General features: G+C 55.4%; 25 protein-coding genes (2 of these 25 running past the window's edge). 16 read left to right on the top strand and 9 right to left on the bottom strand.

Annotated features, from left to right (window positions below):
- The 5 genes from NYE33_RS27850 to NYE33_RS27830 all read left to right on the top strand — a co-directional run.
- Positions 1-16072, top strand: partial view of an SDR family NAD(P)-dependent oxidoreductase gene (locus NYE33_RS27850; protein WP_341068470.1) — the 3' portion only. Its footprint begins 2297 nt before the window's first position; only the last 16072 of its 18369 coding nucleotides appear in the window; its start codon lies off the left edge, out of view; its stop codon occupies positions 16070-16072.
- The gene (locus tag NYE33_RS27845) at positions 16069-29415 is read left to right on the top strand and encodes an SDR family NAD(P)-dependent oxidoreductase (protein WP_341068468.1); all 13347 of its coding nucleotides are present in this window, start codon (positions 16069-16071) and stop codon (positions 29413-29415) included. Before NYE33_RS27850 ends, NYE33_RS27845 begins: the two co-directional genes overlap by 4 nt.
- The gene (locus NYE33_RS27840; RefSeq protein WP_340946752.1) at positions 29408-31087 is read left to right on the top strand and encodes a thioesterase domain-containing protein; all 1680 of its coding nucleotides are present in this window, start codon (positions 29408-29410) and stop codon (positions 31085-31087) included. Before NYE33_RS27845 ends, NYE33_RS27840 begins: the two co-directional genes overlap by 8 nt.
- A gap of 16 nt (positions 31088-31103) precedes the next feature.
- Positions 31104-32300 carry an NADH:flavin oxidoreductase gene (locus tag NYE33_RS27835; RefSeq protein WP_076244337.1) on the top strand — a complete coding sequence of 399 codons (1197 nt, stop codon included), beginning with the start codon at positions 31104-31106 and terminating at the stop codon, positions 32298-32300.
- A 180-nt stretch (positions 32301-32480) separates the two neighbouring features.
- Positions 32481-32969, top strand: a complete 489-nt coding sequence (locus tag NYE33_RS27830) for an LURP-one-related/scramblase family protein (protein ID WP_042135876.1) — start codon at positions 32481-32483, stop codon at positions 32967-32969.
- Positions 32970-32983: 14 nt separating this feature from the next.
- Here NYE33_RS27830 and NYE33_RS27825 read toward each other — a convergent pair whose 3' ends face one another.
- Positions 32984-33334 (bottom strand): hypothetical protein, encoded by a 351-nt coding sequence (locus tag NYE33_RS27825; protein ID WP_042135878.1) that lies wholly within the window; start codon positions 33332-33334, stop codon positions 32984-32986.
- Between the two features lie 120 nt (positions 33335-33454).
- On the opposite strand from NYE33_RS27825, the gene NYE33_RS27820 reads away from it, so the two are divergent.
- Complete coding sequence (locus NYE33_RS27820) at positions 33455-33829, top strand: hypothetical protein (RefSeq protein WP_076244342.1); 375 nt, start codon at positions 33455-33457, stop codon at positions 33827-33829.
- A gap of 131 nt (positions 33830-33960) precedes the next feature.
- Here NYE33_RS27820 and NYE33_RS27815 read toward each other — a convergent pair whose 3' ends face one another.
- From NYE33_RS27815 to NYE33_RS27800, 4 genes are all read right to left on the bottom strand, one after another.
- A complete protein-coding gene (locus NYE33_RS27815; RefSeq protein WP_341068466.1) occupies positions 33961-35172 on the bottom strand; it encodes a CynX/NimT family MFS transporter in 1212 nt (403 codons plus the stop codon).
- Positions 35173-35396: 224 nt separating this feature from the next.
- Positions 35397-35963, bottom strand: coding sequence for a helix-turn-helix domain-containing protein (locus NYE33_RS27810; RefSeq protein WP_042135880.1), 567 nt, complete (start codon positions 35961-35963; stop codon positions 35397-35399).
- An 88-nt stretch (positions 35964-36051) separates the two neighbouring features.
- Positions 36052-37755, bottom strand: a complete 1704-nt coding sequence (locus NYE33_RS27805) for a methyl-accepting chemotaxis protein (protein WP_340841698.1) — start codon at positions 37753-37755, stop codon at positions 36052-36054.
- A gap of 215 nt (positions 37756-37970) precedes the next feature.
- Entirely contained in the window at positions 37971-38861 is an 891-nt protein-coding gene (locus NYE33_RS27800; RefSeq protein ID WP_336103247.1) for a LysR family transcriptional regulator, read from the bottom strand.
- Positions 38862-38969: 108 nt separating this feature from the next.
- Here NYE33_RS27800 and NYE33_RS27795 point away from each other — a divergent pair, with 108 nt between their 5' ends.
- The 4 genes from NYE33_RS27795 to NYE33_RS27780 all read left to right on the top strand — a co-directional run bounded on the left by NYE33_RS27795 (position 38970) and on the right by NYE33_RS27780 (position 44549).
- Complete coding sequence (locus NYE33_RS27795; protein WP_341068463.1) at positions 38970-40268, top strand: adenylosuccinate synthase; 1299 nt, start codon at positions 38970-38972, stop codon at positions 40266-40268.
- Positions 40269-40374: 106 nt separating this feature from the next.
- Positions 40375-41868: a WG repeat-containing protein gene (locus NYE33_RS27790; RefSeq protein WP_341068461.1), complete on the top strand. Its 1494-nt coding sequence runs from the start codon at positions 40375-40377 to the stop codon at positions 41866-41868.
- Positions 41869-42127: 259 nt separating this feature from the next.
- A complete protein-coding gene (locus NYE33_RS27785; RefSeq protein WP_341068459.1) occupies positions 42128-42763 on the top strand; it encodes a hypothetical protein in 636 nt (211 codons plus the stop codon).
- Positions 42764-43025: 262 nt separating this feature from the next.
- On the top strand, positions 43026-44549 hold the full coding sequence (locus NYE33_RS27780; RefSeq protein ID WP_042135886.1) for a carboxylesterase/lipase family protein: 1524 nt from the start codon (positions 43026-43028) through the stop codon (positions 44547-44549).
- Positions 44550-44575: 26 nt separating this feature from the next.
- On the opposite strand, the gene NYE33_RS27775 is transcribed toward NYE33_RS27780, so the two are convergent.
- Both NYE33_RS27775 and NYE33_RS27770 read right to left on the bottom strand, forming a co-directional pair.
- Positions 44576-45340, bottom strand: a complete 765-nt coding sequence (locus NYE33_RS27775; protein ID WP_340946737.1) for a helix-turn-helix transcriptional regulator — start codon at positions 45338-45340, stop codon at positions 44576-44578.
- Between the two features lie 79 nt (positions 45341-45419).
- Positions 45420-46565: a glycosyl hydrolase family 8 gene (locus NYE33_RS27770; RefSeq protein WP_341068456.1), complete on the bottom strand. Its 1146-nt coding sequence runs from the start codon at positions 46563-46565 to the stop codon at positions 45420-45422.
- 260 nt (positions 46566-46825) lie between these two features.
- On the opposite strand from NYE33_RS27770, the gene NYE33_RS27765 reads away from it, so the two are divergent.
- Entirely contained in the window at positions 46826-48253 is a 1428-nt protein-coding gene (locus NYE33_RS27765; protein WP_341068454.1) for a family 43 glycosylhydrolase, read from the top strand.
- 139 nt (positions 48254-48392) lie between these two features.
- On the opposite strand, the gene NYE33_RS27760 is transcribed toward NYE33_RS27765, so the two are convergent.
- The gene (locus NYE33_RS27760) at positions 48393-49286 is read right to left on the bottom strand and encodes a helix-turn-helix transcriptional regulator (RefSeq protein ID WP_341068453.1); all 894 of its coding nucleotides are present in this window, start codon (positions 49284-49286) and stop codon (positions 48393-48395) included.
- A gap of 100 nt (positions 49287-49386) precedes the next feature.
- On the opposite strand from NYE33_RS27760, the gene NYE33_RS27755 reads away from it, so the two are divergent.
- Positions 49387-51831: a glycoside hydrolase family 31 protein gene (locus NYE33_RS27755; protein ID WP_042135894.1), complete on the top strand. Its 2445-nt coding sequence runs from the start codon at positions 49387-49389 to the stop codon at positions 51829-51831.
- Positions 51832-51842: 11 nt separating this feature from the next.
- Here NYE33_RS27755 and NYE33_RS27750 read toward each other — a convergent pair whose 3' ends face one another.
- Complete coding sequence (locus NYE33_RS27750; RefSeq protein ID WP_341068450.1) at positions 51843-52712, bottom strand: AraC family transcriptional regulator; 870 nt, start codon at positions 52710-52712, stop codon at positions 51843-51845.
- A gap of 131 nt (positions 52713-52843) precedes the next feature.
- Here NYE33_RS27750 and NYE33_RS27745 point away from each other — a divergent pair, with 131 nt between their 5' ends.
- The 4 genes from NYE33_RS27745 to NYE33_RS27730 all read left to right on the top strand — a co-directional run.
- Entirely contained in the window at positions 52844-53683 is an 840-nt protein-coding gene (locus NYE33_RS27745) for an amidohydrolase family protein (protein ID WP_340946728.1), read from the top strand.
- A gap of 127 nt (positions 53684-53810) precedes the next feature.
- The gene (locus tag NYE33_RS27740) at positions 53811-54770 is read left to right on the top strand and encodes an aldo/keto reductase (protein ID WP_042135900.1); all 960 of its coding nucleotides are present in this window, start codon (positions 53811-53813) and stop codon (positions 54768-54770) included.
- Positions 54770-55789 (top strand): zinc-binding alcohol dehydrogenase family protein, encoded by a 1020-nt coding sequence (locus NYE33_RS27735; RefSeq protein ID WP_341068448.1) that lies wholly within the window; start codon positions 54770-54772, stop codon positions 55787-55789. The genes NYE33_RS27740 and NYE33_RS27735 overlap by 1 nt, the downstream gene beginning before the upstream one ends.
- A gap of 21 nt (positions 55790-55810) precedes the next feature.
- Positions 55811-57671: the 5' portion of a glycoside hydrolase family 95 protein gene (locus tag NYE33_RS27730; protein ID WP_341068446.1), read on the top strand. Its footprint extends 386 nt past the window's final position; the window shows 1861 of its 2247 coding nt (coding positions 1-1861); the start codon lies at positions 55811-55813; its stop codon lies off the right edge, out of view.

Here is a 57671-nt window from a genome sequence, read left to right as displayed (position 1 = left end):
AGAGTCGGCTGCCGGCATTTGCGGGCTTCAGAAAGTCATTTTGCAGCTTTACCACCGGATGCTGGTGCCTTCGCTGCATGCGGAGGAGCTTAATCCATATATCGATTTTGAACGGTCTCCTTTCTATGTACAGCGGAAGCTCGCGGCATGGGAGCGGCCAGTTGTGACGGATAAGGGCAAGGAGATAAGCGTGCCGCTGCGGGCGGGCATCAGCTCGTTTGGAGCCACCGGCTCCAACGCCCATCTCCTGCTTGAAGAATACGACCCTGCGGCTCACGCGGCAGGCACGGTCCCGGTCAATCCGCCACTTGGTGAGAACGGCCAGTGTCCCGCACTTGTACTGCTCTCCGCCAAAAACAAGGAACGTCTTCACGCATATGCCGGCAAGCTGGCCGGCCATTTACAGCCGGATTCGGATTACCGCACCGTTGATCTGCATGCGCTGGCCTACACGCTTCAAGTCGGCCGTGAGGCGATGGAAGAACGCGCTGCCTTCCTGGTGAGGGATTTACCAGAGCTTGTCGCCGGGCTGCGCCTGCTGGCAGGGGGAGAAGACAGCATCGGCTCCGTATGGCTTGGCCGGTCGGAATTTGACGCGGCTGAGGACCGGCTCGTTCCGGAGGCGGCTGCTGAAAGCTTGGCTTCCGCTGCCGCCGCATGGGTCCACGGACGGGAAGTCGACTGGAAGAGGATGTACGGTGAATCCGTACCTCTTCGCCTGAGCCTGCCATCGTACCCTTTTGCCAAAGAACGGTATTGGGTACCGGTATCCGGCCATCCAGCGGGTGCCAGGCTGTCCGCTTCGTCCTTGCTGCATCCGCTGCTCCACGAGAACGTCTCGGACTTCCGGGAGCAGCGCTTCCGGACGGTCTTTACCGGCAGCGAGTCATTTCTGGCAGATCATATTGTGAAGGGACAACGTATGCTTCCCGCCACAGCATACCTGGAAATGGTCCGGGCTGCTGTGGCGATGTCTGCCGGCGAAATACCGGACGGGCCGCTCAGTATCCGGTTGAAGCATATTGTCTGGTCTAAGCCCTTCATCGCAGACGAAGGAACGGCAAGTGTCGATATCGCGCTTTTTCCTGAGACGGACGATGAAATTACATTCGATATCTTTAGTCATGCGGCGGGAGAGGAGCCGGTTGTGTACTGCCAGGGAACTGCGGTAATTGCTTCCGGCACCGTAGAAGCCGCCCGGATGGATCTGGACCGGGTTCGCTCGGAATGTGCGGAGGATTGTCTGGATGCGCCAGCACTATACGGGCTGTTCCGGTCGATGGGAATTGAATACGGCCCAGCCCACCGCGGGGTGGACAGGCTTCAGCTAGGCGAGGGCCAGGCGCTTGCGCGGCTGACGCTGCCGGCGGAAGCGGCCGCTTCAGGAACAGAGGCCTATGTCCTGCATCCAAGCTCTATGGATGCGGCACTGCAAGCCTGCATCGGACTTGCTCCGGCGGCGGGGGCGGCAGGGGCGGCAGGCAAGCCTTTGGTTCCATTCGCGTTGGAAGAGCTGGTTATTCACGGTGCCTGCACGGAACGGATGTGGGTCTGGACCCGCTATAGCCCGGGAAGCGGGACTGGCTCTCCGCTGCTCAAATATGATTTGGACCTCTGTGATGATCAGGGCAGTATGCTCGTTCAGCTAAAAGGCTTATCCGTTCGTCCGCTGGAGCTTGAAACGCTCACGGGTACGAAGACAGAACCGGCTTCTACTCTGCTGCTGCATAAAGAATGGGAAGAACGGCCGGCTGCCTTCGCGCATAGTTTATCCGGCCCGGACGTTAAACATCTCGTTGTCCTTAGCGGACAGGAGGCGTTCGATTTAGCCGCGCTTCGTGCCAATCTGGATGGTGCAGAATGCGTCCAATTTCCTCATGAGGAGGAGGGGACGGCCGCCCGTTACCGCAGGGCTGCGGCCGCTCTGCTCGAGCATCTTCAGCGCATAGGCCCAAGCTCTCCGGCGGAGAGGCTGCTTATTCAACTCGCGGTCCCGAACCAGGGCGAGCTCCGGCTGTATGCCGGACTTTTCGGAATGCTGAAAACGATGCAGCTGGAGAACACTGCTCTGGCCGTGCAGCTGATTGAGCTGGAACCTGGGGACAGTGCCGGTTCCCTCGCGTACAAATTGAAGCAGGACAGCACAGATTTGGAGTACGAACATATCCGTTACGAGCATGGGAAGCGGCATGTGGCCATTCGCCAGGCGGTTGACATTTCCGGCGGAGATGCTCCTCATTCGCTGCCTTGGAAAGATGGAGGCGTCTATCTAATCACCGGCGGAGCGGGCGGGCTTGGCCTGATTATTTCCAGGGAAATTGCACATTCTGTTACCGCTCCGTCAATTATACTGGCTGGACGCTCCGAGCTGGACAAGGCAAAGGAGGCGGAGCTTGACGAGCTGCGCAGAAGCGGTACCCGCGTCTGTTACGTGAAGACAGATGTCAGCGACTTTACGGCAGTTTGCAGTCTAATGAACAGCATACGCTCCGAATATGGCACGCTGAACGGCATCGTACATAGCGCGGGCCTGGTTCGTGACCGTATGCTCATGCACAAAACAGCTGCGGAGCTGCAGGAGGTGCTGGCACCGAAGGTGGACGGGCTTGTTCATCTGGATGAGGCCAGCACCGGCTTTCCGCTCGACTTTGTTATCGCCTTCTCATCGGCAGCCGGGAGTCTTGGCAATTCCGGTCAAGCGGATTATGCGGCGGCCAACGCTTTCATGGATGCTTATGCCGGGTTCCGCAATACGCTCTACCAGTCCGGCAAGCGGAACGGCCGGATGCTGTCGGTTGGCTGGCCGCTGTGGGCGGAAGGCGGAATGAGGCTGGAGGCACAAGCGGAGACAGCACTGCTTGGAAGCAAAGGCCTGATTCCTCTGCGGACGGCCTCCGGCATCCGGGCATTGTACCGGTCATGGGCTGCACAGAAGGATCATGTACTGGTACTTGAGGGAGACGCTGCCCGTATGCTGGACATCGATAAGCACCAGTCCGCCACATGGGAACAACAGACCTGCGCCGGCGCGGACGGGACTTTGGCCGAAATAGATGTGCTTCACGGCTTTGCAGTACGGTACCTCACCAGGCTGTTGGCCGAAGTGACCAAGCTGCCGGTCAGCCGGATTGATGACGTCACCTCCTTGGAGGAGTACGGCATGGATTCGATCGTAGCGATGCAGCTGACTGCTGAAATGGAGAAAGGATTCGGGACGCTGCCGAAGACTCTGTTCTTCGAATACCGGAATTTGCAGGAATTGGCGGCATATCTGACCAAGGCTTACCCGGGCAGGATATCCGCATTGTCAGGCGAACCGGCCGGGCTGAAGGAGACAGCAGCCGCCAAGGTTCCGGCTGAGACTGCAAAAGACGGCACGTTGAAGAGGCTCACGCCCCGCTCCCGGCCATCCGGCAGACTGCACCGCGGTAATAGCGAGGATACCGCTGCAGAAGCGGCGGGTCTGCCGGCTGCCGCAAAGGATATCGCCATTATCGGCTTGTCGGGACGTTACCCGGGAGCATGGGACTTGGAGGAGTTCTGGCAGGTACTGAAGGACGGCAGGGATTGTATTACCGGAATTCCGCCTGCGCGCTGGGATAACAACCGCCACCGCAAAGGGAGCGAAGGCCGGAACGCTGAACGTTGGGGCGGTTTTATCGATGGTGTCGACGAATTTGATCCGCTATTCTTCAACATCTCTCCGCGCGAAGCGGAGACGATGGATCCGCAGGAGCGGCTCTTTCTGGAGCGCGTCTATGAAGCGATGGAGGATGCGGGCTATGTGCGCCTGACAGGCGGAGCCTCCGCCCCGTATCATACGGGAAGTGTGGGCGTATACGTCGGGGTCATGTACGAGGAATATCAGCTGTATGGTGTTCGCGAGCAGATGCAGGGAAAAGCGGTGGCACTTTCGGGCAATTCGGCATCCATCGCCAACCGGGTGTCGTATTATTGCAATTTTCAAGGACCGAGTATGGCGGTTGCCACCATGTGCTCGTCCTCTCTGACGGCGATTCATCTGGCATGCCAAAGCTTGCGGCTGGACGAGTGCAAGATGGCCGTAGCCGGCGGTGTCAACGTATCGGTTCATCCGAACAAATATATATTGCTTGAGCAAAACCAGTTCGTGTCGAGCAAAGGCCGATGTGAAAGCTTCGGTATCGGGGGAGACGGCTATGTGCCCGGCGAGGGAGTCGGCGCCGTGCTGCTTAAGCCGCTCGATCAGGCAATTGCCGACGGCGACCCGATCTACGGCGTGATTAAAGGAACGGCCGTCAATCACGGCGGCAAGGTGAACGGCTACACCGTCCCGAATCCGAACGCCCAAGCGGAGGTCATCGGCAAAGCGCTTAGGGAAGCGGGACTTGATGCCCGGGAACTCACGTATATCGAAGCGCATGGAACGGGCACTTCGCTGGGCGATCCGATTGAAATCGCGGGGTTAGCCAAATGCTTCGAGACCTATACGCAGGATAAACAATTTTGTGCGATCGGGTCGGTCAAGTCGAATATCGGCCATTCCGAAAGCGCGGCCGGCATTGCCGGACTCACCAAGGTGCTGCTGCAGCTGCAGCATAAACAGCTCGTGCCGTCGCTCCACTCGGAAGTGCTGAATCCTAACATCGATTTTACGAATACACCTTTTACCGTTCAACGGGAGCTGGCAGAATGGCCAAGACCACTGCTTAACCTGGACGGAACGGCGAAGGAGCACCGGCGGACAGCGGGCCTGTCATCATTCGGCGCGGGCGGCTCGAATGCCCACATCATTATTCAGGAATACGTTCCGGCCGGGACGGAGGCAATGTACGTGGAGTCTGCGGGTACACCGGTGCATTCTGCGTTTATCCTGTTATCCGCAAGAGATGAGGAGAGGCTCCGGGAGCAGGCGAAGCGGCTTGTCGAGGCGATACGCTGCAAAGGACTGTCTGATACGGATTTGCCGCATTTGGCGTATACACTTCAAGTCGGCCGCGAAGCCATGGAGGAACGGCTGGCGCTTGCGGCGGTGACGATGGCGGATGCGGTGCAGAAGCTGACGGCTTACGCAGAGAACCCTGCGGCAGCCTCCCTGGACATATACCGGGACGGGATCAAACGCAATAAAGAAATGATGGCATTGCTCGCCCAAGATGAAGATATGGCTGCTGCAGTGGATCATTGGATGGCAAAAGGCAAATGGAACAAGCTCCTCGGGCTCTGGGTGAGGGGCGGGGCAGTGGATTGGTCCCGGCTTTACACCGGTTCGGGCTTCTTGCCGCGGCGGTTGCGGCTGCCTTCCTATCCTTTCGCCAGAGAACGGTATTGGGTTGCCGGCGGACAAGAACATGCCGATGTATCCGGCGGCAGTGCCGGGCAAGCTTATCTTCATCCTCTGCTGCATGTCAATACATCTGATCTGGCAGAGCAACGGTATACTTCTTTGTTTACGGGGGCGGAATTTTATCTGGAGGATCATGTGGTGAACGGGCAATCCATGCTGCCTGCCGCCGCTTTGCTGGAGATGGCACGTGCTGCCGTAGAAGACGCGGCTGCAGGCTTGACGGACGAGCCGACAGCCATCCGGCTGTCCGGCGTAACGTGGCCCCGCCCGCTTATCGCGGGAACACAGCCCGTTCAAGTGCATATCGGACTCCATCCCGGTGAGCGGGATGAAATTATGTTCGACATATACGGGAACGGGGAAGATGGCAGTGCGCCGGTCTACAGCAGCGGCCGTGCAGAGCTGTATGCGGTAGAAGATGCACCGCATCTAGACCTGGACGCCCTTTATGCGGCCTGCAGCGGGCAGCAGTTCGATGCCGGTACCGTGTATGAAAGCTTCCGCTTGAGGGGGATCGGGTACGGGCCCGGCCACCGGGGGATCGAGAGGCTGCACACCGGCCGAGGACAAGTGCTGGCCGATCTTACGCTGCCTGACTGCCTGGCGGGGACTGAGGATACCTATATGCTGCATCCGAGCTTGCTCGACTCGGCGCTTCAAGCGTCGGCAGGACTGCGCCTCGCTGAGGCTGACGCTGACGCAGGAAAGGCAGCGGACGCCCAGGGGCTCTATCTGCCTTTTGCTTTGGAGGAGCTGGAGGTGACGGGAGCCTGCGCTTCCCGGATGGTTGCCCATGTCCGTTACAGCGATGGAAGCCCGGCAGACGGGAGCACCGACAAATTCAATATTGATTTATGCGACCGGAGCGGGAAGGTCTGTGCCCGGTTAAAAGGGTTCACGGTTCGTAAAACCGGCCCGGAAGCGCTGCGCCAGCAGGAAGAAGGAGCGGCAGCAAGCGCGTCGAAGCCGCAGATGCAGACATTAAGCCTGCTGCCGGTCTGGGATGCCGTTAAACCTGCAATGAAGCAGGACAATACACGGGATGGAGAAGGATTATTACTGATCGGAACGCCCGGGGTGATACGCGACCGGGTGATGCAGCACTTTGCCGGTGCTTCCCTGATGGAGCTTATGGGGGGAGAAACGGCGGATATGATTGCGCAGCGGCTTCAGGCGCAGGGTCCGGTCCGCCATGTGGTGTGGATTGCGCCGCACAATACGATCGAATCTCCTGCCGATGAAGCATGGATTGGGGAGCAGGAGCGCGGGGTGCTGCAAGTATTCCGCCTGATCAAAGCGTTTCTTCAATTAAAATACGGCAGCCAGCCGCTGGAATGGACGCTGGTGACGGTGCAGTCGCAGCCTATCCATTCCTGCGACCCGCTGAAGACGGCACATGCCGGGGTTCACGGACTGGCAGGGTCAATGGCCAAAGAATATCCGGGCTGGCAGGTACGCGCTGTCGATCTGGAAGCGGGCCGGGAGTTCCCTGTTGATGATATGTTCAGGCTGCCGGCGGAACCGCAAGGAAATTCCTGGGTCTACCGTACGGGCGAATGGCACAAGCAGAAGCTCGTCCCGATTCAGGAAGCCGCTTCCGAACCGACGCTCTTCCAGGAGGGCGGCGTGTATGTGGTAATTGGAGGCGCAGGCGGCATCGGCCAAGCGTGGAGCGAATATATGATCAGGACCTACCAGGCCAATGTGATATGGATTGGAAGGCGGGAGAAGGATTCCGGCATTCAAGCCGGCATCGACCGGCTTGCGGCTCTGGGTCCGGCGCCCGAATATATTGCGGCAGATGCGGCCAACCTGCAGTCTTTTCAGCGCGCTTATCTTGAGATCAAGCAGCGCTATTCCCGCATTAACGGCATTGTGCATGCGGCGCTTGTGCTGCGGGATCAGTTACTTGCGAACATGGACGAAGAACGTTTCCAGGCGGCCCTTGCCGCCAAGGTAGATGTATCTGTGAGGATAGGCCAAGTATTCCGGGACGAGCCGCTCGATTTCGTGCTGTTCTTCTCCTCCATCAATGCGTTTGCAAGATCCGCAGGACAAAGCAATTATAGCGCAGGCTGCGCTTTTAAGGATGCATATGCCAGCTATTTGGCAGGAGTGTGGCCGTGTGCCGTAAAGGTGATGAACTGGGGATATTGGGGAAGCGTCGGAGCTGTCGCATCCCGGGAATACAGCGAGCGCATGGCTAACAGGGGAATCGGCTCCATCGAGCCGCCGGAGGCAATGGCTGCGCTGGAGTCGCTGCTGGCCGGTCCGGTGAATCAGATGGCACTGGTCCGGACGGCGAACCCCGGGACTATGGAGATGATCGATGTCCGGCAGGCAGCCTCGGTCTATTCCGCACAAGGTGATGCTTCACCGGGCGCCGGCATATTCCATCATATGGCGGATGATATCCAGGAAGGGCAGACCCGGCAGGCGAAAGCGCTGAGCAGCCCGGCGGCCCGTGAGCTGGAACAGCTGATAGCACGGCTGCTGCTCAAGCAGCTTCGTACAACCGCTGCCCCCCTTGCTAACGGCAGGCTGGAGCGGCAGGCGATGTTCGGTAAGTGGCTGGAAGCAAGTGTACAACTGCTTGCGGAGCACGCTGGAGTGTCCGATCCGCTGAATGAATTGCCTGAGGAGGAGACGGCTGCACTCTGGCAGGAGTGGAGCGGCCGCAGGCAGGAATGGCTGGACACCGAAGGGTTAGAAGCACAGGTTATCCTGGCGGAGACGATGCTGCGCGCGCTGCCTGATATTCTAACCGGGCAGCGGCCGGCCACAGATGTCATGTTCCCGAATTCCTCCATGCATCTGGTCGAAGGAATATATAAGAACAATCCCCATGCCGATTACTTCAACGGCGTATTGGCCGGCACGGCTGTCGCCTATGTGGAGCAGCGTATCAGGCACAATCCGTCCGCAAAGATCCGCATTCTGGAGATCGGCGCAGGGACCGGCGGAACGAGCAGCGGGGTGCTGCGCAAGCTGGAGCCTTACCGGGACCGGATCCAGGAGTACGCCTATACGGATCTCTCACGGGCGTTTCTTCAGCATGCAGAGAAGGAATACGGCCCGCGTTATCCTTATCTGGCTTATGGCATCTTTAATGCCGAGAACGGCATTCAGGAGCAGGGGTATGCGGCCGGCGTCTACGATGTCGTCATCGCGGCGAATGCTCTGCATGCGACCAGAGATATCCGCACGGCGCTGCGCAATGCGAAGGCGCTGCTGCGGAGCGGGGGCATTCTGCTGCTGAACGAAATCACGCGCAGCGATTTGTTCACCCATATCACCTTCGGTCTGCTGGAAGGCTGGTGGGCGTATGAAGATGCTGCGCTGCGCGCGCCGGGTTGTCCGGGGCTTGCTCCAGATACGTGGCAGGCTGTTCTCGCCGGGGAAGGGTTCGGGCGGATCATCTTCCCGGCCGGTGCCGCCCATGACAAGGGGCAGCAGATTATTGCGGCGCACAGTGACGGGATCGCAAGGCAACGTCTCCAGGCCCAGCCGGACGGCAGTCCAAAGGTTCATAAGGAAGTAAAGGCGATTCATGCGGCAGCAAAAGTTGAAGCCGTTAGCTTCCAAAGGAACCAACCTGCGGCTGCTGCGGAGGCTGCGGATACCCGTGTGCCTGAGGAGGAGCTGCGCGCGCGAAGCCGCAGCTATTTCAAACGGCTGATCGGGGACGTGCTTAGACTGCCGGATCACCGGATCGACGCCTCAGAACCGTTCGAAAGCTACGGCATCGACTCGATTCTGGTCGTTCAGCTGACGGATTCGCTGCGCGGAGTGTTACCTTCGGTCAGCTCAACCTTGTTTTTCGAGCACAGGACGATTGATTCGCTGGTCGAGCATTTCATTCTGACACAGGAGGACGGATTGCGGAAGCTGGTCGGCATGGAGAACGGCATTGCGGTGGCAGCCGGATTACCGGAAGCTTCTGCGGCCGGTCCGGGAGCCGGTTCCGCGCCTTCTGTGCATTCCGCGCCGCTTCGTCCACCTACGGCATCCTTGATGACCAAGCGCCGGTTTGTTTCCAGGACGGCAACGGAGCCGGAATCGATACCGAGGCCGGTATCAAATTCGGAATCCAAGCCATCGTACGTGCAGGACGTCGCGGTTATCGGTTTATCCGGCCGGTTCCCGATGGCCGGCGGGGTGAACGAATTCTGGGAGAACGTGAAGCAGGGAAGAAGCTGTATCTCTGAGATTCCGCCGCAGCGGTGGGATTGGCGAAGTTATTATAACGAAGAGAAAGGCAAGAGCGGATCGATGTATACCCGGTGGGGAGGCTTTCTTGAGGATATCGACGCTTTTGATCCGATGTTTTTCCGCATATCGCCGAAGGAAGCCGCCCAGATGGATCCTCAGGAGCGGCTGTTTCTTGAATCTGCTTACGCTTCCGTAGAGGATGCGGGCTATACGCCTGCGAATCTTAGCACCAGCCGGAAGGTCGGCGTATTCGCCGGGGTGATGAATGGCAGCTATCCGACAGGGGCCAGCTACTGGTCGATTGCCAACCGGGTCTCATACCTGCTGAACTTTCAGGGGCCAAGCATGGCGGTCGATACAGCCTGTTCGTCTTCCTTGACGGCTGTGCATCTGGCGCTGGAGAGCCTCTACAGCGGGATGAGCGAATGCGCCGTCGTCGGCGGTGTTAACCTGATCGCGGACCCGGTCCATTATCTGAAGCTGTCGGCTGCAACCATGCTCTCCCCTGGCGATACCTGCAGGGCGTTCGGTGCGGGAGCGGACGGCTTCGTCGATGGCGAGACCGTGTGCACAGTCGTGCTTAAACCGCTGGAGGCCGCCCTTGCAGACGGCGATCATATCTATGGCGTTCTGAAGGGAAGCGCCTTGAACGCAGGCGGGCGGACGAACGGCTACACGGTTCCCAGCCCGGATGCTCAGCGCGGGGCGGTCTCAGAAGCGCTGCGGCGCTCAGGCGTTCCGGCCCGAACCGTTACGTATGTGGAGGCGCATGGCACGGGGACGGCGCTCGGCGATCCGATCGAAATTTCCGGTCTTACCAAAGCGTACGAACGGGAAACGTCCGACAAGCAGTTTTGCGCTATAGGCTCTGTGAAGTCCAACATCGGCCATACGGAAAGCGCTTCGGGCATGGCAGGGCTGGCTAAGGTGCTGCTTCAACTGAAGCACCGCAAGATTGCGCCTACTCTGCATGCGCAGGAGACCAATCCGGATATTACATTCGGCGAGACTCCGTTCTTCGTTCAGCAGGAGCTTGGGGAATGGCAAAGGCCGACTGTGGAGCTCGGCGGCATCCGCAGGGAATTTCCGCGCCGTGCGGGCATTTCCTCCTTCGGAGCAGGCGGAGCGAATGCCCATCTGATCGTTGAAGAATTTGTTCCGGAGGTTCGGAGCGAAAGACCCGCAGCGGCTGCACCAGGCCGTCCGTTCCTGATTGTGCTGTCAGCGAGAAACGGGGACCGCCTGAAGGGGAGAGTCCAGCGTCTGCTAGCGGCGGCCGAAACGAATGGCTATTCTGATGCCGATCTTGCGGACATCGCCTATACGCTGCAGGTCGGACGCGAGGAGATGGAGGAACGGTTAGCGTTCACAGCGTTATCAATGGCCGACCTGCACCTGCGGCTTCACGAATATCTGCGCGGGGACGGCTATCAGCCAGAGCTGCACCACGGTCATGTGAAAGCGAACCAGGAAGTGCTGGCGGCGCTGACGGCGGATGAGGATATGCAGGAAACCGTGGACAAATGGATTCGGCACGGCAAATTCGCCAAGCTCCTCGACCTATGGGTCAAGGGCTTTCGTCTGGATTGGAGCGGGCTGTATGATGGTCTGCCGGCTAAGCCGCGGCGCATATCGCTGCCGACCTATCCTTTTGCCAGAGAACGGTATTGGATGGAGGGAAGTCCCTTCCCTGCGGCACCTGCCATGGACACAGCCGGTGCGCAGCTGGTACTCCCGAAGAACAGTCAGGCCGAAAGGCCGAATCGTCACCCGGCGCCGCAGGAGCAAGACGAACCCATGATCTTTGAGGAAATCTGGGAGGAAGAGACCGGGGCAGAAATGCCTGCTGCCGGGCAAGTTCAGCTTGAAACGGTTGTGTGCTTCCTGTCGGACCGCCGGAGTCAGCAGATTCTATCCAATGCGGTGAGGCTTAGCTCACCTACTGCACGCATCGTCTTCGTGAGCGAACAACCAGACGGCGGCGAGCGGCTTGAGGATACGTACAGGGCCCGGGGAGACGATAGCGCCTCCTTGGCTGATGCTTTCCGTGACATAGCCGTCAAGTATGGTAACGCTGATGCGCTGCTCTACATGTGGCCGCTCGAAAATCCGCAGCATATTCAAGATCCGTCTGCACTTGTTCATACCATTCAGGCACTTGCCTCTACGAAGTTCGAGGTCCGGAAATTAATAGCTGCGGCTGCCTTTGCGAACGGGCTTGAGCGCTGCTATGCCGAATCGTGGATCGGGATACAGCGCTCGCTTGGGAATGTGCTTCCCGATACGTCTATGGGGGTATGGCTGGCGGAGGCCGGATTACACGGGCAGGACGCGGGCATGAAGGATTGGCTGGAGCAAATAGGCGCAGAGCTGCGCTCTTCCAGCGTACGGAATGTGCTGTATGTTGAAGGTAAGCGTAACGTCTGCACAGTACGCAGGGCAACAGATCATGTCTGTGTTCAGCCGGTATGGAAGAAGGGGGGCACCTATTTAATTACAGGCGGCTGCGGGGGACTTGGTTATCTGTTCGCCGAGCACGCCGCCAGGACGCACGGGGTTCAGCTTATTCTAACCGGACGTTCGGCTGTGGATGACACAATTAAGAAGAAGCTCGGGACACTGGAGGCACTGGGCAGCAGTGTCGAATACGTGCAGGCAGACCTATGCAATCTTCCGCGTATGCAGGAGGGAATCGCCCGGGCCAAAGCACGGTTCGGCCCGATTAACGGAGTTATTCACGCTGCGGGTATCCAGGTGAACCGCAGCGTTATGGAGAAGAGTGCGGAGGAATTCCGGCAGGTGCTTCTTCCGAAGACGGAGGGAACGGCTATCCTGGACGAGCTGCTGCTGGAGGAGCCGCTTGACTTCTTCTGTCTGTTCTCTTCAACCTCTGCCGTACTGGGTGACTTCGGTTCCTGTGACTATGCCGCCGCCAACCGGTTCCAGATGGCTTATGCGGATTACCGGAACGCCCTGCGGAAGCAGGGGCTGCGGCGCGGCCATACGGCTGCCGTTGGCTGGCCTCTATGGAGAGACGGGGGCATGGGCTTCTCGGAGGAAGAGCAGAGCGGCATGTATCTGAAAGCGAGCGGACAGCGGTATCTTGAAGCGGAAGAAGGGCTTGCTGTATTCAGTGATCTCATCTCTAGGGCCGGCGGCCGCTATCTGGTACTTGCCGGGGACAGCAGAAGAATCGGGCGCTTTCTGGGCACCGGTACCTCTTCAGCGGACTTCGTGCCTGCATCTTTCGTCCGCTCAGGGAGCTCAGCGGAGTATGCGCAGGGTCCTCTCCGACTGGAGGAGTACATGGAGCGTGATCTGAAGAATCATATCGGCAGCCTGCTCAGCATTCCGCTGAACAAGCTGGATTCCGGGGAGAATCTCGTAGACTATGGCTTCGATTCCATCTCGCTCACGCAGTTCGCCAGGCTGCTGGCCAAGCAGTATGAAATCGACTTCGGGCCTTCGTTATTTTACGCCTATCCGACGATTGAGAAGCTAAAAGAATATTTGCTTACGGGCCATGAGAATGCTGTCCGGTCCTATTACCTGCGCGCTGAAGAAGCGGATGTGCAGGCAAGTCTGGAACCTGTTGTCAACAAGGTGTCCGGTGAGGTTTCCGGTGAACAGAAATCTGCCCTGGTATCCGAATCGTCCGGTTCGCCGCAGCCGGCGGCGCAGGTGCCGAAGGGCGCTTCAACTGCCGGTATTCCGGAGCCGGTTGCAATCATCGGCATGAGCGGGAGGTTCCCCGGCGCATCCGACATTGACACCTTCTGGAGCAATCTTGTGACGGAAACAAGCGCCATTTCGGAAATACCGTCCGAACGATGGGATTGGAGGAAATATAGCGGCGATCCCCGCAAGGAGCCGGGAACCAGCGTGTCCCGATGGGGAGGGTTCATCCCGGATATTGACCGGTTCGATCCTTTGTTCTTCGAGATCTCACCCAAAGAGGCGGAGCTGATGGACCCTCAGCAGCGGCTGTTCCTCGAAGAAGCCTGGCATGCTCTGGAAGATGCGGGCTACATGGGCGAACGGATCAGAGGGAAGCTCTGCGGTGTATATGTGGGAGCGGAAGAGAGCCAATATGCTGATGTCACCGGAGGGGAAGGGCAGATCAGCTCCAATCAGAATGCAACCTTGTCGGCACGGATCGCATACAAGCTGGATTTGAAAGGGCCGAATTTCACGTTGACGGCTTCTTGCTCCTCCGGCCTGGTAGCAGTGCATCAAGCCTGCCTGGCGCTGCGGAGCGGGGACTGCAACATGGCGGTGGCGGGAGGCGTCAGCCTAACCGTATCGCCCCGCATGTATGCCGGACTCGGCAAAGCGAACATGCTGTCGCCGGACGGTACGTGCAGCGTATTTGACGGCCGGGCCAACGGACTCGTTCCGGGCGAGGCGGCGGCAGTTGTCGTCCTCAAGCCGCTGTCGAAGGCAATCGCGGATAACGACCGCATCTACGGCACGATCAAAGCAAGCGGTGTCAATTATGACGGCCGGACGAATGGCATTTCCGCTCCGAACCCGTTAAGCCAGGAGCAGCTGATTAAGCAGATTTATGAACGCAGCGGCATACGTCCCGAACAAATCGGGTTTCTGATGGCACACAGCGTTGGCGCGAAGATCGGAGACTCGATCGAAATGGAGGCTCTTTCGTCTGCATTCCGGAAGCTTAGCGATGTAAAAGGCCACTGCGCTGTCGGTTCCGTCAAGCCGCTGATCGGTCATACCTTCGCCGCTTCGGGGGTTGTCAGTCTAATCGCAATGGTGACGGCACTACACCGGAAGACGATTGTGCCGGTGTCCGGCTTTGAATCGCTGAGCGAGCTGATTTCATTCAAGGAAAGCCCGTTTTATATTGCGCAGGAAGTGCGGGAATGGACATCCCGGCCAGGCCAGGCCAGACTTGGAGCGGTATCCACGACCGGAATTAGCGGGACGAACGCGCATGCCGTGATTGAAGAATATATTCCTTCATTAACAGAGCCGCAGGGGGAGTGCCCTTCACCGGCGGCTTATGCCGTTATTTTGTCTGCGCAGAACGATGAACGCCTGCAGGCGGCGGCCCGGCAATTAGCTGATTATATGGACAGCGGCCGTTCGGCTGACATCGCTTTGCGCGACCTGGCTTATACGCTGAGCGTGGGCAGAGAGGCGATGAAATGTCGTCTTGCGATTGTGACACCATCGAAAGAAGCGTTGGTGCAGGGCTTAAGCGCTTATATCGAAGGAACGGCCGCAACGCTTCCCGGCGGGCTTGCCATCTATGGCGGAAGTTCGGGAACTCACGGACATCAGACGCCTGCATCCGCCACTGCCGGGACAGCCGGTAAGGCGGTGAGGGAGCACGACCTTCTACAGCTCGCCTCGCTTTGGGCCGGGGGGATGCAGGTTCCGTGGGCAGAACTGTACGAAGCCGGAAGCGCCAGAATCGTTTCAGCTCCGGGGTATCCTTTCAGAAGAAGAAAATGTTGGCCGCAAGAGAACCGTAACGTATCCGTTCAGCATACGGCTGTAAGCCTGCCTCCTTCGGGGCCGGACGGCGGCAATAAGGCGGCGGAGCTGTACTCGTTCAACACCGTCGACCGCTCGGCGGAATTTCAGGAGGAATATTTAACGTTTTGCCCGTTCGAATCGCGGATTCCCGGCTTCTCGATGAGCAGGGTGCTGCTGAATCCGGAGCGGTATCCGGATGAAGCAGCCCTTGTCAAGGATAAACAGATCGAACTGCGGCAGGTATTGTTCTATAAAGCGGATTTCCGCCGTGTCCGCTCCGTACTGGATATCGGCTGCGGCCATGGTACCGATGTCATTCAAATCGCTTCGCTGTATCCAGATATCCAGGCGCACGGGTATACCATTTCGAAGGGACAGGCGGAGCTGGGCAACAAACGGATTGAAGGGCTGAATCTAAGCTCCCGTGCAGCAATTTATCACCGGGACAGCGCGGTTGACCGCTTCCCTGACTGCTACGATCTCGTCATCGGGATTGAGGTGTGCTGCCACATCCCGGACAAAACCGCCTTGTTCGCGAATATTGCCGCTTCCTTGGCGGAAGACGGCCAAGTGCTGCTGATGGATTTCATCGCGAATCTGCGCGGGCCGATCGTTGATGCGGACATTGGCATTGCGATTGCGACTGCGGCGGAATGGGCCGGCGTGATGGCGCACTGCGGCCTGGCTATCGAGGAGATTATCGACGTTTCGTCCCGGGTCGCCAATTATTTGTACGATCCGGATTGCGAGCGGAACACGGAAGGATTAGTTCCGGTCGCGCGTGATTCGCTGCGCAGCTACGCCAATAACGCCATCTCGCTCGAGCGGGGCTGGACCAGCTACTGCCTGTTCAAGCTCTGCAAGGAGACGGCGATGACCGAAGCGGAGCTGAAATCGTTCAACGAAATCAGAATCGCGCACAAAACCCCGTACGCGGAAGCGCTGAACGAAATGAAGCATCTCGGGCAGAAGAGCTATCCGCCGACGTCTATAACGCAGCAGGAGAGACCGTTGAAGGGAGCAATCTTATGATTTCTGGGAATAGGCCGGATTCACTTGAAGAAAGGCTGGATGTGGTTAGAGAAAGCTTGGTGCTCGTATTCGGGCAGGTCCTTGGTTTGGACCGGGAAGAATTGCTGGAGGCGGAATCGCTGAAGGAGCTTGGCATCTCGTCCGTTAATTTGGTCGAATTGCTGGAAGCAATCAACGTCCGCTTCGATTTGTCACTCCCGACCAGCATTCTCGTCGAATGCCATCATTTCGAAGCGTTGGCCGTTTATGTCGCCGGGCAGCTGCACGCAAGCGGTGCTCTGCCGTCCGCCGGGCCGGTAACGAAGGTGCCATCAGAATACGCGGCAAAAATAACGGGTCCCGCGGTGGACTTCGTTCCGGTTCCCGGACCGGCCGGAATGCCTGCCGGTGTACCTTCCCGCGAGGAGAAGGTGCAGCAATCGCAGCAACAGGGGAGTGTATCCCGGCCGCCGGAGGCGGACCCTGCAGGGTCCGTCTCCGGCCGGATCGCCGTCATCGGGCTGTCGTGCCGGACCGCCGGGGCTGCTAATCAAGACGAGTTCTGGGAGATCGTTTCGCAAGGAAAGGACTGCACCCGGATGATGGACAATCCGGAGTGGATCGCTTACATCCAAGCGCATTCCTCCTCGCCTGTGCCCCTCCGGTATGGCGCTATGGACGGTATCGAGCACTTCGATCCGCTGTTCTTCAATATATCGCCCAAAGAAGCGGAAGCGATGGATGCGGCGCAGCGCATCGTTCTGCAGGAATGCTACCGGGCGCTGGAAGATGCCGGATATGCCCGCCAGGGCGGACAGGTCGGCACGTTCATAGGCTCGATGGGGTATCCCTCCGCGCAGGATTACTCCCACCATACTATGCTGGGCACCGACACGAGTATTATGGCGGCCCGCATTGCGTATTGCCTGGATCTCAAAGGTCCGGCGCTTGCGGTCAACACGGCATGCTCTTCTTCCCTGGTCGCCATCGACCTTGCTTGTGAGAAGCTGCGGAATGGCGCTATCGATCTGGCCATTGCCGGCGGAATAACGATCTATACCCATCCCGGTGCCTTTCTGTTCATGAACAATGCCGGCATGCTGTCTCCTACGGGAATGTGCCGCCCGTTCGATAACGATGCGGATGGCATCGTCGTCGGTGACGGCGCAGGCATCGTCATTCTAAAAAGGCTTGAGGACGCCCTGCGCGACAACGATTCGATCTATGGGATTATTCGCGGGAGCGGCACCAACCAGGACGGTCAAACTTCAGGCATTACGGCGCCGAGCTTCCTCTCCCAGAGCAAGCTGCAGCAATCGGTGTATGAGCGGTATGGAATCAACGTGGAGGATATTCAATATACGGAAGCGCACGGAACGGCTACGAAGCTGGGCGACCCGGTTGAAATTCACGCGCTGAGCCATGCGTTCGGCAAATTTACATCGAACAAACAGTATTGTGCCATCGGCTCGCTGAAAGGCAATATCGGGCATACGACCGCCGCCGCAGGCGTGCTTAGCTTAATAAAAGTGCTGCTTAGCTTCAAGCATATGCAGATGCCGCCTTCGATCCACTTCCGCAAAGAGAATGAGCATATCGATTTCGCAGGCAGTCCTTTCTACGTGAACACATGTCTGCAGGAATGGCCGCTAAACGCGAAATCGTCGCGGCTCGCTGCGGTAAGCTCGTTCGGCTTCAGCGGCACGAACGCGCATCTCGTCGTTGAGGCGCATGAAGCAGCCGTGCCGTTGGCGTATGACAGGCCGGCTGCCGTGGAACAAGGCTTGTTCATGCTCTCTGCGGCCAGCGAGGCAAGCTTGCGGGAGTACGCCCGGTCTGTGCATGCGTATTTACGTTCACACACTGACGTGGACATCGGGAGCTTCCTGTATACGTATCAAGCAGCCAGAACCCCGATGGAATACCGGCTTGCGGCCGTAACCGGCAGCGTAGCCAAGCTTACGCAGCAATTGGAGGATCTGGCCGTGGAGCAGCGGCTTGCACCGGCACCGGCAACGGGCTGCTATGCCGGAGTGGCCGGCAAGAAGGAAGGCACTGATCTCGCCGACACGGCGGAAGGCAGACAATTCCTGCAGCAATTGCTGACGGGCGGGAAATACAAAAAATTGGCGGAGCTGTGGGTTGGCGGAACCGATGTGGGACAGGCTGTCCTCCAGTACCGCCAAACGGCCGCCAAGCGGCTGGCGGGATTGCCGACACATCCTTTTGCCCGGGAAAGGTTTGCTATTCCTGACATCAAGCCTGTCTTGAGCACACGCTTGGCGGAAGGCTTTGGTCCGGCAGCGCCGGGTCATCCTTTGCTGCAGCACAATACGTCCGATCTTGCCGGGCAGAAATTCACCTCCGTGTTCACGGGGGACGAGTTTTTCTTCAGGGATCATGTCGTCAGCGGCCAGCGGCTCCTGCCGGGATCGGCCTATCTCGAAATGGCCCGGGCCGCATTGGAGAAGTCGGCAGATGCTGCCGCACAGCAATCGCTTCGGGCCGGAACGGCAGGAATCCGGCTTCAGCATGTCTCGTGGTCCCGTCCTCTCGCCGCAGGGGAAGAGCCTGTTCACGTTCATATCACGCTGTATCCGGAAGAGGACGGCAGCGTATCCTTCGAGATCACCGGCTCCTCAGCCGAATCCGGGGACATTGCGGCCGTACACAGCCAAGGCCGGCTGATGCTGGAGGCTTCATCCGAAGCGCGGAGCGTGATCGATTTGCATGCGATCCGCTCGCAATGTGGTACAGCGCGGATAACTGCCTCCGAAAGCTATGATCGGTTCGAAGCGATGGGAATCCGGTATGGCCCGGCCCACCGGGGATTGGAAGAAATGTATATCGGCAAGGGACAGGTGCTTGCCAGGCTGAAGCTTCCCGAAATGGTATGGGGAACGGGCGATGCCTTCGTTCTGCATCCGGGCATGCTGGATTCCGCTTTACAGGCGTCGCTCGGGCTGCTGATCGGGGAAGAAAGTCGGGCGCCCCTTCGCCCGCTTCTCCCCTTTGCCGTGGAGAACGTGGAGGTGATCAGTCCATGCCTTTCGTCGATGTGGGTGTACATCCGCTCAGGTGAAGGAGAGGTGTACGGCGGCGTTCGGAAGCTTGATGCCGACCTATGCGATGAACAAGGAGCCGTATGCGTGAAGATCAGAGGTTTCTCCGTTCGTGCTTTGGATCACCCGGCGGAAGAAGATTCAATGGAAACGCTGCTGCTTGAGCCCGTCTGGGAAGGGCAAACAGCGGGCCAATCCGATCAAGGCAGCAGAACGGCACCGTTCGATCTTCATCTCGTCATGCTGTGCGGGCAGCAAGAGCTGGCAGACAGCCTGGATGCTTGCTGGAACGGCAGGCCGCTTAGCCGCCGCTGGCGCATTTGCAATCTGGTTGCTGCGGAGGAAGAAACCTGTCTGCGTTTCGGCCGGTACGCAGCGCTGGCACTGAACGAGCTGCAAGCCGTTGCGAACGATTCTTCCATCGGCTCGGCTCTGGTGCAGCTCATCATCTCCGGCAAGGGCGAAGAGCGGCTGCTGTCTGGATTGGCAGGAATGCTGCAGACGGCCGCCCTGGAGCATCCGAAGCTTGCCGTTCAGCTGATCGAAGCGGAAGCCGGAGCCGGAAGCAGTGCTCCGGACTTCGCCATTCAGCTGCAGAACGACGGCGGAAGCCCGCAGGACACGAGAATCCGCTATCAGAACGGCATCCGCTATGTATTGCGCTGGGATGAGCTTGAAGCATCCGGCGGGCTTGCGGCTGAGCCGTGGAGAGAGAATGGAGTGTACTTAATTACAGGCGGCACAGGCGGCCTCGGCCGGCTATTCGCCAGGGAGGCAGGCCGGCAGGCCAAGCAGGCAACGCTTGTTCTGACCGGACGGTCTCCGCTCGATGCGGATAAGGAGGAGCAGCTCCGGCAGCTTCGCGCCGCAGGCGTCCGGGCAGAATACCGGCAGGCCGATATGAACGACAGGCAGGCCATGTTCGGCCTTATACGGGATATCGGGGAACGCTTTGGCAAATTGCACGGTATTATCCACAGTGCGGGAATCGTGCGTGACAGCTTGATCGTGAATAAGGGCATACAGGAGCTTGCGGACGTACTGGCTCCTAAAGTAACCGGTTTAGCCTATCTGGATGAGGCGACCCGCCATCTCGAGCTAGACTTTTTTGTGCTGTTTTCGTCCACTGCGGGCAGCAGGGGGAACGCCGGTCAAGCCGATTATGCGGCAGCCAATGCCTATATGGATGCATTCGCTGCATACCGCAGCGAGCTGGCGGCAGCCGGGCAGCGCCAAGGCCGCACGCTGTCCATCAATTGGCCGCTTTGGAAGGACGGCGGGATGAGCGTGAGCGAAAGCACGGTGAAGAGGCTCCAGGATACGTTCGGCTTCGTGCCGCTTCAGACGGACAGCGGCTTCTCCGCCTTTTATCGCGCCTTCGCTTCAGAGCGAAGCCAGGTCATGGTCGTCCAAGGCAAGCCGGCACAATTGCGGAGCGCCTTGCACAAGCTGGCGGCTAGCTCAAAGGTTGGGGCTATCCCGTCCCCGGCACCAGCTCCTGTGAAGCGGAATACGGATGGCGATACGAAGCAGAAGATTCTCGCTGCCGCAGTCCGTGCCGTATCCGGGTTGCTCACCGTCCCCGGCAGCGAGATTCATATCGATACCGATTGGGACGAATTCGGCTTCGATGCGCATCAGATGCAAACTGCCGCAGTGAGCATAGGCGAGGCCGTCGGGTTCAAGGTAACGCCAGTCGAACTGCTTGAATATCCGACCATTCGCCAGCTGGCAGAGCATTTAGCGGAACGTATGCCTACTCCAAGGGAAGCTGAACCACTGGAGGCTCCTGAAGTGCATGCGGAAGGGGTTTCCTCCGCGCCTGCCGACTTGCCGGCCGCATTCCGGGAGCAGGCGGTCCAATATTTTAAAAAGCTGCTCTCGTCTGCGATCAAGCTGCCGTCCCACCGGATCGACGAGCATGTCCCGCTGGAGAAGTACGGGATCGATTCGATTATGGTGATGGATCTGACCGGAGAACTGGAGAAAGTGTTTGGCCCCTTGTCCAAAACGTTATTTTTTGAATACCAGAACCTTGCTGCCTTAACGGACTATTTCCTCAGGGCGCATCAAGCCAAACTGAAGGAGCTTCTGGGCTCCGGCAGACCACCTGCGGACGATAACAGAGCTGCTGCCAAGACAGCACCTCCGGTGACCGGGCTTATCCGGCCTTCTACAGGGAGGCAGCCCCGTTCCCGGGTTTCACCGGCGTTGGCGGCTTCAGGCACCCCTTCCCCGTCATTAAGGCAGCACGGGCAGGGCGGTCCAATCGATATTGCCGTTATCGGCATAGCGGGACGTTACCCGGGAGCGCCGGATGTGGCGGAATACTGGCGCAATTTGCAGCAGGGACGGGATTGCATTACGGAGATCCCGCCGGAAAGATGGGATCACTCCCTTTATTTCAACGAAGATAAGAACAAGCTGGGCACCACTTACAGCAAATGGGGAGGTTTCCTGGACGGGATGGATCAGTTCGATCCGTTGTTCTTCCAGATTTCGCCCCTGGAGGCAGAAGTAATGGATCCCCAGGAGCGGCTGTTTCTGCAATGCGTCTACCATACACTGGAGGACGCTGGTTATACGAGGGAATCGGTTGCGTTCAACCGGAAGCTGAACCGCCGGATTCCGGTGGGTATTTATGCCGGCGTCATGTATGAGGAGTACCAGCTGTACGGGGCGCAGGAGCAGCTTTCGGGCAGAAGAATCGCTTACGCCGGCAGCCCGTCTTCGATTGCGAACCGGGTGTCCTATTGGTATAACTTCCAGGGGCCCAGCATAGCCGTCGATACGATGTGCTCTTCGTCTTTGACCGCCATTCATCTGGCCTGCCAAAGCATCCAGCAAGGGGAGTGCGGCGTAGCCGTTGCCGGAGGCGTCAACCTGTCGCTTCATCCGAACAAATATCTGATGCTTGCGCAGGGGAAATTCGTGTCGAGCAAGGGCCGCTGCGAAAGCTTCGGCGAAGGCGGCGACGGCTACGTGCCCGGGGAGGGCGTCGGCGCGGTGCTGCTCAAGCCGTTGTCCGAAGCGGTTGCGGACGGGGACCGGATTTACGGCGTGATCAAAGCAAGTGCAATCAATCACGGCGGCAAAACGAACGGGTACTCGGTTCCGAATCCCAATGCCCAGGCTGAAGTGATCAAGCAGGCGCTGAGCAGGGCGGGTTTCGACCCGAGAACGGTCAGTTACATCGAGGCTCACGGTACCGGGACATCGCTCGGCGATCCCATAGAAATCGCTGGCTTGTCGGGCGCGTTCTCGGCATATACGGATGATAAGGCATTTTGCGCCATCGGCTCGGCCAAGTCCAATATCGGCCATTGCGAAAGCGCGGCCGGGATTGCCGGCTTGACGAAGGTGCTGCTGCAGCTGAAGCATGGGCAGCTGGCGCCGTCCCTGCATGCCTCCGTGCTCAATCCGAACATCGATTTCTCCTCAACGCCATTCGTCGTGCAGCGGGAGCTGGCGGAATGGAAGAGGCCGGTCCTGCGTGAGTCCGGCTCGGTGCGGGAATACCCGCGCAGGGCGGGTATATCGTCCTTCGGGGCCGGGGGTTCCAATGCGCATTTGCTGGTAGAGGAATATATTCCTGCCGCAGAGGCGGGTGCGGATCCCGCGGCGGCTTATCCGCTGCCTGCGGTGATCGTGCTGTCCGCCAAGAACGAGGAACGGCTGCGTGCGCTTGCGCAGGCGCTGCTGGATGCAGTTCGTGAAGAAGCGTTCACCGATGCCGACTTGGCCAGTATAGCCCATACGCTGCAGACCGGCCGGGAGGCGATGGAGGAACGGCTCGCGCTTCTGGCAGACAGCATAGGCGAGGTTGAGAGCAAGCTGGCCGCTTACCTGCGAGGAGACCGTACGACCGGGGATCTGTTCTACGGCCGGGGAAGAATTAATGACGGCGCAGCGGCCGTCTTAACGGCAGATGAGGATTTGCAGCACACGGTCGATGCATGGCTTGCCAAAAGAAAGTATACGAAGCTGCTCGACTGGTGGGTGCAAGGGCTTTCGGTCGATTGGAGCAGCATGTACCAGGGACGGAAGCCTCGGCGGATTGCCCTCCCTCTATACCCGTTCGCCAAGAACCGGTACTGGTCTCCGAAGCCGGGGGCGGATGCGGGAGGCGGTCATACCGGCTCCGCAGGCGAGGGAAGCGGGTCTGCTGCTCCTGCCGGTGAGCTGCTGCATCCGCTGCTGTACGCCAATACATCCGACTTCTCGGAGCAGCGTTACAGCTCGGCCTTTACGGGAACCGAGTTTTTCTTTGCCGATCATGTCGTCAGGGGGCAGAAGGTGCTGCCCGGCGCGGCGCAGCTGGAGATGGCCATTTATGCTGCGGCCCAAGCCAGCGGCAGGAGTGAAGGCATTCCGGTGGGCCTTCGGCTGAAGGAGGTGGTCTGGGTGAGACCTTGCACAATCAGCGAAGGGACGTCGAACGTTCATATCGGGCTGCGCCCGCAGGAGAGCGGGGACATCGCATTCGAGATCTACGGCGGCAATGCAGGAGCAAGCGGGGATAACATCTATAGCCAAGGACGTGCGGAATGGAGCGGCAGTGAAATTGCTCCTGCACTGGAATTGGCGTCCCTGCGCGCAAAGTGCGGCATTCGCGTTCTGACGGCCGATGATTGTTATTCGGCGTTCCAAAGGATGGGGATTGAGTACGGCGCAGCCCACAGGGCTGTTGATTGCGTGTATGCGGGTGACGGGCGCGCGCTTGCGAAGCTGGTTCTTCCTGCATCGGCCATCCCTTCGGCGGACCGGTTCATTCTGCATCCGAGCTTGACGGACGCGGCGTTCCAAGCTGCGATCGGTCTGATGGACGGCATCGGGCAGGAGGACGCCGGCTTGAAGCCGATGCTTCCGTTTACACTTGAGGAGTTGACCGTTTACGGCCGTTACTCCTCCGTCGTATGGGCTTATGTCCGTTGGAGCGGGGGCGACACGGCCAGCGGCAAAGTACGGAAGATGGACATTGACCTGTGCAATGAGCAGGGTGGTGTTATTGCAAGTCTGAAGGGCTATTCGGTAAGGGGGATGGATGGCTATGCCGTAACCGCTGTACGGACGGAGCAGAGTATTATGGCAACGGCGGCAGCGGATAGACAGACTCATTCCGCTCTTATGACGTTACACCCCGTATGGGACACCGTGCCTGTCGAACGGGTTCAGGAGTGGCCGAAGCCTGACAGCCGCATAACGATTGTCGGCGATGCCGGTCCTAAGAACAGTTCGGCTTTGGAACAGCTGCTTCCACACGCGCAATCACTTAGGTTCCAGCCGGAGGATACGATCGAAGAGATCGCCCGGCGGCTTGCGGACGGAGGGATGCCGGAGCATATCGTTTGGATTGCGCCGGATGCTGCCGACGGCTCGCTGCCCGGTGTTTCACTGACCCGCGCGCAGCAAGCCGGCGTCTTCCAGCTGTTCAAGCTGATCAAGGCCGTACTGCTTGCAGGCGGAGGAGGCAGCAAGACCGGCTGGACGGTCATTACCGGACACACGCAGAGCGTAGGCCGGAGAGAAGAGGCCGATGCGGCACACGCAGGCGTGCATGGGCTGATCGGCTCGCTCGCCAAAGAATATCCGAACTGGAGCGTACGGCTAATCGATCTGGAGTCCGGCGGTCAGTGGCCGCTTCAGGAGCTATTGTCGCTGCCCGCAGACCGGCAGGGCAACGCCTGGGCTTACCGAAGCGGCGAGTGGTTCCGCCAGAAGCTCATTCCGGTCAACGGGAGTAACAATAATACCCCGGAACGGATTTTGTACAGAAAAGGTGGCGTCTACGTGGTGATCGGCGGAGCCGGCGGCATCGGCGAGGTATGGAGCGAATATATGATCCGCACCTGGCAGGCGCATATCGTCTGGATCGGACGCCGCGAGAAGGATGAATTGATCCAGGTGAAGCTTGACCGGCTGGGTGCCTTCGGTGAAGCACCTGTCTATATTTCCGGGGACGCATCCGACCGCAGCTCCCTGCAGCTTGCCTACGACGCGGCGAAGAAACGGTTCAGCCGCATTGACGGTGTTGTTCACTCGGCCATCGTGCTGGCGGACCAAAGCCTTGCGAACATGGACGAAGCCCGTTTTCGGTCCGCGCTTGCGGCCAAGGTCGATACAAGCGTCAATATGGCGGAGCTGCTCGCCGGGGAAACGCCCGATTTCGTTCTGTTCTTCTCGTCCATGAATGCCTTCATGAAATCGGCGGGTCAAAGCAATTACGCCGCCGGATGCACATTCATGGATGCTTATGCGCATCAGCTTGCCGCCCGCTCGCTTTACCCGGTCAAAACGATGAACTGGGGTTACTGGGGCGGGGTTGGTGTCGTTGCTTCCGATGCTTATCAGGAACGCATGGCACAGATGGGGATAGGCTCCATTGAGCCGGAGGAGGCGATGGAGGCGCTCGGCGGACTTCTGTCCGGCCCGCTGAATCAGCTGGCTCTGCTCAAGACCACTGGGGGCCTTACGATCGAGGGCATTTCGCAGGACGAACAGCTATTCCTGCATCCGGACAATAGCGTTCAATCGGCGGAGCAGCTTGCCCGCGTCCTCCCTGACCCGGAGGCTGCGACGGCAGGACTTACCGGAGAAGGATATGCGGCGCTTCAGGACATGGAGTCGCAGCTCTGCCGGATGCTCGAAGGGCAGCTGCTTGCGTCCGGCATGTTCAGGCGGGCAGCGGATAATACCGGTTTCGTGCAGGGAAACGGCGTACATGGCCGGTATTCAAGATGGCTTGATGCGAGCATTGCGCTGCTTAGAGAGCGAAAGGGTGTGCAGCAAGACAGTGCCGGCAAGGGGCTGTATCCAGCCAATGTCAGGATGGAGGCGCTGTGGTCCGACTGGGACCGCAAAAAGAAGGAATGGCTCGCCTTCGGCGGAATGGCGGCGCAGATTGCGCTCGCGGAGACGGCGCTGCGTGCACTTCCGGATATTTTATCGGGCAAGCTTCCGGCAACGGATATTATGTTTCCGAATTCATCCATGGAGCTCGTAGAAGGCGTCTATAAGCATAATCCGGTGGCGGACACTTTCAATGAAGTGCTCGGCGATATCGTTGCCGCTTATGTGAAGCAGCGGATTCAGCTAGATCCGTCCGCCCGCATTCGCATTCTGGAGATCGGGGCGGGAACCGGCGGCACGAGTGCCGGCGTCCTGCGCAAGCTGAAGGCATATGCGGACAACATTCAGGAATATGGCTATACCGATATCTCCCAAGCCTTCCTGATCCATGCCAAGGAGACATATGGACCGGACCATCCATTCCTGACTTATCAGCTATTCAATGTCGAGTCACCGCTATCCGGCCAGCAGATTCTTCCGGGCGAATACGATATCGCCATTGCGGCTAACGTACTTCACGCTACGAAGAACATTCGCCACACGCTGCGCAACGCCAAAGCCGTACTCAAAAAGAACGGCCTGCTGCTGCTGAACGAGCTGCACGGACAATCCATGTTTACGCATCTGACCTTCGGGCTGCTCGATGGGTGGTGGCGGTATGAAGACGCCCGGCTTCGTATACCGGGCTCACCCGGTTTATCGCCGGGGATGTGGCTGAACGTGCTTGAAGACGAAGGATTCCGTTCGGTCCATTTTCCTGCTGAGCCTGTCCACGCATGGGGCCAGCAGATTATTATGGCGGAAAGCGATGGCGCGGTACGGCAGCAGGTGAAGCCCGTTCAAGAGAAAAGCGAGGCGGCGGACAAGGAGAATCGGGTTAGCGTTCTGCCCGTCCAGCCGGTGAAGGCAGGGGCAGGAGAGCGTTACGCAGGCACGCTGAGGGAGAAGACAATTGCGTATTTGCGCCGGCGCATAGCGGAGGTGCTCAAAATGCCAACCGGACAGCTCGATCCGAGGGAGCGGTTCGAAAACTACGGAATCGACTCCATTCTGGTTGTGCAGCTTACGAATGCGTTAAGTGAAGAGTTCAGCAGCGTGAACAGCACGGTGTTCTTCGAATATCAGACAGTCGAAGAGCTTGCCGGATATTTCTTGACGGCCCATCAGGAGACGCTCGCGGTGCTGCTCGGACCGGATGAATCCGGGACCGGCGGGGCACGGCCTAATGACGGCGGTATCCAAGGGCCACAGCCGGAGCCGGCCCTTGCAGGCGCAGCCGGAAATCCGCGGCCGGGCAGCCGGTTTGCTTCGATTCCGCAGAATACTGCCCGGACATCCGCCGCCGTAACGGCGTCAGCCGATATCGCTATCGTTGGGCTGTCGGGACGTTATCCGGGTGCCGGAAACATCCGTGAATTCTGGGCGCAGCTGAAGGCGGGAAGACACGGCATTACCGAAATTTCCAAGGATCGCTGGGACTGGGCGGATTATTATGAAGCGCAGCGCGGCAAAAGAGGGACGATGTACAGCAAATGGGGCGGATTCATTGAAGGGTCCGACCGGTTCGATCCGCTGTTCTTCGGCATCTCGCCGAAAGAAGCGAAACAGATGGACCCTCAAGAACGGCTATTCCTCGAAACCGCTTATGCAAGCATAGAAGATGCGGGCTATACGCCTGCTACGCTATGCGCCAGCGGCAAGGTAGGCGTATATGTCGGGGCGATGAACGGGAATTATCCGACAGGTGCCAGTTATTGGTCCATCGCGAACCGCATCTCCTATTTGTTCAATTTCCGTGGCCCGAGCATGGCGGTCGATACGGCCTGTTCCTCCTCGTTAACGGCGATTCATCTGGCCATTGACAGCCTGAACAACGGCACAAGCGAATGTGCAATCGCCGGCGGTGTCAATTTGATTCAGTCTCCGAACCATTATTTAAGGCTGTCGGCCATGAACATGCTGTCCTCCGGGGATCAATGCAGGTCGTTCGGTGCCGGAGCGGACGGCTTCGTTGATGGGGAAGGCGTAGGCGCCATTGTGCTTAAGCCGCTGGACAAAGCGGTGCGGGACGGCGACCACATCTATGGCGTTATTAAAGGAAGCATGCTCAATGCGGGAGGACGGACGAACGGTTATACGGTCCCGAACCCGCTGGCCCAGTATGAGGTCGTTACAGATGCGCTCAAACGGGCCAATGTCCATGCCAGAACGATTAGCTGCATAGAGGCTCACGGGACTGGAACCGCGCTTGGCGATCCGATTGAGATCACCGGATTGACCCGGGCGTTTGAACGGGATACGCAAGATAAGCAATTCTGCTCTTTAGGATCGGTGAAGTCCAACATCGGGCACTCTGAGAGCGCAGCCGGCATCGCCGGGCTGACCAAAGTGCTGCTTATGCTCCGCCACCGGCAGCTCGTCCCTTCTCTGCACGCAACAACGCTGAATCCGGGCATCGAGTTCGGTAACACGCCGTTCGTCGTCCAGCAGGAGCTTGCCGATTGGAACCGGCCTGTCCTTACCATTGACGGCACCCGGCGGGAATATCCGCGCCGGGCCGGCATCTCTTCGTTTGGGGCGGGAGGCGCCAATGCGCATCTTGTCGTGGAGGAATATATGCCGAATCCGTACACCGTGCCGCAGCAGAGAACGGATGCATCCAGGCCGTGCCTCATTGTGCTGTCGGCCAGAAGCGGGGATCAGCTTAAGCTGATCGCGCAGCAGCTTGCGTCTGCCATTCAGGAAGGACGGTATAAAGAATCAGACTTGAGCCGGATCGCTTATACGCTCCAGACGGGGCGGGAAGCGATGGAAGAAAGAGCTGCCTGCGTTGCCGGAACACTTGAAGAATTAGGCGCAGTGCTGCAGCTTCTCGGCAACGGTGTTTCGGAGGCACCGGGTCTATACCGGGGACGGGTTAAGGAGAACAAAGACACAATCGCCGCACTCAGCTCCGACGATGAAATGCAGGAGGTTCTGAGCAAGTGGATGCGGCAGCGCAAGTTCGACAAGCTGCTGAGCTTGTGGACCAAAGGCATGCAGCTCCATTGGTCACAGCTCTACGACGGCCCGCATCCGCAGCGCATCAGCCTGCCGACCTATCCGTTCGCCAGAGAACGGTATTGGTTTACGGAGGGCGGAGGGGGAAGCAGCCAAGGTCAGCCACTGGCAGAAAAGCCTCAGGCGGAACAGCCGCCGGCGGAGCCGCTTGCGATCCCGGTCCCGCATAAGGATGAACCGGCAGCCGCGGAGCTCATGACGGCAGGAACCGGGACCCCCGGTATGCTGGCGTCAACAGCTGCAAGCGGCTTGAGCAGCGATGTATTTGACAGCAGCTTCTATGGCAAGCTGCTGGATCGGATCATGGACGATTCCATCAGCATCGACCGTGCGGCCGATGAGATCCAATCGAATATAAGAGACGTGATCCGTCAAAGGAGGACCTATGGCTGAATTCCTGCAATATGTGTTGAATGAGATGAAACAGCATCGTCTGGCTAAGGCCGAGGCGCTTGATTTGCTGCGGCAATTTCACGGCAATGTGCTTGAAGAGCTGAACGGGGAGCTGTCCGCTGCCCGCTCTTACTCTGACAACGCTGTGGCTGGTCACCAGGTGCAGCGGTTATCACCGGAAGCGGAGCCCGCAGTGTCTCCCCTGGCATCCGCGAAGCCGGGCGGCATTACGCTTCGCCCTTTATCCGAAGCCTTGCTGCCGGGCATTGCAGATGAAGGCCATTCCCGCGCTGTAGCGGGAACCGCAACTGCGGAGAAGCTGAGGGAAGAGCTGGCGGTAAGCTTGGCCGGCGTTCTCGACATGTTGCCGGGGGATGTGGACGCGGAGGAGCCGTTCACCCAATTTGGGCTGGACTCCATATCGGGGGTCGAATGGGTCCGGGACCTTCATAACCGGTTCGGCGTCCCGGTTACCCTGGAGGATATCCATGCGCACGCGAGCCTGCGGGAGCTTTCGGTATGGCTGGCTTCCGCCGTGAACGCAGAGGCGGCCGCGGTCCCTGCGGAACATTTCCCTATTGTCACGTTGCCCGTATATGAGCCTATAGAAGAAGTGCATGCAACTGCTCAGGCAGCCCCAATTAAGCTGCCTGAGCGCTCTGAAGCCGCCGGCCAAGCCGCCAGCCCACGGCCCTTATTTCCCGAGCTGATTGCGCTTAATCACCGCACTTCCGGACGTCCTGTGTTTTGGATTCACGGAGGAAGCGCCATCGTCAGCGGTTACAAGCCGATCGCTCAAGAAGCCGAGCGTCCGATGTACGGCATCCAGGCCCGGGGCTGGATGTCCAGCCGCAAGCCGCTGCACGGCATTCAAGCGATGGCGGCGTACTATGTCCATATCATCATGTCTGTTCAGCCGAAAGGTCCGTATGACCTCGGAGGTTTCTCGCTTGGCGGGCGCATCGCTTACGAAGTTGCCCGGCAGCTTCAAGAGCTTGGAGAGGGCGTTCAGACAATCGTCATGCTCGATTCTTATTTGCACACCCCTTACCGGGAAGCGCTTCAAGACGAGACATTCTATAGAAAAACGATTGCGCTGCAGGCGGTGAACTCGGCACTCTTATCCGCGTTATCACCGGAGCCCAAATCATGGGCGGGCCGTCTTATCCATCAGGACGAGGCCCGTGCTTATTTGCACGAAGATCCGGAGTTGTTCCTGGAGCAGTTGCTAGAGATGGCCGGTGCACGGGGGTTGAACGGGTCCGAAGCAGCGTGGCGCGAGCGGCTGAAACAAAGCATTCGGGTTCAGGAGGCTTACGGGCTTGACCGGTACGTTATTGCGCCACTGGATGCACCGGAAGAACCGTCCTGTTATTATTTCCGCTGCCGGGGCGGGTCGTTCTATGGAGAGCTGGAGCCTTATTTTTGCCTGGATGACAACGGGACAGGACCGGCTGACGCTATCCCTTACTGGAAGGCGTGGGAAGAATGGCTGCCCCGCATGTCGGTTATGACGGCCGGATCGGACAGCCATTACCGGATGTTGTCCGATCTGCGCGCGATGGAAGCGGTACGAACCTTTTGCAGAATGCTGTACCGTATGGAAGGTCCGCCGGCCGAGGCGATCGCTGCGTTAATTGAAGAGAATCAAATACAGAGGGCGAATCATTAGAATGGGGGACTTACTCATGAGCAGGCAGCATTATAAGGTATATTCCGAAGGAAGAATCGGCAATCTCGTCATGAAAAACCGGCTGGTGCGCTCTGCTACAGGTGAGAGCCAAATGTCGACGGACGGGAGAATATCGCAATCGGTTCTGCAGGTGTACAAGGATCTGGCGCTGGGCGGAGTCGGAACCATCGTTACCGGCGCCATGGCGGCAACGCCGACGGCCAAAAGAACGGAGGGCCAATATTGCATCTACGATGACGAATTCATTCCCGAGGTAGCCAAAATCGCGCACACCGTTCATGAGACCGATCCGGACTGCATCGTCATCGCGCAGTTAAACCATCCCGGCCGGCAGGTGCATCACTATGTAACGGCGGACTGCATCGCGCCCTCGGCTGTGGAGTCTCCGATTCTGATCAAAAAAGCCCGGGAGCTGCAGCCGGAAGAAATCGGGCAAATCATCCGGTATTTCGCCAATGCGATTGTCCGGGTTCAAAAAGCCGGGTTCGACGGTGTGCAGTTTCATGCGGCGCACGGCTATTTGCTCAGCTCCTTCCTGTCCCCTTATACGAATCGGCGTACTGACAGGTACGGCGGTTCGGTGCAGAAGCGGGCGAACATTATCCGGGACATCGTTGCGCTGGCGAGAGAGGAAGTTGGAGACTTTCCGATCCTCATCAAGCTGAACTGCGACGATCACGTAGAAGGCGGCATTAACAAGGACAACTTCCCGGAGCTGCTGGACGAAATTGCAACGACCGGCGTCGACGCCATCGAGGTAAGCGGGGGCATGTGGGATTGTCTCGTCCGGTCCGAGGACGAATTAGGCTTTACACCGGTCCCGATTCCCGAAGCAAGAACGAAGATTGGCGGGCTTGCCAAGCAGTCGTATTATTATGATTATATCAAGGATATCCGTCTCTCCATTCCGCTTATCCTGGTAGGCGGACACCGTAATATCGAGCGGATGGAAGAGATCGCGCAGAACGGAAACGCCGATTTCCTGTCGCTGTGCCGTCCGCTTATTTCCGAGCCGGATTTGCCTAACCGCTGGCTGCACGGGGAAGGACTCACCAGGGCGGATTGTATTTCCTGTAACGCCTGCCTGCTTGTACTGCGTAAGGAATTTTGCTGTCCGTATAAGAAATACGGCAAATTGAAGGAGTTATATCTCGCGACGAACGCAGAGAATTGGAGGGAGACCTTCAAGTAGGCATCAAGCCCGGCCGGTGACTGAAATGCCTGAATGCCTGAGCCTGTTCATAGGGTTCAGGCTTTTTTTGTATACATGGGCGTATGTCAATGACTACATTGCTGGTTAATGTTAAATAGTTGCCTCATACTTATAGTATTCAGAAAACAATCAGACTCTATGACATAGGAGGAGACGGGGATGACGGAGCTTTTTATTAAGCAGAAGGTGTTCAGTCTAAGAGAGAAGTTTACGGTGAAGAATCAGCAGGAGCAGGATGTCTATTATGTAGAAGGCAGCTTTATGAGGATTCCTAAGACTTTCTCTATTATGAATACAGCAGATGAGGAAGTCGCATTGATTACCAAGAAGGTATTCAGCTTTTTACCGAAGTTTTTTGTGGAGGTGGACGGCCGGGAGGTGCTCACGATTAAGAAGGAATTTTCTTTCCTGAAAGCACGCTATACGATAGATTCGGCTGACATTGAGGTGCATGGGAATTGGTGGGACATGGATTTTCAGGTCATCCAACGCGGAGCCGTCATAGGTGAGGTCAACAAGAAGTGGTTCACCTGGGGCGATAGCTACAGTGTTCAAGTATTCAAAGAGGAGATGGAGGCCGTCATCATTGCGATTGTGGTCGCCATTGATTGTGTGAAGGCTGACGATGCCGCGGCTTCCCAGCAGTGATTATTACCGTGCAGTTATCTGAAAGCTTTTCTATACTCTCCTTCAATCTGGACAGCGATAACGGAAGCCTCGTCCTGGCCCTCAACTTCATAAAATGGACTCCCCTTCGGGGCAATGGTTGAATCGCCATCCTGCTCCGGCAAGGATTTGTCCGGGTCGATGTACCTTTTTACAGTTCCGATTTCTTTGCCTATCCGCTCTGCTGCGATTGTGTCATCAGTAACTACGTAGGCTTTGTTATTCCATACAATAACTGGTGGGTAGGGAAGTACGGGATATTCGGTAGTGTTATCCTTAAGCGAACACCCTTGAAATATAATGATGAATACAATCAAGATGAAGGTTTTTTTTGAAATTTCATCCACCCACTTGTCTATTATTGAGAGTGATTACCAAATATTTTACGCGTTAACTTCAGAAACAGGAGATCAGGAAGCAGTGACAGCCGAACGTTGTGAAGTGAACTCACTGAAAGGGTGGACTAGATGAGTTTGACAGTTAGTTTAATTGAAAAAAGAGGTATATTAATAGATACTAATCTCCTGGAAGCTCAGGTACCAGCACCACACAATGATTTATTTGGTTTCGAGTCATGCAGAAAAACGCTCTGGGGAAATGAATTAATTAGTGAACTTGGGTGTGAATTAGTACATTCTTTAAAAGATACAGATATTTATGTATTTAATGAGGAGATAGAAAAGCTGAAAAGTGAATTCCTCATTTTGCTAGATAATTTAGATATTATAAGCCAACACACTGACTATATTAAAGACTTTATTGAATTCAGAATAAGAAATGCGCTGGAAATGATAAAGGTAGCACTTCATGAAAAAGATAAGGTTGGAGTTTGGATTGGGTAGCTATGAGTGATAAAGCAATGATTACCAGCTACAAAGCATATTTAGCGGCAGCCATGGATGTAATAATATCCTTGACTGCCGCTGTTTTTTTGAGCTAATGTTCTACGTGCTGTACATCCTTGTGGCCGCCATTAACCACGTTGACTTGACTTGCTGCCTACAAAACGGTTACTTGCTGCTCCTATGCCGACTATGAAGAGTAGGACTGAAACTCCAAGCAGAATGAAGAGCGGCAGGTTCCAGCTGTTTGTGGCATCATGCAGATAACCGATAAGGGCAGGGCCGATTGCGGCAAGTAAGTATCCGACCGATTGGGCCATGCCTGACAGTTCTGCTGCCTGATGCGCGTTATGAGTACGTAACCCGAAAAACATCATGGATAAGCTAAAGGCGAAGCCTCCGCCAATTCCGAGTATTATAATCCACAACAAAATGATATTGGAGCTTCCATAAAGCATTCCTAGCGTTCCTGTCAAAAGTAAAATGGTTGTGATGACCACCAGGGAACGCTGGTTTGACATACGCCCGGCTATAACAGGGACAATAAAGGTAAAGGGAAGCAGCGCTAATTGCATAATTGAGAGATACCATCCTGATTGGTTTAAGTCAATGCCTTGCTGTTGTAGAATTTCAGGCAACCAAGCGATCAGTACATAGAAAATCATGGACTGCGTACCCATAAACAGCGTCACTTGCCACGCAAGAGGTGAACGCCAGACATTCACATCATTGCCAGCCTGCTGTTGGCCCGTCAGGGTTGTTTGCTTCGTATGATTTCTCATTTGAGGTAACCAGCAAAGAATCGATATGAAGCTTAGGATTCCCCATATTCCCAAGGACCCCTGCCATTTGAAACCAGCATCCGCGGCTAGCGGTACACTGATTCCCGATGCGACGGCTCCGGATAAACTCATTGAAATTGCAAAAATACCAGTCATGGAACCGATTTTGTGAGGAAAATTACGTTTGATTAGACTCGGTAATAATACATTACAAACCGCAATGGCGAATCCGAGAATTGCTGTTCCAATATACAGATTTACAGCGCCAGATAAAGAACGTACTCCAATACCAACAGTCAAAAAGATCAGGGCAATCAAGATTAAAAGTTCTACTCCATGCTTCCGTCCCAGTTTTGGGACTAGAGGCGATAATAAAGCAAAGGTAAGCAGAGGTACCGTTGTTAAGAGGCCCGCTAAAGTATTGGAAATATGAACGTCATCCCTTATAAGGCTTACTAAAGGACCGACTGAGGTTAAGGGAGCACGTAAATTAGCTGCAATAATGATAATGCCGAGTATTAGCAGCCCAATAGATGATGGTGAATTTTTTTTATTCGGCATTCTTCATTCTCCTACCAGAACAGTATAGTATAATATCCGCGCGGACAACGAAAGTATAATATAATATATTAAAATTGACAATAAGTATTTTATAATTAACGATTTTAAGGAATTTAATTCCTGAATATTTAAAATTATTACATTCGTTAAAAACAAAAATGCAACGCTGCGTTCCCATATATAAATGGAATACAGAGTTGCATATTGTAGTGGGGCTTTGAATTTTAGAAACCATATTTCAAGGCTATATGGAGTACTGTTTCGCTATTCGTATTATTGGTATAAGAGTGAGGACTATCTGCACGAAAACTGATTGTATCATATTGATTCAAGGTGTAACGCTCTCCATTGACCTGAATTTCAATAGAACCCGTCATTACTGTTGCAATTTCAGTTGTATTTACATGATGACCTTCAGGATGGTACGAACTATTAGGGTTTAAATAAGCCCGGCACATTTCAATATCGTTGCTGGCATTTTTGAAGACGGGCTCTATGCTCCAATTCTTATTGTCATTCGAAAACCGGAGCCCTTCGCCTGCCCGGTACAAGCTGACGGGGTCCTCTGATTTGAACAAAGCCAACAGCGGTAATGAGATGCCCTTTGAAATTTTCCATATCATCGCCAGAGTCGGATTGGTCTCTCCGCGTTCGATATTACCCAGAGTAAGTTTGCTTACGCCCGTTGATTCTGCTAAATCCTCCAGACTCATGTTTTTTTCTTTTCTGTACCTTTTCAAGGCACTGCCGATTTGTAATACAAGTTGTTTTGATTCATCGATTTCATCCATTGGATATTCACCTCAACAAATAACTGTATAGCTAGTATATTGTTTATTCTGACTCTTTTCCATACGAGCAGTATTTGATGGTGACTATCTACACTTTAAATTTGTTGATCTGTCCCTGCAATTCTTCTGCCATCTTAGAGAGGAATTCTGCCGACGCTGCAATCTCTTCCATGGAAGCGAGCTGTTCCTCGGTTGCAGCAGATACATTATGAACCCCGCCGGATGCTTCCCCGGCAATGCTGGAGATCTGGCTTATATATCCGACCACTTCATCTGCGCTGGCTGACATTTCTTCTGAACCGGCAGTTACTCCCTGAATGTCATCAGCGACCCTGTTCACGGCTTCATAGATATGCTCGAATGCTTCTCCAGCCGCTGTAACAATCTCAATTCCGGCTTCGGTTTCATTGCTGTTTACCTTCACAGCCAGGATTGCATGGTTCGTATCATTCTGAATCAGCTGGACAAGATCGGTAATTTTTTGCGCGGATTTCGAGGATTCCTCGGCTAGTTTACGTACTTCTCCGGCTACAACAGCGAAGCCCCGGCCGTGTTCCCCTGCACGCGCAGCCTCGATAGCCGCATTCAATGCGAGCAGATTGGTCTGACTTGCGATAGTATTAATTACCCCGGTAATACTGCCAATCTCAGCAGAGCGTTCCCCCAGACCGGTAACCAGCTCGGTCAGTGAGGATATGGAAGTACGGACGGAGCCCATTTGGTCCACTGCCTGCCGGATAACCTTGTTGCCTTCAGCCGATTGATTGGCGGCATCTACAGCGAGTACGGATACGCTCTGGGCAAGGAGGGCGATCTGCTCCGAACCATCGGCCATCTCGCTCATTGCCTGTGAAGAATTATTCACCATCTTCACCTGATTAGAAGTACCAGAGGCTAGTTCCTCGACGGTTTCGGAGATTTGCTCGGAGGCTTTCGTATTTTGCTCTGCACTCGCCAGCAATTCTTCCGAAGAAGCGGCTACCTGCTCGGAAGTCATGGAGACGGATTGAATCATCGCCCGCAAGTTACCAGTCATGGTATTGAAGGAGGCAGCCAATGTACCGAGCTCATCCTTGTTTTTAAGTGTGATGGTTTCACCGGTTAGATCCCCGTTCGCTATAAGCAACGCCGAAGCATTCATTTTCTGAATGGGTCTTGATATCATGGCTGCAATGAAGAAGGCTATAAATAAGGCAATCAGGAAGGAAATAATCGTCACCGCCAAAATGATAATGAATGCACGATTGGCCTCTGACAGTGAATCTTTTGTAGCCTGTCCCGATAAATCACTGCCCATGGCAATTAACTGAGCGAGTGTGTCATTGGCTGTATACCATAACGGGTAAGCCTCTGTATGCAGCCTGCTGGCATCCTCAAAGTTGTTAGCTAACCCAAATTCGATAAAGGCAGGCATTTTCGCCATATAGGCATCATAGTTGGTGCTGAAGGCATCATACATTACCATCGCTTCGTCACTGCCCTCAATGAGGGTAAACAGCTGTTTGCGCTCATCCTCAATTTTGACTTTGAGCTGCTCCAAAGCTTCATTCATCTTCGCAATTTCACTCAGATCCGTCTCAACGATGACGGCAAGAGCCAGCCGCTCCACATCTGAAATGTCACCATTCATCATGCCAAGTAAGCTGACGCTCGGCATCCACTCCTGATCGATTTCCTCGGAGGTTTCGGACATTACATAGATCTGATTTAAGGCATAGGTGCTTACGAAGGCGAGCAGTGCAACCACAACCAGAAATCCCATCAATAATTTCATGCGAATCGTCAACTTCATGCTCCCCAACAGGTTTCTCTGTGTGTCTTTCATGTTTCCCACTCCTCAATATGCTGCGCAAAAATAGGTGTCAAATGTATATCGACAGCTTTTGGCATTAATTGAAGATATGAAAATTATAATCATACAAATTTAATGTAATTTCCTGCGTAACAAAGGGAGACACGGAGTGGAAGATTGGATTATGATTGCCTACCCGATTTGCCTGAACGTATTCAGGTCATTCTAGGTAATAGCTCTAAGAAAGCCCGGGTCGCCGAAGATAGAGGGACTCCCCGCAGCGTCGCAATCCCGATCCGCCGTTCAGGAATCGGTGGCTTCAAAGGGATTTCAAAGAGCTTACCGGACTTCAGCTCCTCGGTGATGTAATTCCGCACGACAAAAGCAAGACCAAATCCGCTGCTGGCGAATTGCACGAGAAGATCCACGCTTCCCAGCTCGAATTCAGGCTCCAGCTTTACTCCACATGAAGCGGCATAATGATCCAGATAACGTCTTGTGCTGCTTCCCGGCTCCAGGATCAGCAGAGGATAGTGATGGAGGGCTTCGATGGCAAGCGGGCCTTCTGCCGCCAAATTCTGAAAGTCCTTTCCCCCGACAAGACTGTCCTGGATCGGTTGGCTCTCGTAGAATTCGACCTGTTTGTCAGAGGCAGGCAGACTGACTATACCGAAGTCGATTTTTCCTTCCTTAAGCAGCGTTATTGTCTCTGGTGTCGTCCGGTTAGTGACCCGGATTCTGATCCGGGGGTGCAGGGCATGAAACTGCTCCAGATACGGTAACAGGAAATATTTGCACAACGTGTCACTTGCCCCGATTGCGATTTCTCCGCTGTTCAAGTTATTCATCTCTGCAAGGGCCTTTTCTCCGATATCTACGAAATTGAAAGCCTGCTCCAGGTAATGAAACAGTACCTCGCCTTCCTTGGTCAAGATGACTCCTTTAGCAGTGCGGAAGAACAACTGTCCACCAAGGGAGTTCTCCAGCTGTTTAATGGTATGGCTGACAGCCGGTTGAGTGATATGAAGATGCTCTGCTGCCCGCGATAAGCTGCCAGTTCTGGCAATCCAATAAAAGACTCGGTACCATTCCAAATTGATAGACATTCATATTACCTCTCTTTATACCTAGTATTACTAATATGCATTATTCTAATATACTTTGCTTAGATTATCATTAGTTTTGTAAGCAAATTAGGATTGGAGGCTATGAATATGACAGTAACAGCAATCGTGGGTGCAAATTGGGGAGATGAGGGCAAGGGGAAGGTGACGGACATGATGGCAGCTGCTTCATCTTATGTGGTGAGATATCAAGGCGGAAGCAATGCAGGACATACGATAATTAATCCTTTCGGGAAATTCGCGCTGCGGATGCTTCCTTCCGGGGTTTTCTATTCCAATGTGGTGAATGTTATCGGCCCCGGAGTGGCTGTGGATATCGAAGTGCTGCTGCATGAACTGGAATCATTAACCGTTAGAGGAGTCCCGGCCCCTCAATTACGAATATCGGAGAGAGCCCAAATTGTACTGCCAGTGCACCGGTTGCTGGACGAGCTCGAAGAGAACCGGTTAGGAGGCCGCAGCTTCGGTTCGACGAAACGCGGGATTGCCCCGTTCTATTCCGATAAATATGCAAAGCTTGGAATTCAAATCTCCGGCTTATTCAACAAGGCTTATCTTCGTGAACGTTTGGAAAATCTGTTGGAGAGTAAAAATATACTGCTCCGGCATCTTTATGGACAGTCAACGATTCAGGTAGAGGAGTGGTTAGCCAAGTTAAGCGAGCAGGCAGAGGCTATCGCTCCTTACCTGTGCGATACAACAGCGTTGTTGCATAATGCCTATCGGAATGGAGAAGGGATTCTGCTGGAAGGACAGCTTGGGGCGCTTAGAGATCCTGACCATGGGATATATCCTTTCACGACTTCATCCTCTACACTTGCCGGATATGCTTCAGTAGGGGCCGGGCTTCCGCCGTATTCGATTGAGAAGATCGTAGCGGTAACAAAGGCTTATTCCAGTTGCGTCGGTGCAGGGCCATTCGTTGTGGAAATGGAAGACAGCAAAGGCGATGAGCTTCGAAGCCGGGGTGGAGATGCCGGTGAGTACGGAGCGGTAACAGGACGGCCTAGGAGAGTAGGCTGGTTTGATGCGGTCGCGACGCGATATGGCTGCAGAATCCAGGGAGCAACCAGCGTAGCGCTTACAAACCTGGATGTCCTGGGTTATTTAGATGAGATTCCGGTATGTGTGGGATACGAGATCGGGGGGGAAGTCGTAGACGAATTCCCTTACCAGGATAAGTTAAGCCTGGCCAAACCCGTATATAAACAGTTTCCGGGCTGGAAATGCGATATATCGCAGATTACAAAGCTGGAAGGCTTACCGGAAGCCGCAAGAGATTATATCGATTATATAGAATCAGAACTGGGAGTGGGGATTACGACGGTATCTGTCGGCCCGAACCGGGAGCAGGTTATCCTCCGCCAGTCACAGGTGCATAGAGGGTAGGCTAATCCGGAGTATTGCAGCTCAGCAACTAATTCACAATACTCGCGTCTAAAAGAATAGATTCCAGTATCATCCATTCGGAGCATTTCACAGGGGGATTTATTCTATGTACTCACATCGTTCGTTTATTCAGAATCACCGGCTGGCGGCAGTTTTGGCAGCGGGTTTGTTCGCGCTGGCCGCTTTCTTCGGGCTTGGCAGCGCATATGCCCATGCGGACCGCTGGGAGGTGTTTGACCAGGGCGAGCATTTATTTTTTCCGGAGGGGCCAATTGAGATTGACGGAGTGGTTATGGTGCCCCTGCGCCCGATAGCGGAGCGGTTTGGCTATACCTTTGTGTCCGTAAGCAATAAGGAAATTGTGCTTAAGAATGCGGAAGGGCACAGAGCCGTAGTCCGGCTGGGCACCAAAACAGCTTTGCTCGATTATGACGGCGGTTCGAAAACGCAGCTGATGGCGCAGATTCCCCGCAACTACAACGGTGCATGGTTTATTGATCTGGCGCTGGCAGGAGCCATGGGCGGTCAAGGACACTCTACAGTTCCCGGGACAAATCTGATTCAGCTTCGTCCCGTGTCAGGCGATGCCCAGGAGCAGCTGGAGCAGAAGTATTGGTTCAACTTCATGGATAAGGGCAAAACGGTATTTGTTAATAATCAGGGGCAGGAGCAACTACGGACTTCCAATACTCCGGTGTATGACTTTGGTTATGAAGAACTGCTTCCGGTGAAGACATCCGCCTATACGGCTGGTTTCATGAACCGGGCAGGAGAACTGGTGTTAGATACGCCGCATTATCAAGTGGGACAGTTCTATGAGGGGCTGGCCTGGTTCAAGGATATGGTCAAGACGGGAAGCGGCGGCTTTTCAGTGAAAATGGGCTTTATGAACCGTGCAGGCAAGATCGTCATTCCGGCAATCTACAGCCGTGTGTATGATTTCTCGGATGGGCTCGCGAAGGTAGCCGGAGGCAAAACCTTTTACATCGACCACAGTGGAAAAATAGTTATACCAGGCGTATCCGGGCTGCAGAATAGCGAGTCGTTCTCGAATGGTCTGGCGCTCGTTACTGTACGTACCACAAGCGGCGGTAAAAGCGTCATCCGGACCGGCTTTATCGACAATAAAGGGAATTGGGCAATCAAGCCAATCTATGACTCTGCGAGTTCGTTCTCCGAAGGCGTTGCTACCGCGGCATTGAACGGCAAAAGCGGTCTCCTCGATACCAAAGGAAAGTTGATTCTGAAGCCTGAATTCAGTACTGGTAATGGGTTCGTAGGGCAGTTCCATGACGGTTATATTGTGCTGACGCTGAGCGGGGGCGAACACGATTACAAGCAGCGGCTTGTTGATGCTAATGGGAATATTATTGCTATTCCGGGTGCCGAGCAAATTAATGGTTATGGCGATGGCATGATTTCTTATAAGGACGGCGGGTACGGCTTCAAAAATGTGGCAGGTGATGTGATCGTAAAGCCTGCTTTCTCAGAGGTACGGGATTTCAAAGCCGGAGCAGGCAAAGGGTTCACAAATATCAACAATGAACAATCCGCATGTCTGATCAATAAAGCAGGAGAAATCGTCTGGAGTAGAGAATAAAGGTCGTATATCCTTATATTTGAAAGGGAAGATGACTTTGGAAACAGGCGGCGTTCGCCCGGGTAAGCTCAATGCGATAGTGTATGTATTATTTGGTTTGCAGCTTCTGTTCACTCTTTTCAGTAACCGGTTTTATAGCTTTATCGCTTATATCGACAACAACCAAAGTTCTAGCGGTAGTATGGCTGGCTTAATATCGATAGTAGCAGCCATAGCTGCAGTTGTATGCGTGATATGGTTTGGGAGAAGGCATAGTCTGGTGCTGATGTTTCTGTCCGTGGAGCTGATATCTATTCTGTACCAGCTATGCCTGCACCCGTCGCAGATTCTACGGCCAACCAATCTGATCTATACAGTGGTTGTCAGCGTGCTGACGGTATTGTTTCTGGTTAAACTGCCGCCGGCAGAACCTGAAGAACCGGCCGGGAAGACGGAGCAGGAGAGCGTCAAATTGTCTTCCGGCAGTAACCATGATTCCGGCCCAGTGGTAACCGCTAAGCTAGGTATGATTATGCTCTATATTCTGGCGGCGGTACCAGTTCTGTACAATATTTATTCCAAGTCTGGCGGTTATGAATATACAATGCTGGTGGGTCCGTATCTGAAGTTGTCCTACTTCTTTGTCATTCTCAGTGTTATTTATTTATTCATCACGAATACATATTTGCAGGATCATTTGAAGGTGATTCTTACACTCATTGTTGTTTTTACCCTTATAAAATTCGTACTGCCGCTGTTGTATTTCATACCGGGCATCAATTATATCACTTTCTATGCCGGATACTATCTGGTTTACATTCTTCTTGCCGTTCTAATTATCGCTCCGGTCTACACGCTGCTGCGGGGAAGACGGCTGCCGCTGCTGTCCCGGCTGGCAGATCGAATATCTTTTTAAGCGGCGGATTTCCGGAATAACCACTTCCTCAGCAAAATCTCCTCACGGAAGCCAAACGCACGAAGACATCTGTAAGATGTTCTTACGCGCCGGCTTACCCGTTGGGGGATTTTTTTGTGGAGCCATAAACTCTGATTCACTCGAATGTTAGAATACATCAAATATGATTTGGCTTAGATCATTGTTTTAGATGGGGCGGTAAATTAGAATTTCAAGTATAAGTTAATGAAAACGAATTCATCTTCACAAAGGAGCCGGTAACATGCTTAGAATAGTAAAAGTCGAAAACGGGACAGTCCAGGGACTGCCGGCAGCCGATCCCCGGATTACAAGCTTCAAGGGGATACCCTTCGCTGCTCCGCCTATAGGCGACAACCGCTGGCGGGCGCCGCAGCCGGCTGCAGACTGGGAGGGTGTGCTGCATGCTTACCAGTTCGCAGCGGTCTCCATGCAGGTGAGGCAAGAGCTGGATGATAATAACATCTATACCCGCGAATGGGCCGTAGAACCGGACATCGCAATGAGCGAGGATTGTCTGTACCTGAACGTATGGACACCAGCTAAACTTCCGGACGAGAAGCTCCCCGTATACGTATGGTATTTTGGCGGAGGCCTGCAGGTAGGCCATCCGGCTGAGATGGAATTTGACGGTGAACGTATTGCACGCAGAGGCATAGTGGTAGTGACAATCAACTACCGCCTGAATGCCTTCGGATTTCTTTGCCATCCGGAAATAACAGCGGAAGCGCCGGAGGCGCCCGCCAACTTTGGCAACCTCGATCAACAGGCAGCGACCCGCTGGGTGAAGCGCAATATTGCGGCATTCGGAGGCGATCCGGACAATATCACCATCGGCGGACAGTCAGCCGGCGGCGGGAGTGTCATGAGCCAGCTCACTTCACCACAGAACGAAGGTCTATTTCAGAGGGCGATTGTTGAAAGCGGGATTTTCACAAAGCTGTATCCGGGAACCCTGCTGCCTCCTCACCGCAGTGATCTGCATGAGGCTGAGCATGACGGTACCCGGTTCTTCAATTACCTGGGCGTATCCTCACTTGCAGAAGCCCGGCAGCTGGATGCGGTCTATCTTCGGGACAAGGCCGTAGAGTACGGGGGATTCTGGGGCACGGTTGCTGACCAGAGATTCCAGACAGGCAACCCGTTCGAATTGTTTCTTCAGAACAAGCGCTTGAAGGTACCGGTAATGCTGGGTCATACCTCCTCGGAGTTCTTTAGTACCCCGGACGCCGGGACATTCGACGAGCTCAAGAAGCTGGCCGCAGACATGTTCGGTGAGGATGCCGGTACATTCCTCGAGCTTTGCGGAGATCAGACCGTTCCAATAGAGGAAGCCAGACAGAGAGCTTCGGTTAGCGGAATAGAATATGCGATTCGCATTGCTGCGCGGGCCAATGCCGACACCGGCAGCGAAACTCCGCTTTACTATTATAATTTCGATGCTGAAATACCGGGCTGGGATAATCCCGGCACCTTCCACTCTGTGGATCTCTGGTTCTTCTTCGAGACGCTCGCCAAATGCTGGAGGCCTTTTACCGGCAAGCATTATGATTTGGCCCGGCAGATGTGCAATTATTGGGCCCATTTCATCCGTTCCGGTGACCCGAACGGCCCAGACTCCACAGGAGCGGAATTACCCCGGTGGGAACCGTATACCCCGGACGCGCCGTACGGGATGCTGTTTGCAGACAAGGCGGAGTTTTCCCGACAACAACCGGAGGCCATGATGAATTTCCTTGTTCAGCAATATTTCAGGAACCGCGAATAAACCGGTTTGATTGAAGAGCTCCAATTCTAGCGTTTAGCCTGCTTCTGGAAATTTCTCGGTGTATGCCCGGTCATTTGCTTGAATTGCCGGCAGAAGTGTTCCACATTCTGATATCCGCACCTTGAAGCCACATCGGCAATGCTCTGGGCATTGTGAATGAGGTATTCCTTCGCCATACGGATCCGGCTGCTGATGACATCATCCATGCAGGAGATTCCGAATGTTTTTTTGTAAATATTCTGAAGATAGCCCGGGCTAATGAGGAGAAAATCAGCCATTTTTGAAACGGTCCAGTAATCCCCGGGGTTGCTCTGAATAGCCGTGCGCAGCTTCAGCAATTTGTAATATTGAGGTGTAATATTATCCTGGAAATAGGATTCCCACAGTTTGTTGAATAAGGTCCGGAGCAGATAATCGATGGAGGATTCTTTGCAATTCCGGTTGAAATTGTGTTCGCTGACCATCAGCTCAAGCAGCTTTTGGCAGTAGTCAGGGTCACTTAACGCAAAGGGCACACCAAAAGGAAGCGGAGATTCCGTGATATAAGGTTCATCGGATTCGAAGCGGATCCAGTCATTGACGAATTGACCGGCGCTGGCCCGGTAATAGACTTTTTGCTGTGGACGATAGAGGATTACATTGTGAGCGGGATAGAGCTTAAGTCCGCCATGTACCCAGAACTCTGCTGGAGTCTTGGTAATAACAAGCAGCCAATGAGAGCCTTCGGGAACATCAATAACAAAATTACCGGCGTGTGAAGTATTACACTCAACATAGTGTATAAGGGCCATCGCGTTCTCCTCCAGGCAGACATGGCGTACTAGCATAGCAAATACAAGAACCCGCCCCTGTCAGGAGCGGGTTCCCTGTCTATCTATAAATCCGGTAGTTTCCGCTCAGCGCCAGCATAGTGAAGAAGTACAGGCAGTTGTCGTAATACCGGCGCTCCCCTGTACGAAGCGGCGTATGCCAGAACAGCTTGACGAAAGGCCCGGCATCCGGTCCATCGGCTGCAAGCGAGGCCATACCCAGTGTAGCCAGCAGGCCGACCGGATGCAGGGAAAGCTCGTCAAACGGCTGCCCGTCAATGGTATAACGCCGGTAATCCTCAGGCTTGGTGTCACGGAAGAACGCCTGAATCCGGTTAGACTGCTCCACCTGCCAAGGGTCACAGCGGAACCATTCATAGTCCAGCCCGATGTTGGCGGCGACCCGGTATGCATCGCTGAAGAAGTGGCGGAAGTCACCGTGCGGCTGGGGTTCAGCCGGAGTCCCGTCATAATTGGCGTATTCCGGCGACAGGCCGGTTTCGGGATGGCAGGCCTTATGCAGATAGGCTCTGCTTTGGGCTGCCGCATCCCTCCAGAATGCCCGGTCCGCTTCATCTGCCTGCAGAGCGAATAAATCATAGAAATGCGGCAAATGGTAGGAAGGGTCGCTGAAGGGGGTCTCGGGAATGAACTTAATCAGCCGGGTTGCAGGGTCCCACATGGGATCGCCTTCTCCGTCTTCGCCTTTGTGTACACAGGCGCGGAGAATGATTCTGGCCTGCCCGGAATAGTTGAACGGCTCGGGGCCGTCGCCCCAGCGCGCCGATGCAAAGAACAGCGCCATGGCGAAGAACTCTTCACCGTCCGGCGCCGGACCGGGAGACAGCCGCGTGCCGTCCAGCTTGCAGTGCCAGGCAAAATAATCCTTGTAACGGCCTTCCGTATGCTGCATATAGACCTTGGCGAACTTCCAGAGCCGGTCGAATTCCTCCTTTTTATCCATTTGAACCGCCATCATCATCCCGTAGGACATGCCTTCGGTACGCACATCGGTATTGCCGGTATCTACGATATATCCCTTATCGTCACCCATAGGATGGTAGATTCGGACCCCGGGAGCGCCGTAGAAAAGCTCGTTCCACGTATCTTCAAGCCTCTGAGCAATGGCCTCTGGCGACAGGCCGTTCTCAAGGAACAGGTTTCTGTATTTTCCCGTATAAAAGGAGCCTTCTGTGAAAAAATTCATAACAATCCTCCAATGGATAGCATTTTGCCCAAAGTATAACATAACCGGCAGTATAGAAATTAAAGCGTTTTCCTTGAAATTTATAGGTGAGTCCGGCCGCGTCCAATCATCTAAGGATAGATCAATCTTAGGTGTCTATATGTCATGGACTTCGCTAAAGCGGCTTCTCTATACTGAAAGGGATAGGGACATACAGGTGACGGTGCTGGCGTAGCCCGACATATCCAGGTATATAACGAACAACTAGGGGGACAACAGAAATGACGCAACAACAGGGATTCAATCCGTATCTGCCATCCTGTGAATACATTCCGGATGCTGAACCTTATGTATTTGAAGGCAGAGTGTATGTGTATGGCTCACATGACCGGTTTAACGGACACGCCTTCTGTCTGAACGACTATGCCTGCTGGTCTGCTCCTGAGGACAATCTGGCCGATTGGCAGTATGAAGGTGTGATCTACCGGACTACGGATGACCCGCTGAACCCGGAAGGCAGCATGTGCCTCTATGCACCGGATGTGACGAAGGGGCCGGACGGACGGTATTATCTCTACTATGTACTGGACAAGGTTCCTGTCGTATCGGTGGCTGTCTGCGGCAAGCCGGGCGGCAAATATGAATTCTACGGCTATGTAACCTACGGTGACGGTACGCGTCTGGGCGAACGGGAAGGCGACGAGCCGCAGTTTGATCCGGGGGTATTGACCGAAGGAGACACCACCTACCTGTACACCGGCTTCTGCGGATACGGGGACAAGTCCAGACACGGCGCCATGGCTACCGTGCTGGGTCCCGATATGCTTACGATTATTGAGGAGCCTGTGTTCGTAGCGCCGAGTCAGCCTTACAGCGGGGGGACAGGATTTGAAGGCTATGAGTTCTTCGAGGCCCCGTCTATCCGCAAAAGAGGGGATATCTACTACCTGATCTATTCTTCGATCTCGATGCATGAGCTGTGTTATGCGACCAGTAAGCATCCGACCCGGGATTTCGTCTATCAGGGAGTCATTGTAAGCAATTGCGACCTGCATATTGATACGTATAAGCCTGCGGACCAGCCGATGTATTATGGCGGCAATAACCACGGCAGTATCGTAGAGGTTAATGGAGAATGGTATATCTTCTACCACCGCCATACCAACGGGACAGCATTCTCCCGCCAGGGCTGCATTGAGCGGATTGAATTCCGCGCAGACGGCACGATCCCCCAGGTGGAGATGACCTCCTGCGGTCCGAACGGAGGCCCGCTCCAAGGAAGCGGCGAATATCCGGCCTATCTGGCCTGCCATTTGTTCTGCAAGGATCAGGAGATGTACACCGGAGGCTTCGGCCCGATTGGTGCCTGGATGGACAGCCGGTTCCCGAAGATTACCCAGGACGGCAGGGATGGCGATGAAGAGACCGGCTATATTGCCAATATGACCGATTCTGCTACCGCCGGATTTAAATATTTCAAGTGTGAAGGGGTTACCCGGGTCTCCATTAAGGTGCGCGGTTATTGCCACGGCGAGTTCGAGGTGAAAGCGGCCTGGGACGGCCCGGCACTCGGACGTATCCCGGTAGGGTTCACGAATGTCTGGAAAGAATACACTGCGGAAGTGGCGATTCCGGACGGCGTTCAGGCGCTGTATTTCACGTACACCGGCAACGGCGGCGCCCAGCTTGCTTCGTTTACGCTGGAATAACCCGGAGAATATGCTGAATATGGCTTGATGCACAAGCAGCACTTGGAAGTTCCCGGGTGCTGCTTTTTGTTGCTGCAAGCTGTGAGCAGGAAGCAGGGAGCGAGCCGCTATGAAGGTAGCTAGGCTAAGCGCACTACCGCTACACCCCGGAAGAATAACGGGCCTTGTAGTCTGAAGGCGTCATGTTCATATAATGCCTGAACCACTTCGAGAAGTAGCTGACATGCTGATAGCCTGACTCCAGTGCAGCCTCCAGCACGTTGTATGATCCGCTGCGGAGCAGACTGGCCGCCTGGCTGATGCGGATATAGTTCAAATACTCCATTGGGCGCATGCCGGTCTGGGCTTTGAAAAACTTGCAGAAATGCGAGCGGCTAAGCGATACAACGGAGGCAAGCTGATCCAGCTCCAGCCTGTCACGGGAATGCTGCTCCATATAGCTCAGCACTTCCCTGATTTGCCGGTTGTATTCGCGCCTGTGGCGGGGTTCCGGATCCGGATTCTGTCCGGTGAGCCTGTATTGATGGCTGTCTGCAATGAACAGCAGCAGGTGAGCCTTCAAGCTCAGTTCATACGCCGCAGACTGATGCTCATAGCGGTTCAGCAGCTCTTTTATCAGATAGAGCAATGGAGTATGGGTATCATCTGCAGCAGATAACAAGGCGGGCAGCCGGGTTGTCCCCTGCAATAGAGGGTCCAGGAACAACGCCTGCACCCGGTCCGGATACGGTGAAGAGAGCCAGGAGCATTTGAACACGATGGAGTAATAACAGGTGCCGCCTGAGACGGTGTCCATGCCCGAATGAAGTTCCCCCGGGTGAACGATCAGGGCATCGCCTGCCTGAATGGTGAATTCCCGGCTCTCGACTTGGAAGGTAGCCCGGCCTTCCGCCAGATAAATGATCTCCATCTCGTTATGCCAATGCACGGGTAGAATCGAATGAACGCGGGCCTGATGCTCCACCCGGTAGATATGAAGCGGGAATTCAGGCTGACCATGCAGCTTGTTCTCACGGTAACGGTGTTCGTACATGATTACCTCCTGCGAATCGCAATATTGTGCTTATAAAGCACAAATATATGCTAGATAACGGATATTAATAATAATATCATTATAATCAAAGGAAGTCATAATGAAGGGTGGAACTATTGTGAATCTGATCGCTACACACTCCGGTACAGATGGCGTAAGGCTGGAGACTACAGAGGGGATTATGCATATCGCCATGTATACGCCAGGCATTGCCAGAATCCGGTATACCCTGAATGCGGAGCTAAGCGGGAAAGAGAGTCTTATGGTAGTGAGCCGCCCGGAGGCGGAGAGTGTAGAGTGGACGGTTGAGGAACACTCCGGCCATCTGGAAATTTCGACAGTGCTTCTTAAGATTAAGGTGGACAAGTTAACCTGCGCGTTCAGTTATTGGGATGCGGATGGCAGGCTGCTGACACGGGAGCCGTCCAGAGGCGGCAAAACCCTGGAGCGGACAGAGGTCTATCATACGGTCTTCGATGCTTCGGCAGATACGGTTGAGACTGGCCAGGGAGCCGATGGTTTGCGCGCACGCGCCGAAGGGATCAACCGCAGGCTGGACAGAGAGGCTTTTCATACGAAGCTGGAATTTGAATGGCAGGAAGGTGAAGCCCTGTATGGACTTGGCTCCCATGAGGAAGGAATGATGAACCTCCGGGGCCGGCAGCAATACTTGTATCAGCAGAATATGAAAGCGGTTGTTCCGGTGCTTGTATCTACGCGCGGTTACGGGATTCTGGTAGATTCGGGATCGTACATGACCTTCCATGATGATGCCTTTGGCTCCTATCTCTGGAGTGATGCGGATGAAGAAATGGATTATTATTTCATTTACGGGCCGGAGTTCGATCAGATTACCGGGGGAATCCGTTACCTGACAGGGGATGCGCCGATGCTTCCCAAGTGGTCCTTCGGTTATGTACAGTCCAAGGAAAGGTACATCTCCCAGGCAGAACTCATTGCCACCGTGCAGGAGTACCGTGAGCGGTCGCTTCCCCTCGATTGTATTGTGCTTGACTGGCAGTCCTGGACGGGGAATCTGTGGGGGCAAAAGACCTTCGATCCCGAACGTTTCCCTGATCCCTCGCAGATGATGAACAGCCTGCACGCCATGAATGCCAAGCTCATGGTATCCATCTGGCCGATTATGGGCGCGGGCGGAGCCAACCATGAGGAGATGAAGGAAAGCGGCTTCCTGCTCGGGAATCAGGCTACTTATGACGCATTCCGGGAGGAGGCGCGCGAACTGTACTGGAAGCAGGCGAATGACGGGCTGTTCTCCCACGGAGTCGATGCCTGGTGGTGCGATTGCACCGAGCCGTTTGAGGCGGACTGGAAGGGTGCGGTGAAGCCGGAACCGGAGCAGCGCCTGCTGATCAACACCTCGGAATCCAAACGTTATCTCGATCCGGGGCTGATCAATGCCTATTCCATGCAGCATTCCAAAGGCATCTATGAAGGCCAGCGTGCAGCAACCTCAGAGAAACGGGTGGTTAATCTGACACGCTCCGCCTTTGCGGGGCAGCACCGGTACGGCACGGTTACATGGTCAGGGGATATCGCGGCCAATTGGGAGACGCTGAGGAAGCAGATTGCTGACGGCCTTAACTTCTGCCTGACAGGTTCTCCGTATTGGACACTGGATATCGGCGCTTTTTTCGTGAAGAAGCAGAAGGAGCAGTGGTTCTCGAACGGGGATTATGACGAAGGGGTTGCCGATCTCGGATACCGTGAGCTGTACATCCGCTGGTTCCAGCTAGGGGCCTTCCTGCCAATGTTCCGTTCCCATGGGACGGATACGCCAAGAGAGGTGTGGCAGTTCGGAGAAGAGGGAGAGCCTATGTACGATACGCTTGTGAAATATCTGAAGCTCCGTTATAGGCTGATGCCATACATCTACTCACTGGCCGGAGCCGTCGCACACCGCAGCTATACCCTGTTCCGTGCGCTTGCCTTCGACTACCGGGAAGATGTGCAGGTCCATTCGATCAGCGACCAGTTCATGTTCGGTCCGGCCTTCATGGCAGCTCCCGTAACGGAGGCAATGTATTACGGTCCCGGTTCCCTTGAGCTTGAGGGAGTCCGCAAGCTGCGCAGTGTCTATCTGCCTGCCGGGGAATGGTACGATTACTGGAGCGATGAACGGATAGAGGGCGGTCAGATGATTGAAGCCAAGGCCGGTCTGGAGACACTTCCGCTCTTCGTCCGCGCCGGCTCGATTGTTCCGCTTGGCCCGGAGATTCAATATACGGATGAACAGCCGGATGCTGTGATTAGCCTCAAGGTATACGGCGGCAAGGATGTCTCCTTCACCCTGTATGAAGATGAAGGGGATAACTACAATTATGAGCACGGCTCCTATTCCATGATCTTGATGACCTGGAGCGAAGCGGCCCGTAGCTTGACGATTGGGAAGCGGGCAGGAGATTATGCCGGTATGCAGGCGGTCAGACAATTTACTGTAGAGATCGCCGGACAGGCCGGAAGCTGTATTGTAAATTATGAGGGTGAAGCTGTAACCGTCCGGGAAGCAGACCTGAACCTTTGACTTTGAAGCCCTCAATGCGTTCTGCTGTTTCTCCGGTAGGCGGCCGGCGTCACTTTCGTGATCTTTTTGAATGTACGGTAGAAATGGGGCATGCTCTCGAAGCCGCAGGCCATAGCGATCTGCTCGATGGTATAGCTTGATTGCAGCAGGCTGTCCTTAGCGGCAAAAATCCGTTTGGTCGCGATGTAATCCGTCACATTCATCCCCAGACGCTGCTTGAAGACACGGCTGAAATGGGCCGGAGAGATCGCCGCCCGCCCCGCCAATGCGGACAGCTCCAGCGGCTGATCCAGGTGGTCGTTGATATAGCTGAGTGCCTCACGGAACCAGTCCGGCAGCAAGGCGCTTGAGGTTACCGGCTCGGCAGCCTGCGGGAGGCAGTAGCGGTTCAAGTGAAGCAGCGTGAGATGGAGCAGCAGCGTCAGGGCTTGTCCGCCGTCCGGACGGCTCTGCTCCCGTTCGCCGTGGATGACATCGATATCGTTTTGTAAGATTCCGGCGTGTTCAGGAGATAGGGTGTACTTGTACTGCTTATTCTTCTTGGCCGCGTCAAACAGCTTCAGATAAGCATAAGATTCGCTGTAGGTATGGTTAAGAACAAGACCCGGGCTGAAAAATACGGCAGAAGAGGTCACCGGCTCCTCCTTGTCGGGGAATCCCCGGTGCACCGTGTTTCCGGGAACGACGATAACATCCCCCTGGCGCATTTCATAAAAGGTCTGATCGATGAAAAAGGTGCCTTTGCCGCCGTATACGTATATGAATTCGTACCAGTCGTGCTGATGGTCGGGCAGCTCGCGCTGCGGGCTTTTGGTCTCCTTGTAGTCCAGAAGCAGAGAGAACGGCAATTCATTGTCGAAATGCTTGCGGATCGGTTCCATGACGCGGCCTCCTTAGCTAAGGCTATGAATTCTTATCCTTATCATATCAAAATAAGGTATAAATTTGTTTGTTTAAGCTATTTTTATTCCTTTATCGGATGTTTAAAATAAGGTGGAATGGAGGTGCTGAGATGTATATTGATGCTCATCAGCATTACTGGAAGATAGACAGGGACGATTACGGATGGATTACACCGGATATTCCGGTGCTGTTCCGGGATTATCTGCCCGCTGACCTTGAACCGCATTTGCACAAGCACGGGATTAGCCACTCGATTGTGGTACAGGCTGCGCCGACCGTGGAGGAGACGGAATACATTCTGGGACTCAGCGAGCAGGCGGATTCCATAGCCGGTGTGATTGGCTGGCTGGACCTTGCGAGTCCTTCCTTCAAGGAACAGTATCAGCAGCTTTGCAGGCACCGGAAGTTCACCGGTCTACGCGTGATGATCCAGGAGATGGAGGACCCCGGCCTGCTTTTGACCCGTCCATATATAGAAGCGCTCACATTTCTTGCGGACGAGGATGTCCCCGTGGACCTGCTGGTTCTGGCAGATCAGCTTCCGCAGCTCATAGGGCTGCTGGATCGGGTTCCGGGTCTAAGAGGGGTCATCGACCATTTGGCCAAGCCCCCGATTGCAGCGGGCCAATTAGAACCATGGCGAAGCCGGATGGCGGAGATTGCGAAGCACCCCGGTATCTGCTGCAAGCTGTCCGGGATGGTAACGGAAGCCGGTCCAGAGGGCTGGACACAGGAGGATTTCACGGCTTATATCCATGCGGTGCTGGAGCTGTTCGGACCGGAGCGGGTGATGTTCGGCAGCGATTGGCCCGTGTGTCTGATGGCGGCAACCTATGATGAGGTGCTTCAGATCTTGCGCACGGCACTGCAGGAGCGGCTGTCACCGGAAGAGATGGAGCCGGTCTTTGGAGCGAATGCTGTGAGATTTTACAAGTTGAATTCACTATAGTAAGAAGCACTAAAGAAATAAACAAAAAGCACAGAAGCGGCCGGAAGTCCAAATGTTCACCGCAGTGACGATGATGCTACAAGTTCAAATCTTAAGTGCAATATCAAACTACAGGAGGTAGAACGCTATGAAATACAGAAAGCTGGGGAATACAGGGCTGGAAGTCTCCGTATTAAGCTACGGGGCATCGTCGCTGGGAAGCGTATTCCGGGATGTTCCCAAGGAAGAAGGAATCCGCACGGTTCATACGGCGCTTGATATGGGGATCAACCTCATCGACGTCTCTCCCTATTACGGCCTGACGAAAGCGGAGACTGTTCTGGGAGAATCGCTGCAGACTGTACCGCGGGACCGCTACATCCTGAGTACGAAAGCCGGACGTTACGGCCAGGATGAGTTTGATTTCTCCAGAGAGCGGATTATCCGCAGCGCCGAAGAGAGTATGGGCCGTCTGGGGACGGACTATTTGGATATTTTGCTGCTGCATGATATTGAATTCGGCTCTCTGGAACAGGTAATGGAAGAGGGAATTCCAGCGCTTGAGGAGTTGAAGCAATCCGGTAAAATCCGTTATTCCGGCGTGACCGGCCTGCCCCTTCCTATCTTCGAGACCGTGTTGTCGCGGACCGCTCTGGATGTAATCCTATCCTACTGCCACTATTCGCTGAATGACACCGCGCTGCTTCAGCTCCTTCCGCTGCTGGAGAGCCGCGGCACGGGACTAATTAATGCCTCGCCTATCTCCATGGGCCTGCTCAGCAACCGTAAAGTGCCAGACTGGCATCCGGCGAGTGCAGAGATCCAGGCCGCGTGTCAGCGCGCCGCTGAATATTGCCGGGACAACGGAGAGGACATCGCCAAGCTGGCGGTCCAGTTCTCTACAGCGAATGAACAGATTCCGACAACGCTCGTAAGCACCGCGACACCGGAGAATATCCGCAACAATATTAAATGGACGGATGAGCCGATGGATGAACAATTACTGGCAGAGGTACGGGGCATTCTGAAGCCTATCGACGGGGCAACCTGGCCGAGCGGCCAGCCGGAGTGGAACGTGATGCAAGGCCGGAACGGAGATTTATTATAATGAAGGGAATTATTTGTGAGGAGATCGGGAAGCTCGTATACCGGGAAGATCTGCCCGAACCGGAGCTTCAGGACGGAGAAGCCATTGTAAGCATCCGGCGGATCGGAATCTGCGGCACAGACCTGCACGCCTACCGGGGCAATCAGCCTTATTTCACTTATCCGCGTGTGCTTGGGCATGAGCTGTCCGGGACGGTTGAGCGCATTGGCGACAATCCGCAAGGGCTGCGGGCCGGTGATCAGGTAAGTGTGATTCCTTATCTGCATTGCGGAGAGTGCCGGGCCTGTCTGAGCGGCACAACGAACTGCTGTCAGAAAATGAGAGTGTTCGGCGTTCATTTGGACGGCGGAATGCGTGAGCGGGTGAGCTTGCCTGTAGGCAATCTATTGAAGACAGACGGACTGACGCTGGATCAGGCGGCCATGCTGGAGCCCCTGGCTATCGGGGCGCATGCCGTGCGGCGTTCGGGTCTGGGATCAGGTGATCAAGTGCTGGTTATCGGAGCCGGACCTATCGGACTGGGTGTGATGGCGATGGCCAGATATGCCGGTGCGCAGGTGATTGCGATGGATGTCAACGATGAACGCCTGGAATTCTGCAAGGGCTGGGCGCAGGCGGAGCATACAGTGAGCGCCTTGCGCGAACCGAAGGAGCAGCTATCCGGGCTGACAGAAGGCAACTTCCTGCCATATGTCATTGATTCCACCGGCAATATCTCCTCGATGGAGGGTGCTTTTGGCCTGGTTGGGCATGGAGGAACGTTGACTTATGTCGGCTTGGTCAAAGGAGATATAACCTTTAGTGATCCGGATTTCCATGCGCGGGAAATGACCGTGCAGGGGAGCAGAAATGCGACCCGGGAGGATTTTGAACAGGTGATTCGGGCCATTACTGACGGTTATATTGAGGTGGACAGCTATATTTCCCACCGCTGCTCATTCGAAGATATGACCGGCCAGTTCGAGAGCTGGCTGAATCCGGAGTCTAAGGTAATTAAGGCACTGGTAGAGCTCGATTAAATACGAAGGAGCGGAATAGCGATGACTAGCAAGGAACAGAGCCAGCGGTTATGGTACAGTGAACCGGCGCAGGAATGGAATGAGGCGCTGCCGATCGGCAACGGGCGGCTCGGAGCGATGATCTTCGGCAGGGCAGCCGAGGAGAAGCTGCAGCTCAATGAGGATTCCGTATGGTACGGAGGTCCGCGTGACCGCAACAACGAAGACGCGCTGCCTCATCTGCCCAAGCTCCGCAAGCTGATCCTTGAGGGGAAGCTGAAGGAGGCGGAGGAACTCGCCGCGATGACGATGACGGGACTGCCGGAAGCGCAGCGCCATTATCTGCCGCTGGGCGAGCTGCTGCTGTCGTTCAGCGGGCATGAGCAGCCGGCTGCGGATTATAGACGGGAGCTTGATTTGGAGCGCGGCGTATCCCGGGTGAGCTATTCAACCGGCGGGGTCCGGTATACCCGTGAGCTGTTTGCGAGCTTCCCGGATCAGGCCATAGTGGTTCGGTTGACCTCCGACCGGAAGAACGCAATCTCCCTGAAGGCCAGGTTCAACCGCCAGAACTGGAGAATGCTGGAGAAGACGGAGAAGTGGCAGAACAGCGGACTGGTGATGGGCGGAGAATGCGGCGGCCGCGGAGGCAGCTCCTTCGCTGCCGTATTGAAGGCAGTTACGGAAGACGGCACCTGCCGCAATATCGGAGAATATTTGCTTGTGGAGGGGGCAAGCTCGGTTACGCTGCTGCTTGCCGCAGGAACCACATTCCGTCATCCCGATCCGGCGCTGCATGCCAAGATGCAGCTTGAAGAACTGAGCCGGGTTCCCTATGAAGAGCTGCTGGCCCGTCATATTGCGGATTACCGCAGCTTGTACGGGCGGGTTGCGCTGACGCTCCCTGAGAACCCGCAGCTACACGGGCTGCCGACCGGCGAACGGCTGAAGCGGTTTCAGCAGGGGGAGGAGGATCACGGGCTGATCACAACCTATTTCCAGTATGGCCGTTATTTGCTGATCTCCTCCAGCCGTCCAGGTTCCCTGCCTGCGAATCTGCAAGGAATCTGGAATGACAGCTTCACCCCGGCCTGGGACAGCAAATTCACCATCAATATCAACGCGCAAATGAATTACTGGCCTGCTGAAATCTGTAATCTTGCGGAATGCCATGAGCCACTGTTCGATTTGATTGAACGGATGCGGGAGCCGGGACGGGTGACGGCTAGGGTGATGTACGATTGCGGAGGCTTTACGGCGCATCACAATACGGACATCTGGGCAGATACAGCTCCGCAGGATACCTATCTCCCGGCGTCCTTTTGGCCGCTGGGTGCGGCCTGGCTATGCCTGCATCTGTGGGAGCATTACCAGTTCAGCCAGGACCGTTATTATCTGGCGCAGGCGTACGATACCATGAAGGAAGCTGCGCAGTTCCTGCTGGATTACCTGATAGAGGATGAGGCTGGCCGGCTGATTACCTGCCCGTCTGTCTCGCCGGAGAATACGTATCAGCTGCCTGGCGGAGAATCGGGCGTGCTGTGCGCCGGAGCCTCCATGGACTTCCAGATCATTGAAGCTTTGTTCAAGGCCGTCGTCCGCAGTGCCGAGATTATCGGCCGGGACGAGGCATTCCGCGAAGAACTGCGCTCTGCGCTGGACCGGCTGCCTGGACCGCAAATCGGGAAATACGGCCAGATTCAGGAGTGGATGGAGGATTACGAAGAGGTGGAGCCGGGACACCGCCATATCTCCCATCTGTTTGCTTTGTACCCCGGGGACGCATTCACGGTGGAGCATACGCCGGAGCTGGCTGCAGCAGCCCGGACTACGCTGGAGCGCAGACTCGCAAGCGGCGGCGGACATACCGGCTGGAGCCGGGCCTGGATCATTAACTTCTGGG

Source organism: Paenibacillus sp. FSL R10-2199, assembly GCF_038000235.1.
Classification (GTDB): domain Bacteria; phylum Bacillota; class Bacilli; order Paenibacillales; family Paenibacillaceae; genus Paenibacillus_AQ; species Paenibacillus_AQ phytohabitans.
Note: the sequence above shows the minus strand (reverse complement) of the source record. Positions and strands in the feature narration are given on the sequence as shown.

Coding starts and splice junctions, on each gene's coding strand:
- NYE33_RS27845 (WP_341068468.1), top strand. CDS start 16,069: ATGATTTCTGGGAATAGGCCGGATTCACTTGAAGAAAGGCTGGATGTG.
- NYE33_RS27840 (WP_340946752.1), top strand. CDS start 29,408: ATGGCTGAATTCCTGCAATATGTGTTGAATGAGATGAAACAGCATCGT.
- NYE33_RS27835 (WP_076244337.1), top strand. CDS start 31,104: ATGAGCAGGCAGCATTATAAGGTATATTCCGAAGGAAGAATCGGCAAT.
- NYE33_RS27830 (WP_042135876.1), top strand. CDS start 32,481: ATGACGGAGCTTTTTATTAAGCAGAAGGTGTTCAGTCTAAGAGAGAAG.
- NYE33_RS27820 (WP_076244342.1), top strand. CDS start 33,455: ATGAGTTTGACAGTTAGTTTAATTGAAAAAAGAGGTATATTAATAGAT.
- NYE33_RS27815 (WP_341068466.1), bottom strand. CDS start 35,172: ATGCCGAATAAAAAAAATTCACCATCATCTATTGGGCTGCTAATACTC.
- NYE33_RS27810 (WP_042135880.1), bottom strand. CDS start 35,963: ATGGATGAAATCGATGAATCAAAACAACTTGTATTACAAATCGGCAGT.
- NYE33_RS27805 (WP_340841698.1), bottom strand. CDS start 37,755: ATGAAGTTGACGATTCGCATGAAATTATTGATGGGATTTCTGGTTGTG.
- NYE33_RS27800 (WP_336103247.1), bottom strand. CDS start 38,861: ATGTCTATCAATTTGGAATGGTACCGAGTCTTTTATTGGATTGCCAGA.
- NYE33_RS27795 (WP_341068463.1), top strand. CDS start 38,970: ATGACAGTAACAGCAATCGTGGGTGCAAATTGGGGAGATGAGGGCAAG.
- NYE33_RS27790 (WP_341068461.1), top strand. CDS start 40,375: ATGTACTCACATCGTTCGTTTATTCAGAATCACCGGCTGGCGGCAGTT.
- NYE33_RS27780 (WP_042135886.1), top strand. CDS start 43,026: ATGCTTAGAATAGTAAAAGTCGAAAACGGGACAGTCCAGGGACTGCCG.
- NYE33_RS27775 (WP_340946737.1), bottom strand. CDS start 45,340: ATGGCCCTTATACACTATGTTGAGTGTAATACTTCACACGCCGGTAAT.
- NYE33_RS27770 (WP_341068456.1), bottom strand. CDS start 46,565: ATGAATTTTTTCACAGAAGGCTCCTTTTATACGGGAAAATACAGAAAC.
- NYE33_RS27765 (WP_341068454.1), top strand. CDS start 46,826: ATGACGCAACAACAGGGATTCAATCCGTATCTGCCATCCTGTGAATAC.
- NYE33_RS27760 (WP_341068453.1), bottom strand. CDS start 49,286: ATGTACGAACACCGTTACCGTGAGAACAAGCTGCATGGTCAGCCTGAA.
- NYE33_RS27755 (WP_042135894.1), top strand. CDS start 49,387: ATGAAGGGTGGAACTATTGTGAATCTGATCGCTACACACTCCGGTACA.
- NYE33_RS27750 (WP_341068450.1), bottom strand. CDS start 52,712: ATGGAACCGATCCGCAAGCATTTCGACAATGAATTGCCGTTCTCTCTG.
- NYE33_RS27745 (WP_340946728.1), top strand. CDS start 52,844: ATGTATATTGATGCTCATCAGCATTACTGGAAGATAGACAGGGACGAT.
- NYE33_RS27740 (WP_042135900.1), top strand. CDS start 53,811: ATGAAATACAGAAAGCTGGGGAATACAGGGCTGGAAGTCTCCGTATTA.
- NYE33_RS27735 (WP_341068448.1), top strand. CDS start 54,770: ATGAAGGGAATTATTTGTGAGGAGATCGGGAAGCTCGTATACCGGGAA.